General features: G+C 36.7%; 46 protein-coding genes (2 of these 46 cut by a window edge). 11 read left to right on the top strand and 35 right to left on the bottom strand.

What is annotated here, in order from left to right; genetic code table 11:
* The 4 genes from DWB61_RS00705 to DWB61_RS00690 all read right to left on the bottom strand — a co-directional run.
* Nucleotides 1-518: the 5' portion of a DUF2797 domain-containing protein gene (locus DWB61_RS00705; protein WP_225423339.1), read on the bottom strand. The gene continues 283 nt to the left of window position 1, outside the view; only the first 518 of its 801 coding nucleotides appear in the window; its start codon is at nucleotides 516-518; the stop codon falls past the left edge of the window.
* 36 nt (nucleotides 519-554) lie between these two features.
* Nucleotides 555-1,064 (bottom strand): peroxiredoxin family protein, encoded by a 510-nt coding sequence (locus DWB61_RS00700; RefSeq protein WP_125028915.1) that lies wholly within the window; start codon nucleotides 1,062-1,064, stop codon nucleotides 555-557.
* A 43-nt stretch (nucleotides 1,065-1,107) separates the two neighbouring features.
* The gene (locus tag DWB61_RS00695) at nucleotides 1,108-2,364 is read right to left on the bottom strand and encodes a peptidase U32 family protein (protein WP_125028913.1); all 1,257 of its coding nucleotides are present in this window, start codon (nucleotides 2,362-2,364) and stop codon (nucleotides 1,108-1,110) included.
* 366 nt (nucleotides 2,365-2,730) lie between these two features.
* Entirely contained in the window at nucleotides 2,731-3,375 is a 645-nt protein-coding gene (locus DWB61_RS00690) for a DEAD/DEAH box helicase (RefSeq protein ID WP_125028912.1), read from the bottom strand.
* Between the two features lie 258 nt (nucleotides 3,376-3,633).
* Between DWB61_RS00690 and DWB61_RS00685 the strand changes: the two genes are divergently transcribed.
* The 4 genes from DWB61_RS00685 to DWB61_RS00670 all read left to right on the top strand — a co-directional run bounded on the left by DWB61_RS00685 (nucleotide 3,634) and on the right by DWB61_RS00670 (nucleotide 9,500).
* Nucleotides 3,634-4,245, top strand: coding sequence for a hypothetical protein (locus DWB61_RS00685; RefSeq protein WP_125028910.1), 612 nt, complete (start codon nucleotides 3,634-3,636; stop codon nucleotides 4,243-4,245).
* Between the two features lie 358 nt (nucleotides 4,246-4,603).
* Nucleotides 4,604-5,080 carry a hypothetical protein gene (locus tag DWB61_RS00680; RefSeq protein ID WP_125028908.1) on the top strand — a complete coding sequence of 159 codons (477 nt, stop codon included), beginning with the start codon at nucleotides 4,604-4,606 and terminating at the stop codon, nucleotides 5,078-5,080.
* A 454-nt stretch (nucleotides 5,081-5,534) separates the two neighbouring features.
* Nucleotides 5,535-8,552: a T9SS type A sorting domain-containing protein gene (locus DWB61_RS00675; protein ID WP_125028907.1), complete on the top strand. Its 3,018-nt coding sequence runs from the start codon at nucleotides 5,535-5,537 to the stop codon at nucleotides 8,550-8,552.
* A 264-nt stretch (nucleotides 8,553-8,816) separates the two neighbouring features.
* A complete protein-coding gene (locus tag DWB61_RS00670) occupies nucleotides 8,817-9,500 on the top strand; it encodes a transposase (protein WP_125028905.1) in 684 nt (227 codons plus the stop codon).
* Nucleotides 9,501-9,616: 116 nt separating this feature from the next.
* Here DWB61_RS00670 and DWB61_RS00665 read toward each other — a convergent pair whose 3' ends face one another.
* From DWB61_RS00665 to DWB61_RS00600, 14 genes are all read right to left on the bottom strand, one after another.
* The gene (locus DWB61_RS00665) at nucleotides 9,617-10,609 is read right to left on the bottom strand and encodes an electron transfer flavoprotein subunit alpha/FixB family protein (RefSeq protein ID WP_125028903.1); all 993 of its coding nucleotides are present in this window, start codon (nucleotides 10,607-10,609) and stop codon (nucleotides 9,617-9,619) included.
* Between the two features lie 12 nt (nucleotides 10,610-10,621).
* On the bottom strand, nucleotides 10,622-11,404 hold the full coding sequence (locus DWB61_RS00660) for an electron transfer flavoprotein subunit beta/FixA family protein (RefSeq protein WP_125028901.1): 783 nt from the start codon (nucleotides 11,402-11,404) through the stop codon (nucleotides 10,622-10,624).
* A 49-nt stretch (nucleotides 11,405-11,453) separates the two neighbouring features.
* Nucleotides 11,454-12,593 carry an acyl-CoA dehydrogenase gene (locus DWB61_RS00655; protein ID WP_125028900.1) on the bottom strand — a complete coding sequence of 380 codons (1,140 nt, stop codon included), beginning with the start codon at nucleotides 12,591-12,593 and terminating at the stop codon, nucleotides 11,454-11,456.
* 366 nt (nucleotides 12,594-12,959) lie between these two features.
* Nucleotides 12,960-14,165: an acetyl-CoA C-acetyltransferase gene (locus DWB61_RS00650; protein WP_125028899.1), complete on the bottom strand. Its 1,206-nt coding sequence runs from the start codon at nucleotides 14,163-14,165 to the stop codon at nucleotides 12,960-12,962.
* Between the two features lie 123 nt (nucleotides 14,166-14,288).
* Nucleotides 14,289-14,951, bottom strand: coding sequence for a 3-oxoacid CoA-transferase subunit B (locus DWB61_RS00645; RefSeq protein ID WP_125028897.1), 663 nt, complete (start codon nucleotides 14,949-14,951; stop codon nucleotides 14,289-14,291).
* A gap of 69 nt (nucleotides 14,952-15,020) precedes the next feature.
* Nucleotides 15,021-15,809: a lysine 5,6-aminomutase subunit beta gene (kamE, locus tag DWB61_RS00640; RefSeq protein ID WP_125028895.1), complete on the bottom strand. Its 789-nt coding sequence runs from the start codon at nucleotides 15,807-15,809 to the stop codon at nucleotides 15,021-15,023.
* Nucleotides 15,810-15,981: 172 nt separating this feature from the next.
* The gene (gene kamD, locus DWB61_RS00635; protein WP_125028893.1) at nucleotides 15,982-17,532 is read right to left on the bottom strand and encodes a lysine 5,6-aminomutase subunit alpha; all 1,551 of its coding nucleotides are present in this window, start codon (nucleotides 17,530-17,532) and stop codon (nucleotides 15,982-15,984) included.
* A gap of 97 nt (nucleotides 17,533-17,629) precedes the next feature.
* Nucleotides 17,630-19,039, bottom strand: coding sequence for a lysine 5,6-aminomutase reactivase ATPase KamC (gene kamC / locus DWB61_RS00630; RefSeq protein WP_125028891.1), 1,410 nt, complete (start codon nucleotides 19,037-19,039; stop codon nucleotides 17,630-17,632).
* Entirely contained in the window at nucleotides 19,040-20,092 is a 1,053-nt protein-coding gene (kamB, locus tag DWB61_RS00625) for a lysine 5,6-aminomutase reactivase subunit KamB (protein WP_125028889.1), read from the bottom strand.
* Entirely contained in the window at nucleotides 20,080-21,342 is a 1,263-nt protein-coding gene (gene kamA / locus DWB61_RS00620; protein ID WP_125028888.1) for a lysine 2,3-aminomutase, read from the bottom strand. Before kamA ends, kamB begins: the two co-directional genes overlap by 13 nt.
* A 108-nt stretch (nucleotides 21,343-21,450) precedes the next feature.
* Nucleotides 21,451-22,485 (bottom strand): L-erythro-3,5-diaminohexanoate dehydrogenase, encoded by a 1,035-nt coding sequence (gene kdd / locus DWB61_RS00615; protein ID WP_125028886.1) that lies wholly within the window; start codon nucleotides 22,483-22,485, stop codon nucleotides 21,451-21,453.
* Between the two features lie 80 nt (nucleotides 22,486-22,565).
* Nucleotides 22,566-23,390, bottom strand: coding sequence for a 3-keto-5-aminohexanoate cleavage enzyme (gene kce / locus DWB61_RS00610; protein ID WP_125028884.1), 825 nt, complete (start codon nucleotides 23,388-23,390; stop codon nucleotides 22,566-22,568).
* 101 nt (nucleotides 23,391-23,491) lie between these two features.
* The gene (kal, locus tag DWB61_RS00605; protein ID WP_125028883.1) at nucleotides 23,492-23,875 is read right to left on the bottom strand and encodes a 3-aminobutyryl-CoA ammonia lyase; all 384 of its coding nucleotides are present in this window, start codon (nucleotides 23,873-23,875) and stop codon (nucleotides 23,492-23,494) included.
* Between the two features lie 77 nt (nucleotides 23,876-23,952).
* On the bottom strand, nucleotides 23,953-24,603 hold the full coding sequence (locus DWB61_RS00600; RefSeq protein ID WP_156190147.1) for a CoA transferase subunit A: 651 nt from the start codon (nucleotides 24,601-24,603) through the stop codon (nucleotides 23,953-23,955).
* A gap of 495 nt (nucleotides 24,604-25,098) precedes the next feature.
* On the opposite strand from DWB61_RS00600, the gene DWB61_RS00595 reads away from it, so the two are divergent.
* Nucleotides 25,099-28,119, top strand: a complete 3,021-nt coding sequence (locus tag DWB61_RS00595; protein ID WP_125028879.1) for a glycosyltransferase family 117 protein — start codon at nucleotides 25,099-25,101, stop codon at nucleotides 28,117-28,119.
* Between the two features lie 72 nt (nucleotides 28,120-28,191).
* Here the strand turns inward: DWB61_RS00595 and DWB61_RS00590 are convergent, their stop codons facing one another.
* The 4 genes from DWB61_RS00590 to DWB61_RS00575 all read right to left on the bottom strand — a co-directional run bounded on the left by DWB61_RS00590 (nucleotide 28,192) and on the right by DWB61_RS00575 (nucleotide 34,550).
* Complete coding sequence (locus DWB61_RS00590) at nucleotides 28,192-29,538, bottom strand: TolC family protein (protein ID WP_125028877.1); 1,347 nt, start codon at nucleotides 29,536-29,538, stop codon at nucleotides 28,192-28,194.
* A 185-nt stretch (nucleotides 29,539-29,723) separates the two neighbouring features.
* Nucleotides 29,724-32,756 (bottom strand): efflux RND transporter permease subunit, encoded by a 3,033-nt coding sequence (locus DWB61_RS00585; protein WP_125028876.1) that lies wholly within the window; start codon nucleotides 32,754-32,756, stop codon nucleotides 29,724-29,726.
* Nucleotides 32,753-33,826 carry an efflux RND transporter periplasmic adaptor subunit gene (locus DWB61_RS00580; protein ID WP_158614340.1) on the bottom strand — a complete coding sequence of 358 codons (1,074 nt, stop codon included), beginning with the start codon at nucleotides 33,824-33,826 and terminating at the stop codon, nucleotides 32,753-32,755. The genes DWB61_RS00585 and DWB61_RS00580 overlap by 4 nt, the downstream gene beginning before the upstream one ends.
* Nucleotides 33,827-33,944: 118 nt before the next feature.
* A complete protein-coding gene (locus DWB61_RS00575) occupies nucleotides 33,945-34,550 on the bottom strand; it encodes a TetR family transcriptional regulator (RefSeq protein WP_125028873.1) in 606 nt (201 codons plus the stop codon).
* Nucleotides 34,551-34,732: 182 nt separating this feature from the next.
* Here DWB61_RS00575 and DWB61_RS00570 point away from each other — a divergent pair, with 182 nt between their 5' ends.
* Nucleotides 34,733-35,344 carry a polysaccharide deacetylase family protein gene (locus DWB61_RS00570; protein ID WP_125028871.1) on the top strand — a complete coding sequence of 204 codons (612 nt, stop codon included), beginning with the start codon at nucleotides 34,733-34,735 and terminating at the stop codon, nucleotides 35,342-35,344.
* Between the two features lie 56 nt (nucleotides 35,345-35,400).
* Here DWB61_RS00570 and prfB read toward each other — a convergent pair.
* The 6 genes from prfB to DWB61_RS00540 form a co-directional block, all read right to left on the bottom strand.
* Nucleotides 35,401-36,502, bottom strand: a protein-coding gene (gene prfB / locus DWB61_RS00565) for a peptide chain release factor 2 (RefSeq protein ID WP_125028870.1) whose coding sequence is annotated in 2 segments (ribosomal slippage) — nucleotides 35,401-36,438 and nucleotides 36,440-36,502 — 1,101 coding nt in all. Because the reading frame shifts where the segments join, the coding sequence is not laid out codon by codon here.
* 358 nt (nucleotides 36,503-36,860) lie between these two features.
* Complete coding sequence (gene yidD, locus DWB61_RS00560) at nucleotides 36,861-37,058, bottom strand: membrane protein insertion efficiency factor YidD (RefSeq protein ID WP_231602106.1); 198 nt, start codon at nucleotides 37,056-37,058, stop codon at nucleotides 36,861-36,863.
* Nucleotides 37,042-37,488: a ribonuclease P protein component gene (locus tag DWB61_RS00555; RefSeq protein WP_125028866.1), complete on the bottom strand. Its 447-nt coding sequence runs from the start codon at nucleotides 37,486-37,488 to the stop codon at nucleotides 37,042-37,044. The genes yidD and DWB61_RS00555 overlap by 17 nt, the downstream gene beginning before the upstream one ends.
* A 143-nt stretch (nucleotides 37,489-37,631) precedes the next feature.
* A complete protein-coding gene (locus DWB61_RS00550) occupies nucleotides 37,632-38,390 on the bottom strand; it encodes a uroporphyrinogen-III synthase (protein ID WP_125028865.1) in 759 nt (252 codons plus the stop codon).
* Nucleotides 38,391-38,434: 44 nt separating this feature from the next.
* Nucleotides 38,435-39,376: a DUF4271 domain-containing protein gene (locus DWB61_RS00545; RefSeq protein ID WP_125028863.1), complete on the bottom strand. Its 942-nt coding sequence runs from the start codon at nucleotides 39,374-39,376 to the stop codon at nucleotides 38,435-38,437.
* Nucleotides 39,377-39,498: 122 nt separating this feature from the next.
* Entirely contained in the window at nucleotides 39,499-40,341 is an 843-nt protein-coding gene (locus DWB61_RS00540; RefSeq protein WP_125028861.1) for an MBL fold metallo-hydrolase, read from the bottom strand.
* A gap of 335 nt (nucleotides 40,342-40,676) precedes the next feature.
* On the opposite strand from DWB61_RS00540, the gene DWB61_RS00535 reads away from it, so the two are divergent.
* Both DWB61_RS00535 and upp read left to right on the top strand, forming a co-directional pair.
* Nucleotides 40,677-42,035, top strand: coding sequence for a UDP-N-acetylmuramate--L-alanine ligase (locus tag DWB61_RS00535; protein WP_125028860.1), 1,359 nt, complete (start codon nucleotides 40,677-40,679; stop codon nucleotides 42,033-42,035).
* 339 nt (nucleotides 42,036-42,374) lie between these two features.
* Nucleotides 42,375-43,025 (top strand): uracil phosphoribosyltransferase, encoded by a 651-nt coding sequence (gene upp / locus DWB61_RS00530; RefSeq protein ID WP_125028858.1) that lies wholly within the window; start codon nucleotides 42,375-42,377, stop codon nucleotides 43,023-43,025.
* Nucleotides 43,026-43,097: 72 nt separating this feature from the next.
* Here upp and DWB61_RS00525 read toward each other — a convergent pair whose 3' ends face one another.
* Nucleotides 43,098-44,756, bottom strand: coding sequence for a S41 family peptidase (locus DWB61_RS00525; protein ID WP_125028856.1), 1,659 nt, complete (start codon nucleotides 44,754-44,756; stop codon nucleotides 43,098-43,100).
* Nucleotides 44,757-45,379: 623 nt separating this feature from the next.
* Between DWB61_RS00525 and lpxK the strand changes: the two genes are divergently transcribed.
* The 3 genes from lpxK to DWB61_RS00510 all read left to right on the top strand — a co-directional run bounded on the left by lpxK (nucleotide 45,380) and on the right by DWB61_RS00510 (nucleotide 48,143).
* The gene (lpxK, locus tag DWB61_RS00520) at nucleotides 45,380-46,477 is read left to right on the top strand and encodes a tetraacyldisaccharide 4'-kinase (RefSeq protein ID WP_125028854.1); all 1,098 of its coding nucleotides are present in this window, start codon (nucleotides 45,380-45,382) and stop codon (nucleotides 46,475-46,477) included.
* Nucleotides 46,478-46,676: 199 nt separating this feature from the next.
* Nucleotides 46,677-47,495 (top strand): 2,3,4,5-tetrahydropyridine-2,6-dicarboxylate N-succinyltransferase, encoded by an 819-nt coding sequence (locus tag DWB61_RS00515; protein ID WP_125028853.1) that lies wholly within the window; start codon nucleotides 46,677-46,679, stop codon nucleotides 47,493-47,495.
* Between the two features lie 84 nt (nucleotides 47,496-47,579).
* Entirely contained in the window at nucleotides 47,580-48,143 is a 564-nt protein-coding gene (locus DWB61_RS00510; RefSeq protein WP_125028851.1) for an L-threonylcarbamoyladenylate synthase, read from the top strand.
* 78 nt (nucleotides 48,144-48,221) lie between these two features.
* On the opposite strand, the gene DWB61_RS00505 is transcribed toward DWB61_RS00510, so the two are convergent.
* The 6 genes from DWB61_RS00505 to DWB61_RS00480 form a co-directional block, all read right to left on the bottom strand.
* Nucleotides 48,222-49,094, bottom strand: coding sequence for a diacylglycerol/lipid kinase family protein (locus DWB61_RS00505; RefSeq protein ID WP_125028849.1), 873 nt, complete (start codon nucleotides 49,092-49,094; stop codon nucleotides 48,222-48,224).
* Nucleotides 49,095-49,271: 177 nt separating this feature from the next.
* The gene (locus DWB61_RS00500; protein WP_125028847.1) at nucleotides 49,272-50,000 is read right to left on the bottom strand and encodes a toxin-antitoxin system YwqK family antitoxin; all 729 of its coding nucleotides are present in this window, start codon (nucleotides 49,998-50,000) and stop codon (nucleotides 49,272-49,274) included.
* A gap of 158 nt (nucleotides 50,001-50,158) precedes the next feature.
* Nucleotides 50,159-51,079, bottom strand: a complete 921-nt coding sequence (locus tag DWB61_RS00495; RefSeq protein WP_125028845.1) for a DUF58 domain-containing protein — start codon at nucleotides 51,077-51,079, stop codon at nucleotides 50,159-50,161.
* A 125-nt stretch (nucleotides 51,080-51,204) separates the two neighbouring features.
* Entirely contained in the window at nucleotides 51,205-51,522 is a 318-nt protein-coding gene (trxA, locus tag DWB61_RS00490; protein ID WP_125028843.1) for a thioredoxin, read from the bottom strand.
* Between the two features lie 95 nt (nucleotides 51,523-51,617).
* A complete protein-coding gene (locus tag DWB61_RS00485) occupies nucleotides 51,618-55,208 on the bottom strand; it encodes a DNA polymerase III subunit alpha (RefSeq protein ID WP_125028841.1) in 3,591 nt (1,196 codons plus the stop codon).
* Between the two features lie 342 nt (nucleotides 55,209-55,550).
* Nucleotides 55,551-57,671: the 3' portion of a DUF748 domain-containing protein gene (locus DWB61_RS00480; protein ID WP_125028840.1), read on the bottom strand. Its footprint extends 69 nt past the window's final position; the window shows 2,121 of its 2,190 coding nt (coding positions 70-2,190); its start codon lies beyond the right edge, outside the window — the gene reads right to left on this strand; its stop codon occupies nucleotides 55,551-55,553.

Raw genomic sequence — 57,671 nt, 5'->3', positions numbered from 1 at the left:
TTTAGCATGGCTTTCCAATTGGTTTTATCAGCAAAATGTTCTTTCAATGCCACCTCGATAATACCTGCTATATGTCTGTTAGGAGTTTTAGCAAGCTTTATAGCAGCTACAGCTCCCTGATCAATCCATCGGGTTGGAATTTGTGATTCCCGAGTCACTCCCACCTTTAAATTGCTCGAAAAGGCCAAATAAACATAGTGAGGTTTTAAAGAATGCGACTTAGACCATTCCATGTCTCGAGAAATACCCAAGTGCGATTCATCCAGCTCTGGATTCATTATACTTGCATCGGTTTGAGGCAAACTTGTAAAACAAGTATAACAATACCCTTGCGAGAATGAAGTCTTGGTTTTCTTACCACAATGCACGCAATTAATTTGATGCAGATAAGTCCAAGTCAACTTTTTGCCAATAAGTGTATTCATATCAACAAAATCGTCACCTATAGGAAGTTCATAAGTAATCACATCCTTAAGTTGAGTACGCATTTTAAGTATATTCCCTTTGTATAGCATCATTCAATTGAATTAGTCAATATCTTATCCCTTAATAATCTATTCTTTCATAGCCTTCTCAATGATTTCCATCATCTCATCCAACTCCTTTTGTGAAAAACCCTTTCCCTGAAAAATAATATACCCTTCTTTGTCGATGATATAATTTCTTGGAATATATTTCTCAGCGTACTTTGCATAAATATGACGTTGTGGATCAGCGGCAATCGGAAAAGTAAATTCCTTTGCGCATTGAAACTTTTTCAACTCAGTTACGGTATGCTCACGTCCAATAGAAATCATCTTAAAATTCTCATTCTTAAATCGAGGCCATAACTGTTTTTCCAGTTCAGGCAGCTCTTTCATACAAGGACCGCACCAAGTTGCAAAAAAATTAACTAGAATGACTTTTCCTTTCAAATCAGAAAGCTTAAAAAGATCACCATCCAAACTTGTAATGGTAAAATCAGGTGCTAGTTGACCTTTTTTAGTTAGGTTTCCTTCATTTTCATCAGCCCATAAACTGCTTGTAAAAACCAAGGCAAGTACTAGTAATAAATATCTTTTCATTAGTCGGCTATTTAGTTGTTTAGTGGTCGGGTTATCTCACCGTTTATTGACGTAAATCATCATGAACATCAACAATCTTATAAAGTTTATCTGATCGGCGAATCACCGTATCCAAAACAATTGAAAAACTATCGCCTTTCACAGCCTTTTCTACTGGTTTTAAATCCACACGAATCTCTTCTATCGTCGTTTCTACAACCCCAGTTGTTGGACCTGTAATCAGAATTTTATCACCTACACATAATTCCTGAGACTCTAATAAAAACTCAGCGACTTTAATTTTGTTGAAATAGTTGGTTCCTTTTCCAATCAACATTTTACGTTTGGTCGCACGATTACCGTACTCTGAGCTCCATTCGCCAATTTTCTGTCCCATGTAGTAGCCATCCCAGAAACCACGATTGAAAACCGTGGATAATTCTTCTTTCCAAACGGCTATCTTCTCTTCTCCATAGCTCCCATCAAGGTAAGCATCTACAGCTTCGTTATAACAACTCAATACCGTTTTCACATATTCCGGAGAGCGGGCTCTTCCTTCAAATTTAAGCACACGAACACCTGCATCTATCAATTTATTTACAAAACCAATGGTACACAAATCCTTAGGAGACATGATGTATTGATTATCAATCTCAAGCTCGTTACCCGATTCTTTTTCTGTTACCGTATAGGCCTTTCTGCAAGTTTGCATACAAGCCCCTCTATTAGCAGAAGATGATTTTTCATGTAAACTCAAGTAACATTTACCTGAAACAGCCATGCATAAGGCACCATGCGCAAACATCTCTATTTGCACCAATTCTCCCTTAGGACCTCGTATATCTTGCTGAACAATTTGGTGGTAGATGTTGGCTACCTGATCCAGGTTCAGTTCCCTAGCTAAAACAACAACATCAGCAAATTGAGAGTAGAATTTTACCGACTCGATATTGGTAATATTACACTGTGTTGAAATGTGAACTTCAACCCCAATAGAACGAGCATATAAAATTGCAGCCACATCAGCAGCAATAACCGCAGTAACCCCGTTCTCTTTAGCCGAATCGATCACTTCATGCATCAAATTCATCTCATTATCATACAGGACCGTATTCACTGTCAGGTATGTTTTCACTTGATTTTCCTTACAGATCTTAACGATTTCTCGAAGATCATCTTTGGTGAAATTATTCGACGATCGGGCACGCATGTTTAATTGCTCAATGCCAAAGTAAATGGAATTGGCTCCTCCTTGTATGGCCGCCATTAAAGATTCATACGATCCTACTGGTGCCATTAATTCTATATCTGTACGCTTCATGAATTTCTAATATGAACTATCAGATTTTACTCTTGATATGTAATGGAAAAAGGTATGCTTGATTTTTTTGCAATGCATCAATACCTTGTTATAGTTTATTTATATAAATCAGATACTCCAAGTCTCAATAAGACAAGTTAAAATGGTGCTGAATTCCTGATTTTCAGCAAAAGTAATCTTTATCAGGCACTCATGCAATATATTAAAAGAAAGACAGGTCTTTTGTTCGCTCTACCATCAGATTTAATCACGATAAGTTTATCTTCATCCTCAAGTCTGTTTTTTTCTTTGCACAAATTTATAAAGACAAAAGCCATCGTTCTACAATGAACAATGGCTTTTTATATTTCTCAAGAGCTAAACGAATTACTCTGGTTGATTCTCTTCTTCACTATCCTCAGCTTCAATTTCAACAATCTCAGGAGCAATCATGTAATACTCCACATAATCCTGAATTCTAACATTCATTTCTGTGGTGAAAACAATACGTTGCGACTCAGGTGTACTCGTTGTTAATCGATCTATTTGAGATGTTATTTCATGCTTAAATACAGATTGTCCATCGTCGATAATATACATTCTTAAACTATTCAAATTCATTCCCGAATTGGAATAAAGCTCGTTAAGAAATTTAGCTGGCCCAATTAGCACATCGCAACCGGCATAAACCCTATCGCGTTGCTTAAGAATATGCTCGCCCTGAAAAACGGCAAATACACGTAAGTCAGTATGCTCAGCCAGTAGGTCGAACTGTTCTTTCATGGCTTCCGCTTTCGCTCTATCTTCCACAACGATTAATGCTCTTGGAACATCATCTAAAGCCTCTTTCAATTGCTGAATAACGGTAATAACAATGGCAGTGGTTTTGCCTGATTGCTCAGGAGCAATAAACAGACAATCCCGCCCACTCTTCATCTTACCAATTGTCTTTTTTTGTATAGGAGTTGGCTTCTCAAAGCCCTCTTGTTCAAGAGCAATCGTAAGCTGTTCGTCTAGTTTCTTTAAAAACATATCTTTTAGTTAATCTGTGCCATCAATCAAAGTCCTAAAATCGAGACTGATGTATAATTCAGCTACAAAGATGGCAATTATCCCTAGCAAACAGAAATTTAGGGCAAAAATAGCTAGACTTAATTAAAATAAGGCTCAAGTTTTTTATCATTCTCAATCTTTTGCTAATCATATTATTTCTTTCTAAATTCATCTTGGTTTAACTAAATATTATCGACTCCATCAGTTTTCAAACTAAACGGTATAAAAACTTGAAGAATGACTGATAAAACTAAAGCAGATAAATCTTTGTGTTACTTGGACGGCAGAAAAGATCTTTGGAATAAAATGTTTTCGGTTTACCCTGCTGAAGCATCTAAGAAACTCAAGAATGATGAACTTGAAATGAAAGCCTTTATTTTCTGGGCCATGCATGCTATGGACTTTTGCTTTAGTCCGGATAGTGAAGATGGTTTTGATGATATTGACATCTACAAGCTTAGTCTGGAAGATTTAGAATCCTTTTATGAAGACTTAATAGAAGCCTTTTTAATCATGTTTTTTATTGATTACGGCTATCATCCCAGATTAGCCAATACCTTTTATAGAATTAAAAGCGACAAAGTTGGTGAAAGTTTTAAAGATCTTAGTCTATATGAGAACTATGTAAATAAAGCCAAAACACATTTTATTGCTCGAGACCTTTGTATTGTTTTTTCTTTTATATTAGATCGAGGTATCACATTCGATGAACTCATAAACCTTTTAGCAATTCTAGAGATATGTTATAAGCAACTTTTAACTTTATTAAAAGATGATAAGGCAATGAGGAAAATTGACTTTGAAAGCCTTCAGTTGGGGTTTAAATTAGATAGTAAGATAACTTCATGAAAAAAACTATCAAATTTCATATCTGTTCAGCGAAAAGATCATTTATTTAATCTCTCTTTAAATTTATTTTATCATACAAACTCTCCAAACAAGAAGAAATTTAGACGGAAAATTGCACTTTAAAACGCCTCTCTCTTCGTTTTCGAATATCAAACTTTACAAAATATTGTTTTATCAAACTGCAAAATCAATTTTATAGAAAGACACGCAACGCCTTACAATAATGCAAACCCCTTATAATTAAACACTAGTATCTGAATTAATTCCATTACGAACTATGGCTCTCAACTTTATATTATTAACTTTAATATAAGTTATCACACTATTCTTTCTTATTCTAAACTTAAAAAATGACGTTATGAGTATAGAAAATAAAGTTAAGATCGTACTAACCGAGGAACAAAAAACGGCAATTGCTACTGGACTTAAAACTCTGAAAGATACCTTAGGTCCTATCCTTATTAGTCTAACACCATATGAAAAGCAATCGATGCTTATTCTTGGAGACAAGTCGATCAGTTTTGTCAATAAAAACCTAATGTATGCCGATCAGAAGCCAGAATTTGTGCCAAGCTACTTAGATGTTAATGACTGGAAAATTGATATGCAAGCCCGAAATGACCTAGCGCCTTACAACGCCGAAATTCAAGAACTAAACAGTCTTTTGCTCGATACAATTGCGCTTTGTGGCAACGAGGCCTATCTGCAAGCTTTAACCTACTACAACTCGGTAAAACAAGCGGCAAAAAGTAATATCCCTGGAGCAAAGCCTATCTATGAGGAATTGAAACACCAATACCCCAACCATAAGAAACCAAAAGAAGAGGTTAAATAAGTTATTACAAATCCAATTTAAAGAATAAGAAAGAGAAGCCCTGAAACAAGCAAACCTGCACGTTTCAGGGCTCATTCATTTTATAATCAGAGACGGTTTTGCGAATAAATTTGAAGGGTATTTCGCGAACTGCCTGTTTGAACATATTTAGTGCCTATCTGAGCTTTTTAACTACCTCTTTGCACCTTTTTACATCAAAGAGCATCCTTTTTAGTTCAAACAGGATGTTTTTTACTGCCTGTTTGAACCTTTTTACTTCGAAGAGGATCCTTTTAAGTGCAAACAGGATGTTTTTTAGGTACTGAAGGGACTTTGAAACATTCCCCAGGAAGTTCTCGCCATAAATAGCCTTATGTTTTTCAACTCATTAGAAGTATCTGTCATAATATTTTTCATACATTTACCCTTTTGTTAAATAAAACACAACATAACTCTAGCTTCTAAAATCACAACTATGATTAAAACGTTTACCGCAGTAATACTCTTATTCTTAACATTTACAGTAGGAGCACAAAACATAAACATTCCCGATGCCAATTTTAAAAGGGCATTGGTCGATAATACTAAGATTAATACCGATGGTGATGGGGAAATTTCTGAAAGTGAGGCAGCGGCTTTTACAGGAATGCTTTCTGTTCATAGCAGGTATATCTATGACCTTACCGGACTGGAATATTTCGTTAAGCTTACAGAACTGGATTGCTTCAACAATCAAATAAGATCTTTAGATATTAGCAAAAATATTTTACTTACTGATATAGATTGCGCCAAAAATAAATTAAGCAATTTAGATCTAAGCAACAATACGGCAATTACAAAACTTCATTGTTACAACAATCAATTAAGTAGTTTAGATGTAAGTAATAGTACAGTAATTACAGAACTTTATTGCTACAACAATCAATTAAGCAATTTAAATGTAAAAAATAATACCGCAATTAAATTACTTTCTTGCGGGAACAATCGATTAACCAGTTTAGATGTAAGTAATAATACGGCAATTACAGGACTTTATTGTGCCTCAAATCAGTTAACCAGTTTAGATCTGACTAACAATACGGCTATTACTAATCTTTGGTGCTACAATAATCAGTTAAGCAGTTTAGATCTGACTAACAATGCGGCTATTACTAAACTTTGGTTGAGTAATAATAAATTGACTAGTTTAGATCTGACTAAGAATACGGCTATTACAACCCTAAAGTGCTCTAAAAATGAAATAACCAATTTAAATCTAACTAGCAATAAAGCTATTACATTCCTTGAATACCAAAATAATAAATTGACTAGTTTAGATCTGACTAAAAATACAGCAATTACATACCTTAATTGTTCCAGAAATCAGTTAACCAGTTTAGATTTAAGTAATAACCTCAAACTTAAAAAACTTGATTGCTACATCAATCAATTAAGCAGTTTAAATGTAAGTAATAACCTTCAACTTGAAGAATTTAATTGCTTTGACAATCAAATAAGATCATTAGATATTAGTAAAAATATTTTACTTACTGATATAGATTGCGCCGAAAATAAATTAAGCAATTTAGATGTAAGTAAGAATACGGCAATTACAAGACTTCAGTGCTACAACAATCAATTAAGTCGTTTAGATGTAAGTAATATTACCCAACTGACATATTTAAAATGTGACACCAATAAATTAACAAGTTTAGATCTGACCAATAATACAGTTATTACAGTACTTGTATGTTCTAATAATCAATTGACAAGTTTAGATTTGAGCAATAGCGCTCAAATTAAAAAAATATATTGCGCCGATAATAAACTAAGCAGTTTAGATATTAGTAAAAATACAGATCTTACCGATTTAAAATGTACAGATAACATGATCCCATTTTCAGAATTGCAAAAGGTGAAAAAAGATTATTCAGCTCTTAATTACAAAACGAGCAAGAGGATATTTTCGCCAGTTGCAGGACTTGAAAACCATACGATAGATTATTCATCAGAAGTTGTAATCGATGGCAATGAAACGACCTTTAAATGGTTTTCAGAAAACGGTGAAGAGGTCAATGAAGAAAATATTAAAGAAGAAAACAAAGGAATCTATAGATTTTTAAAAGTTGGGTCGTATTACTGCAAAATGACTAATGAAACATTTCCTGAACTGACACTGACAACTAATACTATTACTATTTATGGCAACAATACCATAGATATTCCAGATGCAAATTTCAAAAAGGCTTTGTTGGAAAATAAACAGTTAAACATTGATGGCAACAATGAAATATATGAATCAGAGGCTATCATGTACGAAAAAGAGATAGATATTAGCAACAGAAACATCTCTGATCTTACAGGAATAGGCTATTTTAAAAAGATCACTAAACTAACATGTCACAGCAATCAGATTAGTCAACTAGACCTCAGTGAAAACTCAGAACTAAGGGAATTAGATTGTTCTACCAACTTAATAGAAGTCTTAAATCTAAGTGGAAACGAGAAATTAGAAACAATTGATTGTTCTATAAATAGACTAGGAGCGCTGAATTTGAAAGGATTCTCTAAACTACAAAATGTAGATTGCTCTTACAATCAGTTAATTTACCTGAAACTGGATAATCCAAACAAGATGCTCACAAGCCTGAGATTCGATCAGAACCATTTGCCGTTTTCTGAGTTAAATGAGATTAAAGCAATAAATCCAAAACTGATCGAAATAGAGAAATTATCACCTAATTATTTATCAAGACAAGCTGATGTTTTTGGTGAAGTTAATGAAGAAGTAAATCTTGAAATTGATTACTCTTTAGAAGCATCATTCGACGGCAATGAAACAGCATTTACATGGACTAAAGATTATGGGATGAACCAAGCCGATGAAACGTCTATAAGGACAATAAAACCAGGTGTATTTAAATTTCTTAAAGAGGGGGTTTATCATTGTGAAATGACAAATGCATCATTCCCTGATATCGTCGTTACTACAAGCGCTATAAACATTAATAAAAAAGGACAAGAGATCACATTCGTTAACGCACCAACAATTTCAAGAGTAAATATGACATTGGAGTTGAAAGCTATAGCGAGTTCTGGTTTGAAAGTGAATTATGAGATTCTTTCAGGTGGTGCTAAGCTTATAGGAAACACTATATCATTCTACGAAGTAGGAACGGTAACAATTAAAGCCATTCAACCCGGTAATGATGAGTATGAAGCTTGTGAAAAGACAATTGAAATTCAAGTCGATTTTGCGACTGGCATTGAAGATATTCTAGACTCATCTGCTCAAATTTATCCAAATCCTGTTGAGACTGAAATGGTAATCAAGTTTGCCAGTATTGAAGAAAGAACCATTCGTATATTCGACCTTCAAGGTAGATTAAAACTGGAAAAGGAAACAACATCTACTGCTGAACGATTAAACCTTTCTAAGTTTAAAAGTGGAATGTACTTAATGAAAGTACAATCAGTGAGTGGATCATTCACTTATAAGATTATTAAGAAATAGACATTAGAGTCTAGTTTTACTATACAGGAATGGCCAACAAGTATTTGTTGGCCATTTTCTATATCTGCAAACGAAAAGATAAGTCATTCTCTGTGTTTTGTTAATTAAATTATTTATAAATTCATATCAGCTTAACTATTTATGGTATTTAAAAGATTTAAAATCTGATGGGTATGTTGACTCCATTAGGTTTCAAACTAGATCAAATGAAAACCTATCAGAGTCCGAAGGACCTGATAGAGTTAAAATCAAATCCTAAGCAATATGTCATCCACAAGCATTCCTTTAGAATCTGAATTCTACTATCATGTTTATAATAGAGGTATCAACCGATGTGATTTATTTCGAGTGGCAAAGGACTACAAGCATTTTTTAAGGCTGTACGAGAAGTATATTGAGCCTATTGCCGATACCTACGCGTGGGTGTTAATGCCTAATCATTTCCACCTGTTGATTAGAATAAAGTCCGAAGAAGAAATAGGGATATACAAAAATTTAAACTCTGACGGGTCTAAAGACTCCGTCAGGTTTCAAACTAAACCAAATGGAAACCTAACAGAGTCCGAAGGACCTGATAGAGTTGGTAATAAAAAGCCGAATCCTACAAAACACTTTTCACATCTTTTTAATGCTTACGCCAAATATATTAACAAAAAATATCAGCGAACAGGCTCCCTATTTGAACATCCATTCAGAAGAAAACAAGTAGAAGATGAAGCATACCTTAGGACATTGGTTCTATACATTCACAACAATCCTATCCATCACGATTTTACCGATATTGCGGTAGATTACCCTTGGAGTAGTTATCTAACCTGCATATCAGTGAAACCAACAAAGCTATTAAAGGATGAAGTTGTTGGTTGGTTTGATGATGAAGCTAATTTCAAATTCATGCACAAGCAGCATGTCGATTTTATGAAGCTTGAGAAATGGTTGGAGATCTAAATATTCTTTTTCAACTCTGATGGGTCTAACGACTCCATCAGGTTTTCAAATTCTACATTACAAAAATGGCCAACAAATAAGTGTTGGCCATTTTTTTATATCTAAAAACGATAAGATTACTTCTTCAATCTCTCGTTTAATTTCCTGATGATTTGTTTTGCATCGCCAACAATACCAAGGTCAGACACCTGGAAAATAGGTGCATTCTTGTCTTTGTTTACAGCAATGATCAAATCTGAATCTTCCATACCTGCAACGTGCTGAATAGCGCCTGAGATACCAAAGGCAAAATAAAGGTCTGGACGTACAGTTTTACCAGTCTGCCCCACCTGACGGTCGTGACCGATATAACCCGCATCAACCATAGCACGAGAAGCTGAAACCTCAGCTCCAAGAGTTGTCGCCAAAGCATCCATCGCTTCGAAACCTTCTTGGTTACCAATACCACGACCACCTGAAACCAGGATGCGTGCTTCAGTAATATCAATTAGATTGCTTTCTTCCTTTACAGTCTTAATTAACTTCACTCTTATCTTCGAGGCATCGAAATCAACCTTATAATCAGTAATAATTCCTTCGCGACTTGTATCTGTATCCAATGCAAACAAAACGCCTGGACGAACTGTTCCCATTTGAGGACGGTGATTCTTACAAACGATAGTTGCCATTAGGTTACCACCAAAAGCTGGACGAGTCATCAATAACTCACGGTTCGCTCCTACTTCAATCTTGGTACAGTCAGCAGTTAAACCCGTTTTAACACGAGCTGAAACACGAGGTCCCAAGTCACGACCAATAGTCGTCGCTCCAATTAATACTGAATCTGGCTTTCTATCATTGATAATTTTGCAGATGGCCTGAGTGTATGGCTCAGTTGTGTAGTCAGCCAATTCTGGCGCATCAACAACTAAAACCTCATCAGCACCAGCAGCAATCAATCCTTGTGCCTTAGCAGCGATGTTATGCCCCAAAAGCATCGCATAAACCTTATCGTTTAACTCATCTGCCAATCGTCGTGCTTGTCCCAAAAGTTCCAATGCCACATTCTGAACAAGACCTTCGCGTTGCTCAATAAAAACATATATGCCTTTGTAATCTTCTAAATTCATAGTCTCAACGATTTATAGAATGAATTTCTCTTTCATCTTGTTAATAATGATTCCTACAGCCTCATCGGTATCCACTTCGTAAAGTTCGCCAGCTGGTTTCAAACCACGGGCAAAAGCTTTATGTACACTTGTTGGTGATCCCTTAAGACCCAAAAGTGTCTCATCAACGTCAATTTGATCTTTACCCCAAACCTCAACTTCTTTTTGGTAAGCATCAACGATACCACCAACGCTCATGTAACGAGGTGTATTTGCTGATGAAAGAACCGTTACTACACAAGGTGCTTCCACCTCAAGAATCTGGTAACCCTCTTCGATGTGACGCTTCATAGTGAATGTTTTCTCACCGTCGAATTTCAAATCTTCCAGGTAAGATACCTGAGGTAAGTCCAGATGCTCTGCAATTTGAGGTCCTACCTGTGCTGTGTCACCATCAATCGCCTGACGACCGGTAATCAAAAGGTCGAAATCAAGCTTTTTAAGCGCTCCTGCAAGAGCGTATGATGTTGCAAGAGTATCTGCACCTGCAAACTTTCTATCTGTTAAATGGATGGCTCTATCGGCTCCCATTGCAAATGCTTCTCTAAGAATCAAATCTGCTTGTGGAGGTCCCATAGTAATCACAGTAATGTGAGCACCCTTTTCTTCTTTTAACTGTAGCGCCATTTCTAAACCACCCTTATCATCAGGGTTGATAATACTTGGTACGCCTTCTCTGATTAGAGTTCCTGTTTTTGGATCAATTTTAATCTCAGTCGTATCAGGAACCTGCTTTATACAGACAACTATTTTCATGTTCTTATTCTTTTAGATTCTCGTAACTAATAGCTTTTACACCCTATGCTTATTTAAGCATATTCGCTGAAATCACCATTCTCTGAACTTCAGAAGTTCCTTCGTATATCTCAGTAATTTTAGCATCACGCATCATACGCTCAACCGGGTATTCGCGAGTGTAACCATAACCACCGTGTAATTGAACGGCCTTGTTTGTTACCTCCATAGCTGTTTCGGCTGCATAAAGCTTAGCCATAGCTGCATCGACAGAATAAGCTATTTTATTATCTTTTTTGTAAGCCGCTTTACGAACCAACATACGAGAAGCTTCTGTTTTTGTGTTCATATCAGCCAACTGGAACTGTGTATTCTGGAAAGCAGAAATGGCACGGCCAAACTGTTTTCTTTCTTTCACATATTTCACCGTTTCATTAATTGCACCCTGAGCCAAACCTAAAGCTTGAGCAGCGATACCAATACGACCACCGTCAAGAGTTTTCATTGCGATACCAAAACCTTTGCTAAGTTTCCCTAACATATTGGTTTTAGGCAGTACACAGTTCTCAAAAATCAATTCGTTAGTTGCTGAACCTTTAATACCCATCTTTTTCTCTTTCTTACCAAAAGAGAAACCAGGAGTGCCTTTTTCAATGATAAAAGCTGTAATACCACGAGTTCCCTGAGACTTATCAGTCATTGCGAAAATCACATAAACATGTGCATATTCAGCATTGGTAATAAAGATCTTAGATCCATTAATGATATAATTATCACCATCTTCAACAGCCGTTGTTTGCTGACCAGCTGCATCAGTACCTGCATTAGGCTCTGTTAAACCAAAAGCTCCAATCCATTCTCCAGAAGCAAGCTTTGGTAGGTATTTTTGCTTTTGCTCTTCAGTTCCATGCTCTAAAATAGGTGCTGCACACAAAGACGTGTGAGCCGAAACAATAACACCAGTTGTACCACATACCGCTGAAAGTTCTTCAACAGCCATAGAATACATCAGGTTATTTCCACCTGCTCCACCATATTGCTTTGGAATTGGAATACCCATGATTCCAATCTTTGCCATTTTCTCAACCGTTTCGATCGGGAAACGCTCCTGCTCGTCAACTTCTGCAGCAAGTGGCTTCACTTCGTTTTCAGCAAAATCCCTAATCATTTGCTGGAACAACTCCTGTTCTTTTGTAAGGCTAAAGTTCATTAATGTATTATTACAAAATTTAAGTTTCAGATCAAGTTTGGCTCAATCCGGAAAAAATTCTTTAATTGCTAATTTTCAATGCAAAGAAAGCTCAGTAAAAACGAATTTCGATACAACATGATATGTTATATATCAGAAAATTACATTTTCTCAACACAAACAACACAAGGTGTTAATTATTTAACAGAACATTGCGTAAATAACTGAATTACTAAAAATATAAGACTCTTGCTTATTTCCATTTTTACGCTAGCTAGCCGAACAAAAAAAATCGGCTATTGGTTTTTAAAAACCAACAGCCGATTATATTTTAAATTAAGACTAAAGCTAACAAAGATCTAACCTCAATATATACTTAAAATTCTATTAAACGTTCTTAAGAATTAAAGCAGTTCCCATACCACCACCAATACAAAGTGATGCTAAACCGAATTGCTTATTTGTACGTTTCATTTCGTGAATCAAACTTACAGTGATACGTGTACCTGATGCTCCAATTGGATGACCTAATGCAATAGCTCCACCATTGACATTACATCTTTCTAAGAAGAACTCAGGAGCAACACCATGATCTTCGCACAATTGCTTAACCACACCTAATGATTGAGCTGCAAAAGCTTCATTCAATTCCAACACTTCCATGTCAGTTAATTTCATACCCGCCTTTTTCAAAGCATTAGCGATAGCAGGAACTGGTCCCATACCCATGATAGCTGGATCTACACCACCTTGACCCGTTGCTACAATCTCAGCAATAGGTGTTAAGTTATGCTCTTTTACAGCCTCTTCAGAAGCGACTAATACGAAAGCGGCACCATCGTTAATACCTGAAGCATTACCAGCGGTAACAGTACCATCCTTCTTGAAAGCAGGACGTAAACCAGTTAAAGCATCCAGACTTGTTCTGCGGTTGATAAATTCATCAGCATCAAAAATAATGGTTTCCTTGCGAGTTTTGATCTCTACAGGAACAATCTCATTCTTGAAATGACCCGCATCTTGTGCTGCCATTGCTTTTTGCTGAGAAGCAAATGCAAAAGCATCTTGTTCAAGTTTAGATATATTGAATTTCTCTGCAATGTTTTCAGCAGTAATCCCCATATGGTAACCTTCGAAAGCATCAGTCAAACCGTCAAATACCATGTGATCAACAGCTTTAAGATCCATCATTTTGTGTCCACCACGAACCGTACCTGGCATAACGAAACCTGCTTGCGACATATTCTCAGTACCACCAGCAATAATCATATTCGCTTCACCTGATTTGATGTTAGCATATGCTAGGTTGATTGTCTTCATTCCTGAACCACAAATCATGTTGATTCCATAAGCTGGAACCTCCTGAGGTATACCCGCTTTAATTGAAGCCTGACGAGCAACCCCCTGCCCTTGACCTGCCATTAGGATATTTCCCACAACAACTTCATCAAGTTGAGAAGCATCGATCTTAGTTTCCTCAATAATATTTTTGATAACTCCTGCAGCTAAATCAGCAGCGGTAACTGGAGTTAGACTTCCTAAAAATTTACCTACAGCCGTTCTTTTGGCTGCAACAATATATACTTTGCTCATGACGTTTGTAATTGACAATTAATGATTAGCAATTATTAATTTAAAAGTAAATGGGTTGAATGAAATGAATAATGATTTATAATTATTATTAATTACTCATCACTAATCGTTAACCATCCTATATTAGGCTTGTTTCATTTCAGCTAGATCCTCAGCAATAATCAATTTTGCATTAGTCGCTTCTTGTACTTGCTCAACACTAAACATCGGATTGATCTCTGTTAGAAGAATGCCCTCTGGTGTAATTTTCATGACTCCCATTTCAGTGATAATCATTTCAACTTGTCCTGCTGCAGTAAGTGGTAAATCACAAAGAGTCATAATCTTGTGATTCCCTCTAGCGGTATGTTCCATTGAAAGAATAACACGCTTAGCACCTACAATAAGATCCATTGCGCCACCCATCCCCGGTGTTTTTTTACCTGGAATCATCCAGTTAGCAAGGTTTCCTTTTTCATCAACCTGAAGAGCTCCTAAGAAGGTTACATCAACATGTCCACCTCGGATAATAGCAAAAGAAGCTGCAGAATCGAAACTACTCGCACCTTGCTTGTAAGTTATGTGCCCGCCACCAGCGTTAACAAAATCCTTATCTTCTTCACCTTCGGCTGGAACAGCACCCATGCCTAATAAACCATTCTCCGACTGAAGAATAACATTGACATTTTCAGGGACATAATTAGGAATGAATGTAGGTAAACCAATTCCTAAGTTTACTACATCACCATCTTGCAATTCGAGAGCTGAACGCTTAGCGATAATCTCTCTGATTTCTTTTTTATCCATTGTGGTATGTTGTTTTGTTTATATTTTGATAGAGACACAGCATGCTGTGTATGTACCAAAATTATAAGTCTATTGGTTGATTCTTCTGTCAAGTTCCTGAGCCATATATGAAGCCACGTCATCAGCATATTTATTCATACCGAAACCAGCATCGTATCCAAGCTCTTTAGCTAATTCGTGTGATAAACGAGGTCCACCACAAATCAAAATGACCTTATCACGCAAGCCTTCTGCTTCAAGCATTTCAACCAGTTCAACAAGGTTTTGAATGTGAACATCTTTTTGAGTTACGGTTTGCGACACCAAAAGAACATCCGCTTTCATTTCGATAGCTTTAGCGATGAATTCTTCATTAGGTACCTGTGATCCCATATTTAGAGCCTCTACCATATCGTAACGCTCCAAACCATAGTGACCTGCAAAACCTTTCATATTCATAATGGCATCGATACCTACAGTGTGAGCATCTGTACCCGTACTGGCACCTACAACCACAACCTTACGTCCGATGTTTTCCTTAATGAAATCATCCGTTTCGTGCATATCCATAGTCGTTGATTCTACTTTTGGTACCACGATAGTTGTATAATCAACGGTATGAATAGAACTACCATAACAGTTGAAAAAGGTGAAACCTTCCATTAGCTCTTGAACGAATACCACTTGGATATCTTCAAAACCCATTTTTCTCATCATCTGCTTAGCGGCCTCAATCGCCTCTTCACCTTTAGCTACAGGAAGTGTGAAACTCACCTGTGTTTTACCATCATTCATGGTATCGCCGTAAGGCTTAATTTTTGTTAGATCTAAGGTCTTATCGAATTCATTCGAATTGGTAGAATAAAGTCCTCCACTCATTTTATTTATTTTTAGATCAGAGATTTCAGATTATAGATTTGAGAACTCATTCAACTCAAAACCAATTCGTCATCAAACTCTTTTTACAATATAAACTTATCTTTAAAACACAATTAGAAATCCAAGATTGAAACACAAATTTTTCTCATATCTCAATTCTAGAATCTAACATCTACTTTTTCATTAAAGCTACAAAAGGGTTGAAGTAGTTGCTTCCTTTTTCCACAACACCATCAAGACCTTTACCACCATTCTTTGGACGCTTAATCGCGGCAAAAATACCTTTCTCCAAAGCAGTAAATAAGCCTTCTTGCTCAATCTTCTCAAGCAATTCAATAGAATCTCCAAGAATCTTTTGAGCTCTATTTCGAATAATACCACCTTCTTTAAACTCAACCTCATCACCAATGTTCTTCATATTGTTGAAAATGTACTTAGCATTCTCAAGTGAAAGGTAACGATCAGACATGAAAGGTGTGTGAATCGCTTCAGTCAACATACCCAAAAGTTGAATTCCCTGTCCAGTCCAGATTGAAATCTGATTAAACAAAGCATCCTGTACGTTTCCTTTGAAGATATTACCTGTCATGAATTTTGTTGGAGGCATATACTTAAGAGGCGCCTTAGGGAAGATCTCACGAGTCATTTGTGCTTGTGCCAATTCATAAAGGAAACCATTCTCTAGTCCAGGTTCCATTTCAAAAGCGTGACCTAATCCCATTTGCTCTTCTGGAAGATCTGCAATAAGAGCCAATTGCTCGTTAATAAAGTCAGAAGCCAATACGGTGTGAGCCTCGTCGAAAGCATCGGCAGTAGTTAGGTAGTTATCTTCACCTGTATTAATAATTACACCTGCGAAACCATTCAATACTCTTGAGAAATACTGATCGACAAGTGTACGTTGCATGTTGATATCACGGAAAAGGATACCGTAAAGCGCATCGTTCAACATCACATCTAAACCTTCAAGAGCACCCATAGCTGCAATTTCAGGCATACATAAACCAGAACAGTAGTTACACAAACGGATATATCTGCCTTCTTCTTCACCAATCTTGTCAAGGTGAGTACGCATAATACGGAAGTTCTCCTGAGTTGCAACAGTACCACCGAAACCTTCAGTAGTTGCACCGTAAGGCACATAGTCAAGTAATGACTGACCTGTTGTACGAATTACGGCAATAATATCAGCACCCTGACGAGCAGCAGCTTCAGCTTGAACCACATCTTCGTAGATATTACCTGTCGCTACAATTACATATAGATATGGCTTAGGACCTTCACCTATGGTTGCAATGTAGTTGTCGCGCTTTGCTTTACGAGCCTTAATTTTATCAATACAATCAGTGATATATGGCTTAAGAGCCTCATGAGCCTCTTCAACAGAGTGAGATGGCAATTGAGTGATATCCAATTCACCAGACGAAATTTTCTCAGCAGCTTGTTGTGGATTTAATCCTGCTTCAATCACCGCATTCCCAAGAAAATACATAACACCCTGGTTAAGAACGCCCTTATCCTTAATCTCATCAACAACAACATTAGGTAGAGGAACTTCGTTGTTGTCAACACCATCAATCCCCAAAAGACGACACAAGGTACGCTCTACAGCTACAGTTGTGTAACCCTCTACAAACTCCTGAACGTTGTCAGCAATCTTTCTCGAAACGCCCTTTGCGTAGTTAACTTTATCAAAGTCAAGACCTAGTTTACTCCTTTGCATTTTTGTTCTATGTTTAGATATATGATTTTGTTTCTCTTTTTTTTTCCAAACCTGACAGGTTAATTCCCATCAAGTAGATAAAACCTGTCAGGTTTTATCATTTGTTTAGCAAATTATTATTTGCTTTCTCTATGATTTGTTGATTAATTCCCAATATTCCAGCGATGCGAAGTGCTTCATGTGGCACTTTTAAGTCATCATCTTCTATCAAAGAATAATCCATATAATCATTTATATTATTTCTATTTATCTCTCCCGCCTTAAAGTCTTTATCCAAACCTTTTACTCTCAATTTTCGGCAATCTGAGTTCAAATTACTATAGTGAGTTGTGACAACTGATAAGGTTTGATTCTCATTAAAAATCTCGGCGACTGCATTCACAATAGCTCTTCCTTCAGTTGGGTTGGTTGTTCTAGCTAATTCGTCAACTAGAACCAAGACATTCTCTTTCTTAATTGATGCCTCAACCATTTCATTAATCTTCACCATTTCAGAAGCAAAAGACGATAAACCATTTTGCTCTGATTGATCATCTCCAACCGAAACTAAAATTCGATGGACTAAAGAGATATGGGCCAATTGCGCTGGAACAAAAAAACCAAACTGCAAAAGGTATTGGCATAGTGCTAAGGTTTTTAAAATAACTGTCTTACCAGCCATATTAGCACCTGTTATAAAACAAACCGAATGATTCAACTTGATATCAATGGCTTGAAATTTTTTATTTGATAAAGCCAGAGTTTCTCTTATTTGAGGATGAAACATTGCTTTATATTCTGTAGTAGAATCTGAGATATGGGCACGAGTGAATGCAAAATTATTAGCTAGTATCGCTTTTGCAATAATCACATCGAGATGGGCCACTTGGTTTAGAGCTCTTTCCAGCTCACTTGCAAATGGATAAAGCTTTTCACATATTCTACCTCTAACCTCTGCTTCTATTTCTTCTGATTGACTTAATAAGGCCTCTAAATTCTGTCCAGTATATCTTTCCGGATCAGCTTTTATAGCAGTCTTTAATTTTTTAATTTCCTTTCGAATACCAGCTAATTCACTAGAATAAGAATCGTAAATATAGAATGAAGGAATCCTATTATTCTCAGGATCTAAAATTGAAATTATAGAATTCAAATCTGGGATCTCAATCAATGTGGTTTCAAACTCATTTTGCAGTTTAAGTATCTCATCAGAGACGAGTGCGAAAGATTTGATCTCGAAAAGCTCAATATCATCTAAAACTAAGTTTGACATGATATTTTTAACGCTTCCCTTGATGTCACGCACTTGCATGAGTTTGGTCTGAATTTTATGAATGAGCCCTACATTCTTACCTCTTAATATTGAGTAAATATGATTGACCAAATCAAGTTCCTGATTAATCTTATTAGACTGATACATCATGAACGTATCAAGCAAGTAGCGCTTTCCCAAACTGGATTGTAGCTGCATACTCTCCACCAAATGTTGAAGACCTTTTACTTGAGATATGGCAGTTCTTAATTTCATTTATCGATCTATTCTTGAATCACACTTCGATTCCACTAAATGTCCGTTTAATTCTCTTACATTGTAGATTGGCAATTTCAGCTTTTCTTCCATTGCTTGCTTTAATTCATCAGAATTTAAACAATAACCATCTGGCGATACTGGATTAATACAAACCGCTATCAACTTTGTTTTCTGAAGGACTTTAATCCTTCCGCCTCGTTTTATAAAGGCATAGTATGTCTCGGGGGAGGCAAATATCCTCGTAAAATCCCGAACAATAATCTCAATTTCTTTTATTTGTTTCTGAATCCTTAGAAAATTCAAAAACTTATCAGTAATCGCACCATTTACGAAGATCCGATTCCCTTGTGTAAAGAGTTTATCTTTAGCTTTTTCTATCAATAAAACAGATTCAATTTCTAAATCGAAAAGCTCTCCTTCTTCTGAAATTGTCCAAATGCCTTTCTGTATAGGCAACAAACGCTCTTTCAACTCATCACCTACAGCCTTTAAACTTATCAGATCATAGGTGTAATTGGTTTTATAAACCAGTTGTGGGATGTTTGCCGATAGCGCTGCCCCAGTAGCCAAAATCATGGCATCGGTTACTGCAGGCGATCCCAAACTTTTACGTGATAAAGCCCCGTCAACCAGAGTTATGTCAACATTAAAGTTTCTCATTTGTGAGATTAAGTCCTTAATAGCAGCATTGCTAGCTGGACCAGAGATCATCACCTTGTCACTTGATTTTGCTTTTGCCGTCACCAATCGCCCCAAAGAGGTTGTTTGGCTGCTGACATCCAAAATCTCAGCAAGCACTTTTTTCTTTTGATAATGCAATTCAGAAGTCACAAAAATCATCCCCTCATGAACCTCTATTTCAGGCTTGTGAGTTTGAGTTACCAAGTCGGAATTTTCACCATCAATACCAATGGAAGTCAGAGCAATTTGTTTAGTGCTGCCGCTCAATCGCGACAGCACATAATTCAAACACTCGGTTTTCCCGGTATTTTTTTCAAGTCCAACAATGGATAGACTTCTGTATTTCTCTATTTCCTTTATGAAAGGCATTCAACTTTTTTGTTTCTCTCTTTACGTTGCAATAAAGATGGCTCAATAGCCAATCGACTACCATCAAGCAAAGAAGCTACACCTTCTGGTTGTTTATGATCAGAACATTCTGGACAGTGACAATTTTCAGTATAACCTTTAGGTTCGGTATAAGTTGTAATGACACCCTCGAAGTTACGCAAAATCACTTTAGAAGGACTCTGAGAAACAACATACTGAGGCATAACTGGAATTTTACCTCCACCACCTGGAGCATCAACTACAAAAGTAGGTACTGCAAATCCAGAAGTATGACCACGGAGACTCTCAATAATCTCGATACCCTTAGAAACCGGAGTTCTAAAGTGCTCAAGACCCATTGAAAGGTCACACTGGTAAATGTAGTAAGGACGAATACGGTTCATTACCAAGTTGTGAACCAATTTCTTCATTACGTGTACACAGTCGTTAATACCTTTCAACAATACAGACTGATTACCCAAAGGTACACCAGCATTGGCTAAACGAGCAACAGCTTCCTTAGCCTCTGAAGTCATCTCGTCAGAGTGATTGAAGTGAGTATTCACCCATACTGGATGGTATTTCTTAAGCATGTTAACCAATCCTTCGGTAATACGTTGTGGCAATACAACAGGCGTACGTGTACCGATACGAATGATCTCAACATGAGGAATAGCGCGTAATGAGCTTATAATGTATTCCAATTTATCATCACCAATCAATAAAGCATCACCACCAGAAAGAACAACGTCTCTAACCTGCGGTGTGTTTCTGATGTACTCGATTGCCTTCTCGATATTATCCTGTGGCGTAGAAGCATCAGACTGACCTGCAAAACGACGACGGGTACAGTGACGACAATACATTGAACACATATCAGTGATCAGGAATAATACACGATCTGGATAACGGTGAGTTAAACCAGGAACTGGAGAATCCTCATCCTCGTGCAATGGATCTAGTAGGTCAGCATCTGCATGATGAACTTCCAATCCTGTAGGAATAGCCTGCTTACGAACAGGACATTCTGGATTATTTACATCTACAAGAGATAAATAATAGGGTGTAATAGCCATACGCAATGTTGCCAATGACGTCTTAACACCTTCTTCTTCATCAGCAGTTAGGTTGATGTACTTCTTAAGATCTTTTAGAGTTTCGATACGGTTTCTTACCTGCCATCTCCAATCGTTCCACTGCTCGTCTGTAACCTCTGGAAACATTTCCTTACGTCCCTTATTTTCAATCATCATATTTTGTTTTAGTCTCAAGATTTAGAATCAAGTATCAAGGAGAAATTCTCTGTTGTATCAAAAATTATATCTTGATACTCGATACTCTTATCTCAATTCTATAATCTACACGTATAATTTTTCAAATAACTCTCTAATTCCTGCTGATTCTCTAATGATTTCAAGTGTTAGATCGGCATGACCAATTGCATAACCGTTTCCAACAATCATATCAACATCTTTACCTACACCTTCAGCACCTAGAGCCGCTTTAGAGAAAGAAGTTGCCATAGAGAAGAAATACACACAACCACGATCTTTAGTAATCAGAATTGATGACATTTCAGTAGAAGCAACGTTCACATTGTTGATCACCACATCGCAACCTTCTTCGCCACAGATTTTAGTCACCTCAGTGTAAACATTCATCACGTCAGTTGCATCACCAACAATCACATCTGTAGCCAATCCAAGATCAGTAATACGTTTTGCATTCTCAGCAGAATACTCAACTACAATTACTTTTCCTTTAGGACCCACCTTTTTCATTGCCTGGTAGCAGCAAAGTACACCTGATTTTCCACCACCACCGATGATGCAAACTGTGTCGCCTTCCTTAACCAAACGATCAACCTGAGCAGGCGCACCAGCTACATCAAGAGCAGCTAAAGCCAATTTCTCTGGTAAGTCAGATGGAAGAACAGCATATAAACCTGAAGCGAACAGAATCGCTTGTCCATCGATATCAACCTGATCGTTAGACAAGTTAATATTCTTAATTTTATCAATCTTTAATGGCGTAAGAGATAGGGAAACCAAAGTCGCTACTTTATCACCTACCTTAAGATCTTGATTTGGGAAATTTGGTCCAACTTCTTTAATTGTACCAATCAACATACCACCAGAACCCGTAACTGGGTTTTGCATTTTTCCACGTTCTGAAACAATAGAAAGAATCATTTCTTCCATCTTAGCTGTATCAGCATCACAAGCACCTTTTACCTGAGTAAAACTTGCTGAGTCGATATTCAATGTTTGAACATCGATTAAAACCTCATTGTCGTAAATTGACATGGTGTTATCCAACTTAATAGCTGGCTGTGGAAGTGTACCTTGTGGTTCAAGGACTCTGTGAGTTCCGTATTTATTTCCTGCTTTCATTCTATATTAATTAATGATTAGCAATGAGTGATTAACAATTCAATATTGATAATCACTCATTACTAATCGATAATTGTAAATTATCTTGCTTTTAAACCTAAAATCTCTCTTGCTTCTGCTGGAGTAGCAATTTCGCGACCAAACTCATTAGCCAAACGAACTACTTTCGCAACCAACTGACCATTCGACTCAGCAACAACACCTCTCGAAATCATGGTATTATCCTCGAAACCAACACGAACATGACCACCATCGATAATGGCCGCTGCTGCTAATGGGAATTCGAAACGACCAATACCAGCAACAGTATAAGTTGCATCAGCAGGAATACTACCACGCATAAAGTTGAAATCGCGAAGTGTTCCAGAGATTCCTCCATTTACACCCATCACAAAATCAAAATGCATTGGAGATTTGATATATCCTTTTTTACCTAGACGCAAAGCCATATCAATCATCGACTTGTCGAAAACCTCAAGTTCAGGTTTAATACCTCTCTCAATCATTTTCTGACCAAAATATTTAATGGTATTCTCTGTGTTTTCGAAGATTTCGTCACCTCCAAAATTTAATGTTCCGCAATCAAGAGTTGCCATTTCTGGATTCAACTCAGTAGGCTGAAGTCTCTCGTCGTTGGTCATACCAACGGCACCACCTGTAGAAGGTTGGATAATAACATCAGGGTATTGGGCATGGATGGCATCCATTACTGTCTTAAAACGATCCTTATCTTGAGTAGGTGTACCATCGTCCTTACGAACATGAAGATGAATGATACTAGCACCAGCTTCAATAGCTGAGCCAGCTTCGCGAACACATTCTTCAACTGTATATGGAACAGCAGGATTATGCTCTTTGGTTACTTCGGCACCACTAATAGCGGCAGTGATAATTAACTTTTCCATGGCTTAAGTATTTAAAATATGAGTCGGGAATAAAAAAATTAGTTAGTCGGTAATTTCCTGGTCGTCATTCCCGACTCATATCATTAAATTAAAATCAAATATTATTTACGTTGGCTAGCTTTTGGCGTTACACAAGTACCAACTGCACGACATGTTACGATTGGCTCTTCAAGTAAATCACAAGCTGAATCAGAGATATCAGTTCTAGGAACGATAACTTTACGCGCTTCGAATTTCATTTTACGGCTTGAATTACCTTCTTTAATAATCTCACCTACTGCTTCGATATAATCGCCAGCATAAACAGGAGCTAAAAACTCAACGCTTTCGTATCCTGCAAACAAACCTTCATCGCCATCACGACGAATCAATAACTCAGTAGCTACATCACCAAAAAGTTGAAGCATCTTAGCACCATCAACAAGGTTTCCACCATAATGAGCATCGTGTGAACTCATGCGTACTCTAATAATTGCCTGTTCCATAATAATATAGTGTTTGTATGTTTTGTATAAATAATCAAATAAATATGAGGCCTTTCAAACCTCAACCACGGTTTAATCTAGTTTGCTCTTACGATATAATCAACGTAGATAGATGGGGTTTTCACCTCCTCAGGCTTGAATGTTCCAGCTTCAACAATTTCTTCAGCTTCAACAATAACTATATCACCTGCAGTCGCCATCAATGGGTTGAAATTCTGTGAAGTTCCGCGGTAAGTAAGATTCCCTTGTGTATCACTCATACTAGCTCCAATTAGTGAAACATCAGCATGTAAAGGCTTTTCAAGAATAAATTCTTTTCCGTCAACTGTAACGATATCCTTTCCTTCAGCAACCATAGTTCCCAAACCAGTTGGAGTTAAAACACCACCCAGACCAGCACCGCCAGCACGTACTCGCTCTGCTAAAGTTCCTTGAGGACTGAACTCAACAATGAGTTCACCGTTATTCATTTGCTCAATTGAAGCAGAGTTCGCTCCAACATATGAAGTGATAACCTTAGCAACTTGCTTGTTTGCAATCAATTTTCCTAAGCCCTTATCGGCAAATGCAGTATCGTTACAAACAATTGTTAAATTCTTAACATTAGAGGCAACGATGCCATCAACCATTTGGTTGGCAGTTCCAACCGATAAAAAGCCACCAATCATGATAGTCATACCATCTTTAATCTTGGCAACAGCCTCTTCAAATGAAATTATCTTGTTCATCACAGGATTTGTTTTTTAATTAATTGCAAAGCATTTCTTAACAGTCATTTACACCTGTCCTGATGTAAAATCATAGAGCAAAGATAATTTTATTTTCGATGCATAAAAGCCTTACTAATCTGCACACTAGCCTTGCTTATTAGGAATAATTCTAAACTCACCACTACTGCTTAAACTCATTCTAAATAGTTCCGAAAACCTTTTCGGAATCCGTACTGAAAACAAACTCGGCGTTAATATTTAAACAATTCTTTTTCTATTTCACACTGCTGTGTTTTAAAACGATCAACCCAAACCTGCTGAAGAACATTTGTGGCTATGAAAAAAACATCGATTAAAGCAAAATTTAGACTCATTCTTAAATACGAATCTTGTCTATAAACCTATTTTCCAGCAAATGAGATATTCAATCATTTTTTACTTTTCACATGATCCTTGTAAGAGCTTCATAATTATTTCCCTAAATTCGTTGACATAATTTTAATTCATCATCACATGTCAAAATTCCAAAAATTCAATATTATTGGAGGCTGGTTAGTTTTCTCCATTTCAGCTCTGGTATACCTTCTAACTCTTGAACCTTCAGTCAGTTTCTGGGATTGTGGCGAATTTATAACCGCAGCCTACAAATTGGAAATTGGACACCCTCCTGGAGCACCGGTTTTCATGTTGCTAGGACGTTTATTCTCTCTTTTTGCATCAGACGAGTCTCAAGTTGCCTTAATGCTAAACGGCCTGTCTGCAATTGCTTCAGCCTTTACCATCATGTTTTTGTTTTGGAGTATCACACATATGGCTCGAAAACTCGTTAAATCTGAAAACGACCAATACAATTTAACCCAAACTGGTAAAATATTGAGTGCTGGTTTCATTGGTGCTCTAGCTTATGCATTCTCAGACACCTTTTGGTTTTCAGCAGTAGAAGCTGAAGTTTATGCGCTTTCATCTCTCTTTACTGCAGTCGTATTCTGGGCTATTCTTAAGTGGGAAAATGAAGTAGATTCCCCATATGCCAACCGATGGCTAATCTTAATTGCCTACCTAATGGGTTTATCCATTGGTGTTCACCTACTGAATCTATTGGCAATTCCAGCTATCGTTATTCTCTTCTATTTCAAAAAATATCCGGTTACAAATAAAGGCATCCTAATAGCCTTATCAACTGCTATATTACTATTAGCCAGCATCATGTATCTGATTATTCCTGGAGTTTTAAAAATTGGAATCTGGTTCGAGTTTGCCTTTGTTAATGGGCTTTCACTCCCCTTCAATTCAGGCTTATTATTCTACTTAGTCCTTCTCTTTATCGGATTAATATTTGCTATTCGATATAGTATTAAACATCAAAAGGTTCTATTAAATACGCTTCTTACAGTTATAAGTGTGATACTTATTGGCTATTCATCGTACAGTTTAATTATGATTAGAGCCGCAGCAAACCCAGCTTTGAATCAGAATAATCCTGAAGATGTTTTCTCTCTTCTATCCTATCTCAACAGAGAACAATATGGATCGAATCCGTTGATTTATGGGCAATATTTCAATGCTCCAACTGATGAAACAAATCCGAGCAGTGTATCAAAAAAAGTGTACATCAAAAAAAATGGTAAATATGAACTCTCTTATGAATTAGAAAAAAACAATTATAGCTCTAGTCATAAAACACTTTTCCCCAGAATGTACACCAAAGGCATGTCGGGACGGGCTCCGGTGGAATATGCCAAATGGACAGGGCTCAATCCTAAGCAGAAGGAAAAACCAAGCTTTGCACAGAACTTAAACTTTTTCTTTTCCTATCAGATTAATCACATGTATATCCGTTATTTCATGTGGAATTTTGCGGGACGACAGAATGATGTTCAATCCTATGGTGATAAAACAAAGGGCGCCTGGATATCGGGTATCCCTCTCATCGATAATCTTAGATTGGGAGATCAATCTTTGCGATCAGATGATATGAAATCGAATAAAGCCAACAACACCTATTATTTTCTACCATTAATTCTGGGTCTTATAGGCCTGTTATATCAATACAAACACAGTAAAAAGGGAAAAAATGATTTCTTTGTCGTTCTTCTTCTCTTTCTCTTTACAGGATTGGCCATTGTTCTATACTTAAATCAACCTCCTTTGCAACCTCGCGAGCGTGATTACGCTTACGCTGGATCATTTTATGCCTTTGCTATTTGGATAGGACTTGGTGCACTTGCAGTGATTAATGGGATGGAAAAATATCTGAATCCTAAATTGAGCTTGATTCTTGCCACATCTCTTTGTTTCTTGGCTGTTCCAGCTTTATTAGCACGACAGAATTGGGATGATCATGATCGATCTGATCGATATTTTGCTCATGATTTAGCCTATAATTACCTCAATTCATGCGCCCCAAATGCGCTCTTATTTACCATGGGCGACAACGATACCTTCCCACTATGGTATCTGCAGGAGGTAGAAGGTATCAGAACCGATGTTCGGGTTTGTAATCTAAGCTACCTTTCAACAGATTGGTATATAGACCAAATGAAACGAGATAATTACGATTCAAAAAGTCTCCCAATATCAATGGATAGAGAGAAATATTTGATGGGAAATCGCGATATTGTTTATATTGTGGATGATCCTAGATTTGAGGCTTGGGTCAAGAAAAATAAGGGACTGAATTTAAAAGATGCTCTTGAATATGTCCTATCAGACAAGGAAAGTACAAAAACAATTTACGGCTACGACCAAAAAATTGATCATATTCCAGCTCGGGAATTTAGACTGCCAGTCGATAAACAACAGATTTTAGCAACACAAACTGTATCCTTAAAAGATTCTAGCAAGATTGTATCTCAGCTGGAGTGGAAACTTAATCAGAATTTTATGGAAAAATCGGGTCTAGCACTTTATGACATGCTTTTAACCAACAATTGGAAGCGTCCTATCTACTTCTCTCAAACCGTACCAAAATCGGGTTATTACGGCCTTCAGGATTACTTTCAGCTGGAAGGTTTAGCTTATCGATTAGTCCCGATTAAAACGGCTGACACAGCCAGTAACACAGGACGAGTTGATTCAGATATCCTATTCGAAAACATGATGAACAAATTCAAGTGGGGTAATATCAATAAAGAAGGCATCTATAAAGATGAAAACATCAAACGAATGTGTCTTAATTTGAGAAATAACTTCCTTAGCCTTTCAAATACCTTAATTTCTGAAAATCAAAACGCAAAAGCAATTGAGGTTTTAGACAGAAGTAGAGAATTACTTCCTAACGAAGTCAGTTCATACGACTATATCGCTCTACTAATGGCTGAGAATTATTTGAAGCTTGGTCAACGTGATACGGCAATGAAGATGATGAATAAGATCCATACACGATTGACCCAAGAACTTGACTATTATAACAGCTTAAAACCAACAAGCCTATCTGATTTTGTGCGATCAGGAAGGCGAAATGAAGCTTTGCTTGGGGAGATGAAACGTATTGTTGAACTCTACAAGAAAAAAGAGCTCGCAATTAATAACTAAAAAAAATGAGGGGATGTTTAGATATCCCCTCATTTAAATTCATACTCTACTCAAATTAATTACAAATCAGTCTTAGATTTGATCTAGCTCACCTATGGCTTTCAGATAAACGGAATATTTCTGCTGACAACTAATTTTAGCATCAATAAAATTACTGTATGACGATTGCCAGGACACCTGTGCATCTAAAACCTGAGTGACTGAAGCTACTCCTACAGAGTAATTATTTCTAGTGATCGTCAAGTTTTCTTCTGCCTGTTCCAATGAGGTTTCAGTAAAACTCATTTTCGAAATGGCTACCTTAAGTGCATACAAAGATTGTTGCACATCAAGAGCAATTAGATCTTTGTTCTTTTCCAATTCATTAACAGCCTGCTGATGCATAATTTGACTACGCTTGACAGCTTGTCTTTTTTCTCCCCAATGAAAGACTGGAACGGTTAACTTTGCGGAAGCATTCCATGATGTTTCAGCCTCATCAACTCCAAAGTGATTTGGATTACCGTAGTAAGAGTTCACGCCAACATTTAAACTTGGCAATTGATCCGCTCTCGTCATTTTAACACCAAGTTCTCCCATATCTACAGCTAGTTGACTCATTTTTAATTCTGGTCGTTGAGCCAAAGCTTTTTTATGTGCAATTTCAAAATCAGGAAGTGTCGCTTTATTCACCATAGAATCCTTCAACTGAACTTTTTGCCAAAGAGGTAAACCAATTAAACGACAAAGGGACATATTGGCTAAATCAAGTCCATTTTCGGCTTCTATATTCGCCAATTTCACATGATTCAGATTCACTTGAGCCTGTAAAACATTATTCTTTGTGGCCAAACCAACCTCGTATCGATTATTAATATCCTTCTTAAATTCTTCAAGAAACTTGATACTCTCCAGAGTCAAAATAACCTTCTCTTTTAATGAAACGATAGTCCAATAGGTATCGTCAGTCTCTAATAAGAGATTCGATTTTTCAAGTCGAAGATTCTCTTTGGAGAGATCGACATTTTTTTGACTCAGCTTATTTAAATTTCTCAGCTTTCCGCCCATATAAATAGGCTGAACCAAAGATAAATTAAGCCTATATAAGTTCTCTGGAGCTTCATAAAGCGTTCCTCCAGGAAAAAGAACACCACTAGGACTAAAATCCACATTAGGTAGCTGAAAAGCCGGCATTTTTGTCACCTGAGGATCTCCTAAGCGAGTTAGGCTTGCAGAAAAATCAAGCTTAGGTAACTGATTGGTCTTATTTGATTTCAGATGACTTTCATAAATCGCAACATTTAAGGCTGCATTTTGAACATCCTGATTGTGTTCTTTTGCCAACTCTCTGCACTTCTTTAAACTCAACACCTCTTGTGAAATGGAAGAGTTTGCAAAGCAGATTGAAGCAATAAACACTAATAATATTTTATATCGCATTGTATTATTTTTTTAAAATTTTTGAGGTTCTTTCAGTTTCCCCTCCTTCCTTTTATGGAGGGGCGGCTTGCTTCAATTTTAGAAACAAGTCGGGGTGGTTAAAAAAACTACCTCTCAAACCACCTCCCCCTCGTACCTCGGGTACTCCTCCTTAAAAAGGAGGAGAAACAGGAGATAATATCATACTAATCAACAATCTTAATCTTGTAGAATAAGCAAAAGAATAGCGGTACTACAAATAGCGTTAGAATGGTCGCGAAAAGCAATCCAAACATAATGGTTGCCGCCATTGATCCGTACATGGCGTCGTTAATCAATGGAATCATACCTAAAATAGTCGTAAGTGCTGCCATCATTACCGGACGCATTCTCGATACAGCTGATTCAACAACGGCTTCAAGTGGCGACTTATCTTTTATCAGCACATTAATCTGATCAATCAGAACCACAGCATTCTTAATAACCATTCCCAGTAAGCCCAAGAAGCCTACAATAGCCATAAAACCAAAGGCTTTATCAAAGACAAATAGACCGTTAGCTACACCAATAAATGAGAGTGGCAGCATCAAGAATATAATCATGGTTTGACGGAAAGAATTGAAGAGTATCACGATAACAATCATCATCAGGATAAATGCCAATGGCAAAAATGCACCCACATTTTTATTTCCTTCAACTTGCTTTCTATGCTCACCATCCCACATCATATAGTAGCCTTCAGGTAATGGAATTGCTTCAATTTTATCTTTTAATTTCGCCAACAACTGATCACCTGTTACATCTGAACTTATAGGATCGCATTGCGCTGTAATCGAACGACGACGGTTATATCGACGAATTACAGGGTCTTCCCACGCCATTTTAGAGCCATCAAGAACCTGATCGAGAATCGTAGCAGAAGCTCCACCACCCCACACGGGTAAGTATTGCAACTGATTATTTTGATCATGGGTATCATCTAGAACCTTTAGCAAAATACTTTGGGCTTGTTCACCATCATAAAAACGTCCAACTACAGCACCATCATTAGCCGTCTGTAATGCTAATGCCATTTGCTGACGGCTTACATTGGCACGTCGTCCTTTCTCCTGATTATATACAGGCTCCCAGGTCATCACTTTCTGTCGCCAGTCGTCTCTCACATTGATTGCCAATTCTTCATGACGCATAATATCTTTAGCCTTCTCAGCCAGGTTATGCAATACTGCAGGATCGGGTCCCATAAAACGGGCTTCAATCTTAAATTCCAATGGAGGACCGCCTAGCAAATATTTAGAATGTGAGAGAGCAGCTGGGAAATTTTCATTAATGTAATGATCAATTTTTATCTTAACACCTTCAAGATTATCAAATTCGTCAGTTCTAACCAAAAGTTGACCGTAAGATGAATTATTCTTAACAACTTCAGCCATCAAAATATATCGAGGCAATGACTCTCCAATTGCAGCCGTTACACTTTTAACATGATCGATACCCATCACATATTTTTCAATCTCTTTCAGATCAGCCTCAACTTTATAAATATCCGTTCCTTCAGGCAACCAATAATTCACCGTTACTAAAGGTTTGGTTAACTCCGTAAAGAAAGGTTTCTTCACTTTACCAAAAACCATTAAACTTCCAACCAATACTAGAACAACAGCTGTAAGTGAGATTAAGCGGTGACGCAAAACCTTCATTAAAAGCTTCTCGAATATCTTGTAACCTTTTCCTGAGAAAGGCTCTTTATTCAAAGAGTTCTTATTCACTTTTAGGAAAACATCACTGAAAAGGACATTTTGAGTCACAGCAAAAAGCCAACTCAGACCCAATGAAATTGCCAAAACCTGAAACATCGATTTACAGATTTCCCCAACACTTCCTGGTGCCATATAAATAGGCAAGAAAGCTAAGATGGCAATCAATGTGGCTCCAAACAATGGCCAAATAGTTGATTCAGCACCCATCAGAGCCGATTTTCGTCTTGAGTGCCCCCTTTGCAGAGCAACAAGGGCCCCATCGGTCACCACAATGGCATTATCAACCAACATACCCATAGCCACAATTATGGCTGCCAAAGATGTCCTCTGTAGAGCAATATCACCAGCCAACATCACAATAAATGTGGCTAAGATGGTAAGGATTAAACCACTTCCAATTAGTAAACCTGAACGTAAACCCATAAACAGAAGCAGAATAATCACAACAATAGCAACCGATTCAGCAAGATTAGTCATGAATAGACCATTGGATTCAGCCACTTCATCCGACTGAAAATAGACCTTTTCAATATTCAATCCGATAGGTAGTTGCGTATTTAGTTCCTCAATACGTTTGTCAAGATCGTCACCAACGTTCATCACATTAACACCCCACGACATCGACAATCCAATCCCAATGGCCTCTTTACCATTAAAACGCATTAAATTCTTTACTGGCTGCTGGTAAGCCTCTTTTATCTCAGCAATATCTTTAAGTTTAATCTGTTGATTGCTGTAATCCTGAATCACCAAATCACCAACTTCTTCAACAGTTTTAAAACTACTTCTGTCGCGGATTTTTATTCTCTGTCCATCAACTTCAATTTGTCCATTATCCCATCTGGAATTCAGGTCATTCAAAATACCCAGAACTTGTCCTGGATTGATTCCAAAACTTGCCATTCGAGAACTCAATAAGTTGATCTCGATACTTTCTGTTTTAGTTCCAAACAACTTAACCTTTGAAACCCCTTTTACCATCAAAAGCTCTCGCTTAAGCATAGCTGAATAATCATGAAGCTCGGCATAAGTGTAGTCTTCTCCAGAAAGAGAAAGGAAAACCCCAAACACATCACCAAAATCATCTAAGACCATCGGATAGGCAGTTCGCGGTAAATAAGGCCTGCAATCGTTCACTTTTCGTCTCAGATCATCCCAAATTTGGGGCATTTGAGCCGTCTTCTTACTTCCATTGATCTCTACCGTTACAATTGAAAGGCCTTCTTTGGATTCCGATTCGATAAAATCAAGTCCTTGAGTTGCTTGCACAGCCTTCTCAATAACATCGGTCACCTCAAGCTCTACCTCATGAGGCGAAGCGCCCTTGTATGATGTTATAACTAAGGCTGTTTTCAGAGTAAACTCAGCATCTTCGAGCTTTGCCAACTTCGTATAAGAAAAGACCCCGCCAACAAGACTGCAAAAAATAGCGACCCAAATAACAACTCGGTTGTTTACTGAATATTTAGCGATATTCATAATAAACCTCCTATGTTTGATTTAGTCTTCTCTACCAAGAGTTTCACCTGCTGTTTTTCAATCAGAAAAGCAGCACCAGCAACCACAATTTGATCGCCTTGCGTTAAACCCTTACGAACCAAAATCTTATCGTTAGCCAACAAGCGAACCACTTCAACTTCACGCTGATTCACAACTTGCTGCTTTTCGTTATAAACCCAAACAATACTCTTCCCTTCATAATTAACAACAGAGGCAACTGGCAACTCAAAGCCATCTTCGTTACATGTTTCACTAATCTCAATATTCAAACTGGCATTCATTCCTGGACGAAGGTTTTTCGCCTCCTCCTTGTTTAAGTAGACTCTTATAGGATACACCTGATTATTACCAGCCGTTTTCTTACTAATTTCTTTTAGTTTAGCTGCTATAACTCTTGTCTCGCCATTTTTCACTGTACAGGTGAAAGATTTAAAATCGTCAGAATGACTAGCAATACTTTCAGGCAAACCTGCAATAACCTCAAGAACAGAAACATCCAGCAAGGTTAAAATTGGATAACCAGCTCCGACTTTTTCAAAGTTCTCAACCACTTTAGTTTGTACATAACCATCGAAAGGAGCAAAAAGTTTGGTATCGTTTAAAGCATTTTTTGCTTTATTGAAATTAGACTCAGCAACAGCTGCTGCAACTTCAACTTTTTCTTTAGTGCTTTCAGGAATCGATTTTTTCTCATAAAGTTCCTGATAGCGTTTTGCATCCTGCTTAGCATGCTCCCAGTTTGTTTTGGCAGCTTCCAAATTAACCTGAAAATCACGGGGATCAATCTCAGCTAAAAGGTCACCCTTTTTTACGAACATGCCTTCTTTTACATTAAGCTGTACCAAAGGACCTGGCACTCGAAATGCCAATTTAACCTCTCTCGATTCTTTTACTTTTCCAGGAAAAGTATGAATAGACGTGTTGTTCCTACTCTCTACACGCTCAACTTTTACAGGTCGTACGGTCTTTTCAACTTCTGTTTTGGCTTTACAGCCAAAAAGGAATACGGATAAAATTAATCCAGATCCCAGTAATCTTATTGATGTCATCAAATTATTATTTAGATATTTCATTTTAAAATTCCAATCCATCAATTAAACGTTTGTTTAATTGATGGGTATAAAAAAAACACGCAAATGACTTCGCGGTTTAATCCCCCTATATAATTCACTCTTTACCCAATTGAAGACTTAGATAATCCTGCACAAACAAGTGTAAATATCTTCTTATTTCACTTTTATTATTGCTTGAAAAACTCTGATTATCTAAGGCTGTATCCAATGCTCTTGGTGTTGATAAAGCCTTATTAACCATTCCCAATATCATAACAGGAATCATCTTGCAGAGAGTTTCATCGATATTAGGCTTACAGGCCTTGATGCATTCATAAGTATATTTCTGATTTTTTGATACAATAGATAAAATCAAATCAACAATGTTTCTATTCCGATTTAAAGACAATTCTGTTCCAAAAACATAACTCACCATATCATGCTCAACAAAATGATCTATAATGGTTATAAATAATTTAGAGACTCTTTCGCGCGGCTCAAGATCCAACGATTTAATATGATCCGTTTTTTCTTTTAATTGTCTGGCAGTTTCTGAGATTAAATCAATCAGAACACCTTCCTTAGATTTAAAATAATAGGAGATCATAGCAATATTAACCCCTGCTTCCTTAGCAATCTGTCTCACACTGGTTCCATCAAATCCATTCTTTACGAATAAACGAGCTGAGGCATTTAAAATTTTAGATCTACTATCTTCCATATCAATTAATTTGATACAAAATTAAACACTTGTTTAATTTTTGCAAAGGAATTTCCAAACTTTTAACATCTAACCGGGTAAAAAACACCTCAAATGCAGCAAATATGAAAACTAATTTCTTCACTTTTTAATGCATTTTCCTTGAAGACTTATACTTTTGATGGATCAAATTCATTTATTTTATGCGATTCGTAAGAATACCTCAATTTTTAAAGAAACTCTTTCCTAGTCTAACTTGGGATTACAATACAGGAGAAAAAGTGGTTTACATCACCTTCGACGATGGCCCGATTCCTGAATCAACAGCCTGGACTTTAGAACTTCTTAGGTCGAAAAATGTTAAAGCAACTTTCTTTTGTGTGGGCGATAATGTGAGAAAATATCCTGAAATCTACCAAGGAATATTAAATGAAGGTCATGCGGTTGGTAATCACACACACAATCATTTGAGAGGTTTTACAAATCAAACACAAAGCTATGTTGACAATGTAAAACTGGCAAGCCAATACATAGCTTCCAAGCTGTTCCGCCCACCTTATGGAATGATTAAGCGTTCTCAAGCTAAAGAACTCTTAAAGGATTATAAAATAATCATGTGGGACGTTTTAAGCGAAGACTACCGTCAGGATATTACGCCTGAAGAATGCTACCATGCTGTTCTTAAAAGCATCCGACCTGGGTCAATCATTCTTTTCCACAACCATGTGAAATCGGAAAAGAATATGAGATATGCCCTACCTCGATTGATTGATGAGCTTCGCAATAGAGGCTTTGAATTTTGTGTCTGCACATAAAAAAAAGCAGAAACACTAAAGTCTCTGCTCTTCATATATCTATTTTAACCACTGAATTAGTCCTCTTTAGTCTCTCCTCCAAATTCCATCAAATAGGCTTTGATAAAACCATCCAAGTCACCATCTAAAACAGCTTGTACATTTGAGGTTTCGTGTCCTGTACGAACATCTTTAACCATTTTGTAGGGTTGCATCACATAGGAACGAATTTGTGATCCCCACTCTATCTTTTTCTTAGAACCTTCAATCTTATCAAGCTCTTCCTGTCGCTTGCGCAATTCAAGCTCGTAAAGCTGCGATTTAAGCAAGCGTAAAGCATTTTCTCGGTTACCAAGTTGCGAACGGGTTTCGGTGTTCTCTATGATGATACCAGTGGGTGCATGTCGCACGCGAACGCCTGTCTCAACCTTATTCACATTCTGTCCACCTGCCCCACCTGATCGGAAGGTATCCCAAGTAATATCTGCAGGGTTAATTTGAATATCGATGGTATCATCAATGGCTGGATATACATAGACTGATGCAAAGGTTGTCATGCGTTTATTGGCCGCATTAAAGGGCGACAAACGCACCAAACGATGCACGCCACTCTCCGATTTTAAGAAACCAAACGCAAAATCGCCCTCAAACTCCAGGGTTGCCGACTTAATGCCTGCCTCTTCACCTTCCTGATATTCCAGTTGACGTACTTTGTAACCATTGGCTTCGCCGTAGCGCAAATACATGCGATAAAGCATGCCTGCCCAATCCAAACTCTCTGTACCACCGGCACCAGAATTAATCTTCATGATGGCTCCAAAATGATCTTCTTCCTTGCGAAGCATATTCCTAAGCTCCAATGCATCAAGCAATTTCAAAGTGCTTGCGTATTGTTCATCCACCTCTTCAGGCGAAGCTTCACCTTCTTTAGCAAATTCGTATAGGACCTGTAAATCTTCCTCAGCTGCTTTCACTTCATCGTAAGAATCTATCCAGGCTTTTAAGCCTTTCACTTTCTTCATCTGCACTTCGGCCTCTTTGGGATTATCCCAAAAACCAGGCACTTGTGTGCGTAAATCTTCTTCTTGTAACTGAATTAATTTGGCATCGACGTCAAAGATACCTCCTCAACGCTATCGTGCGCTCCGCTAAATCTTTTAGCTGGTCATTTGTTATCATAGGTTCATCGTTTTATAAATCGAAGGTCAAAGTTAGCAAAAATCAATTGCTAACGGCCAACAGGAATAAAGCAATTGCACCCTTTATTAAATGTTGGTGCTATCTCATTATAAGTTATGAATTAGGAGTTATGAGTTTCAAAAAACTTACATAACAGTGGTATTTTTGCAAAAGGGATAGGAGCTTTTGTTTGAGCTCCTTTGTCTTTTTTGTGACAAAGAGCGAGTGCGGATAGCCCGACCCGCAGGGATTTGCCCAAAGCGCTATTATTGATGAAGAGTGTGAGCTTGACCTACCAGCAGGAATATCAAAGTCCTTATAGCTTTATCGAAAGGAGAAATTGAAAAAACCCTCTATTTTAAGGCACAGGATCGTGTCCATGTCCGCCCCAAGGGTTACAGGATAGAATTCGTTTAATAGCCAGGTAGCTGCCTTTAAAAGGGCCGTGAGCCTTTAGGGCCTGCATGGCATAAGTAGAGCAAGTGGGTGTATATCGGCAAGCCGAGGGTGTCATTGGGGAAATAAACAGCTGATAAAATCTAATCGGCAGTATCATGACGAAGAGAATCGCCTTCTTTAGTATTTTTAGCAAACTTGTCATATTCGGATCCTATGCGCCCAAGAGCTTTTACGAGTTTCGTATCCATCTCGGCTGATTTTAGAATGGTTTTAGGCAAATATACGATCATAAACGATATTTGCGCCTCTCTCTCATTCAAATCATTATAAAGCAAGTGTTTATTCAAGCGATAGATTTCACGAATTCTTCGTTTCAAAAGATTTCTCTTCACGGCTTGTTTAAAACTTCTCTTGGTAACTGTGATAGCTACCTGAGCTGGAAAATCAACATCAAGAACTGTACTTCTCCAAACGATTCGAAAAGGATAGCAAGTAAAACCTCTACCTTCGGCAAACAAAGCACTAATCCGCTTTTTATGGCAAAGACGTTCGTCTTTTGTAAAGCTATATCGTAAAGAATCGGTCATGACGTATTTGAGCTTGAAGCCTTAAATTACTAAAACATCTAAATATTAAAGATGGTTTTAGGATAATAAAAAAGGGGAAAGTAACTTTCCCCAATTTCTGTTGAAGAGATCTTGTTCAATAACAAAGATCAATTCATAATATTTTATTTGTCCTTATTCTCTTTGTTGTACGCTTTAATATACTGATCCAAGGCCATTGTCATAGATGGAGCTTGTGGCATTGGAGCTTGAATATCAAGACGAAGATTTGCATCTTTTACAGCCTTTGAAGTTGTAGGTCCAAATGCAGCAATTACGGTTCCGTCCTGAACAAAATCAGGGAAGTTTTGTAATAGAGATACAATTCCCGACGGGCTATAAAAAGCAAGAATATCGTAATTTACATCAGCTAAGTCAGACAAGTCACTACTTACAGTCTTGTAAAGAATAGCTTTTGAGTATTTAATCTTATTCTTATTCAACAAAGCAGGAATTGATGCCTTGTGAATATCTGATAAAGGTAACAAGAACTTTTCTTTCTTATGCTTCACAATAGTGTCGATAAGATCTTCGAAATCCCTAACGCCAAAGAAAATTTTTCTTTTACGATACACGATATATTTCTGAAGATAAAAAGCAGTTGATTCTGAAATACAGAAATACTTCATATCATCCGGAATCGTAACTCGCATCTCTTCGGCAATTCTAAAGAAGTGATCAATCGCTGTCCTACTGGTAAAAATTACCGCAGTATGGTCAAGAATATTGATTCTTTCTTGTCTGAATTCTTTTGCACTTACACCTTCAACCTGAATGAAAGGGCGAAAATCAATTTTTAAGTTGTATTTTTCTGCCAGATCGAAATAAGGCGATTTTTCCGTTTGGGGCTTCGGTTGCGAAACTAATATTGTTTTGATTTTCAAGGCGATATTCTTTAATTAAAACATTATTTTCCACTCTACTATTCCTACCCTACTAATAATTTGTAAATCATCAGCAAAGGGAATATTTCCAGTGCGCAAAGATACAAAATCATATAAAATATAGAAACATGTTTACGCAATAATATTTTCAAACCTCTTGTAATTCTTAATGTAAAAAAGAAGAATATCATGAAAACCCCAATATACATCAGCCATTTCACAGCATAAGGCTGTACAAATGGTAAGGCTATAATCACTGGAAAAAGGAATAATCCTAGATTTTTATTGTAAAGAAAAGTTGTAAAAATATATTCTTTACTCTCATTATTCCCCTTAAAAACGTATCCTAAACTCCTAATAACGACAACTTTTCCTAAGTAAAGACAGAGAATTGCTGCAAAAATTAGGATAAATTCTTTAAACCCATACTCCTGAGCGGATGAGATTGAATTATGATTTAGAATGCTTACTGCAAATAAAGAAATATTGACAACAAACAGAAGGTTGATAATTGCAGAGCCCTTAACCATATTAATATTCTTCTCTAAAAAAAGATTATTAGCTGTATGAGAATTAAGAACCGATTCAACCAATTTCGACAAGTACTTACCAAACAAAAACTTAACTGAAGCAAGCAGGAACAGAGAAAACAGCATAACAGCAACAAGCCAGTCGTTTCCAAACCCAATATTCTGAAATCGAGAAATCTCCTTTCCTCCATACTTAGGTTCCTGTTGTACGACAAGCTGCTGAAGCGTATCAGAACCAATGATCGTATCATTTACGATAATGCTTGAGTCCCTTGATATTGAATCGGAACTTTGTATAAATGACATTTCTTTAATCAAAGAATCATTAATCATCGTTTTATTTAAAGCTGGCAGCTCTTTCTGAGAAACTTGCTTCAAAGTATTCCCAGTCGATTTGGAGGTATTAATAAGCGTGTCATTAATTGCGTTAGAATCAAGGGAATAATTGGTCTTCATAGTTTAATAATGTCTGTCTGAATTATATTTTCACAAATATACAGGAATAATAGAAATCAAAATCAAATCCTCTTGACGACTTTTCATTAATTCTCAAACTAATAATTATCGAACATCACGCTCTAAAATAAACTCTTTAGGCTAAAACTGTCCTTTGGTTTAATCCCACGAGCTGTTTGCTCCAACGAACAACATTCGTTCATGATATCGTGCTGGAAAAAGAGGCAGAAATTCTTCTCTGCTGCCTCCTTTAGAAATGCTTCTTTTTCTTTGAGAGCTACTGTTGGAAACAAGTCATAAGCAGCAATCCATTTCAGGTTCACATTAGCCATCGTCGGAATAAAATCCGCTGTAAAAGCAATTGTTTTATCCTCATCACTGACTAAAACAGCCATTAAACCCATCGTGTGTCCATTAAATATTCTAACTTCGACATTAGGAAATAATTCTCCATCATGCTCAACCAAATTCAATTTGCCCGCTTCAAAAATTGGCACCACATTTTCAGGGAAATAACTATCTCCCTCCCTAACATTAGGATTCAAATAATTTTCCCATTGAGCCTTACTTACCCAATGTGTTGCATTTGGAAATACCAGTTCTAGTTCTTTTGTTCCACTCTTATAGCGAGTGGCTCCTCCGCAATGATCAAAATGAAGATGCGTAAAAATAACATCCGTAATATCTTCAAAAGAAAAACCCACATTCTTCAAGGACGTTTTTAAACTATCCTCTCCCCAAAGATGATAATGACTTGTGTATGAATTAGCCTGTTTATCCCCGGTTCCATTATCAATCAATATTCGACGATCGCCATCAACAATAAGCATGCTTCTTAGAGCGCAATCACAAAGATTGTTCTCATCGGCCGGATACTTTTTGCTCCACATTATTTTAGGAACAACACCAAACATAGCCCCACCATCGCACTTAAAATTCCCAGTTTCTATTGAATATATTTGCATATTATTTGCTATTATTTTTAGAAGATTAAAGAAGTACAATTTCTCACCGATCATCCTCGTTTAAAATCACTCATTTTAATATCAAAGCCTAAAGTAATAAAGAAAAAAGAATACTGCCAATCACAACAGATTTGATTATATTTAACTTCTGTAAGATTTCAAGGATTAATGAGAATTCCTCATACACTTTAAACCTGTAATCTCACCGACAAAACCTGAAGTCTGAACACAGGTAACAGATCTCATATCCCTGAAAACAAAGACATAACACAATATATTTAAAATTTATCCATAAATTGAGTGTTCCAACATTCAATTGTAGCAAAACAATCTAAATGAGAGTACATTTTATAGCTATAGGTGGGGCTGCCATGCACAATTTAGCACTCGCCTTACATAAAAAAGGATTTCAAGTCTCAGGATCGGATGATGAAATATTTGATCCTTCAAAAAGTCGATTAGAACAGTATGGTTTGCTACCAGATAAATGGGGCTGGTTTCCGAATAAAATCACATCAAACATCGATGCAATCATACTAGGGATGCATGCCCGAATAGATAATCCGGAACTTTTAAAAGCGAAGGAATTGGGTTTAAAAATCTATTCATATCCGGAATACATATACGAACAGACTAAAGATAAGAAGCGCGTTGTTATTGGAGGCTCTCATGGAAAAACAACAACCACATCAATGGTTATGCATGTTTTAAAATCTAACGATATCGACTTTGACTATATGGTTGGTGCCCAAATAGAAGGTTTTGAGACGATGGTGAAACTTAGTAAAGATGCCAAAATCGCTGTTTTTGAAGGTGACGAATATCTTGCCTCTCCTATCGATCCTCGTCCAAAATTTCATCTTTACCACCCGCACATTGCCCTTTTAACCGGCATTGCCTGGGATCACATCAACGTTTTTCCAACCTTCGACAATTATTTAAGTCAGTTTGAAAAATTCATTGGTCTTATCAAACCTCACGGCAGTCTCATTTACTTTGAAGAAGACGAGCATATTAAAAAGATGATCCAATCTAAAAGAGACAACATTAAATATCTACCATACAATTCACATCTTCATACAGTAAAAAATGGTATCAGTTCGTTGATAACGAAAAATGGAGAGATTGAATTGTCGATTTTTGGTGATCACAACCTTCAGAATCTGCAAGGGGCCCTCTTGGTTTGTAAGGAATTAGGCCTAAGTAGCGAGCAATTTTATTCTTCTATTAAAAATTTTGGTGGAGCAGCCAAACGACTTCAAACCCTAGCTCAAAATGAACAAACTATCGTCTATCAAGATTTTGCTCACTCGCCATCAAAACTTCAAGCGACTACAAGAGCAGTAAAGAATCAGTTTACAGACAGAAAGCTAGTTGCTTGCATGGAACTTCATACATTTAGCAGTTTGAAAGAAGAATTTCTTCCAGAATATAAAAACAGTATGGTTCTAGCAGATGTTGCACTGGTATATTTCAACCCTAAAACCGTTGAGCACAAAAAGCTGAAGGCAATCTCTGTTCAACAAGTTGAAGAGGCATTCGGTGGCACTAACTTAAAAGTCTATACCGATTCTCAAATCCTATTAGATGATTTAATGCACTTAAACTTCAAAAAAACGAATCTCCTTTTGATGAGTTCAGGTAATTTTTCGGGCTTAAATCTTAAAGAATTAGCTGATAAAATAATCGAATAAGAAGACGCTATCGAATTATATTGAGATTAATTAGAGATACTAGAAATAGTGTCTCTTTTTTTTTTTACCTCTTCAAACCAAACTCATTAAGTTTATAAAATACCCTTTCCCTTAGCTCTTAAAACAAACAAATCGACCATTCATTCAGCTATTAAAGCAAAAATGACAAAATTGGTATCAATCAACTTATATTTGCAAAGTTAACTATCTATCTCAGGAATTATAGGCACTACAAAGTATCAAAACACCAAACACTTATAAAAAAGAGCTGAAGAACATAGAGAATAATTCTATAGATATACTTACATTTGCGCTCAGCTAATTTTTAAATACGACATCATGGTGCATACTATTGGGGATAACAATTCCCTATTTAACCGATTCATAGCTGAAATCCGCGACGTAAATGTTCAAAATGATCCTTTACGATTCAGAAGAAACCTAGAAAGAGTAGGTGAAATCTTTGCTTACGAAATCAGCAAAACTTTTAATTACTCTGAAAAAGAGGTGCAAACTCCACTCGGAACTGCAAAGATGAATCTTGCTGAAGATGAAATCGTTGTTGCTTCTATCCTTAGAGCTGGTTTGCCATTACACAATGGTTTATTAAACTATTTCGACCGTTCAGAAAACGCTTTTATCTCTGCTTACCGAAAGTACAATGAAGCTGGTGAGTTCGAAATTAAGTTTGAATATATTTCAGCTCCATCTATCGATGGCAAAGTTGTTATTCTGGCTGATCCAATGTTGGCAACTGGTTCATCTATGGAACTAGCTTACAAGGCTCTGTTTACAAAGGGAACACCAAAACATGTTCATATTGTAGCTGTTATTGCAAGTGCTGAAGGAGTAGAATTTGTGAAAGAAAAACTTGCTGGCGAAAACATCACGCTTTGGATGGGTGCTGTAGATGCAGAATTAAATTCAAAATCATATATCGTTCCTGGTTGTGGTGATGCAGGTGATTTGGCTTTTGGAGCAAAACTTTAAGTATCGCATATAAACATATACGAAAAAAGACCTGCCAATAGCAGGTCTTTTTTTATATCTATATTCCAAAGCTTATTTTTTCAATATCTCCATATATTTCTTTTGATCTTTAAGAGTGGTCATTGCCTCTTTTAAAACCTTATCATCACGAAGAGCATACTTGATTCCACCTATCTGATAATGATATCGCTTAACGATTTCATGGGCGATAAGTGTCTTTATTTCCTCTTCAAACATTTTTAGATCTCTATCTAGGTTTGGAGTCAATTTAGAAGTAATATTATCAAACTCCTCTTTTGCTATCTTGAAGTATTTTTCTTCTTTTGCTGCTTTCTTTAGTGCCTCTAGAATCTCAGTACTTTCTGATTTATATTCGAATTTTTCAGCTTTCAAAAACTGCTTAAAATCCTCATAATCTTGATCTGATAATTCGAAAGAAGTCGCATCAGCAATTTCAGCATGCTTATTAGCAAAACTTGTCGCAAAATCAAAGATCTTATACTTTTGAATCAAGCCAACAGATAAACTACTAAATAAATCCATTTCAACATTCACATCGGGTAGGATACCTCCTCCATCACGAACTTTACGTCCATTCTTTGTTTTAAATTCACTAATCAAAGTATCAGGTACTTTTCCTACACTTCCATCTTCATTTCTATGACTATAATCCAAGGCTTGAATACATCTTCCACTTGGGATGTAATATTTAGCTGTCGTTACCTTTAACTTAGAATTATAGCTTAAGTTACGTGTTGTTTGCACTAAGCCCTTACCAAATGTACGTTGACCTACAACGATACCTCTATCTAAATCCTGAATGGCTCCAGAAACAATTTCTGATGCAGAAGCTGAACCTCTACTTACCAGAATTGCAATGGGAATCTGAGTGTCCACTGGCACTTTTTCAGCTTTATAAGACTTATCCCACTGGCTCACCTTCCCCTTAGTACTTACAATATTTTCACCCTGATCTACAAAAAGATTCACAATATCAACTGCCTGATCTAATAATCCACCTGGGTTTCCTCTTAAATCAAGAATAATTGACTTTGCTTTCTGCTCTTCAAGTTCACGTAAAGCATTTCTCACTTCACCTGCAGCTTTATTTGTAAATTGATTCAAGTTGATGTAACCAATAGAATCCTCAAGCATTCCATAATAAGGAACTGATTTCAGCTGAATCTCAGCACGAACAACTTCTTTTTCTATCAACTTACTGACACCTGGACGACGAACCTTAATGATAAGTGGCTTATTGGCTTGCCCTTTTAATAAATTACTAACGTCGCTAGTCTTTTTCTTATGGATTTTAATGCCATTAATTTCAACAAACACATCTCCAGCTTTCAATCCTGCCTTATCTGCCGGAAGATCTTTATAAGGTTCTGCAACAATTATGTCATCGCCATGTGCGCTAATCAATGAACCAATACCTGCGTACTCTCCAGTTGTCATCAATTTAAAATCTTCAATCTCCGACTCTGGAATATAGGTTGTATATGGATCAAGTGATAATAGCATTGCATCCATACTTTTCTTTATTAGATCACCAGAATCAATCTCATCAACATAGAACATATTAAGCTCTCTGAAAAGCGTATGATATATGTTTAAATTCTTACTGATTTCGAAATTCTTTTCGTCCCTGTCGAATCCATAAAAGACACCACTACAAAACAATAGAGCAGCCAATAGTATCAGGATTCCTTTCTTCTTAAATATCTTCATATTTCGAGATTTGAATTTATAGATTTCTAAAATTAGAATACTGGTGTTTAAACAATTGAAAACTTGATAAAATCAATTTTGAGAGAAAGTCCCAAACACCTAATTCCACAGCTATAGAGAGAGCTGTAAGTCAAAGATAGGAAATATGATTTAAGCTTCAGGCTTTTATTAACATTTATTAATGAAGCCTAATTATGATGAGAAAAAAATTAAACGATTCAGAAGGCAAATCAATTTAAACCACTCATTATATGACTTTTAAAACTCTTTATGCAAACATAAAAAAATATAAATTTTCTACGATTAAATATAAATACCCGAAACTCGTATTATTAAAGGGTTCATATAAGTATACCCTCCCTTTAAAACACATAAAAGCCCAACTTTCAGACAATTATATTTTTTTTATTCATTTTTATTATTTAACTTTTCTATAGAATTAGATAAAAATCTAGTTCATTGGGTTAGTAATTATTAACTCCTTTCTTGTTCGGATGTTAATAACGGTTAGTGGTTACAAAGCGATGAAGTTTCTTCATCGCTTTGGTACTTTATGACAGTCAAGATCATTTTTCGCAAGAAATAATTAATTTTAGAGCAAAATAATCCTGATAAATTAATCTATGCGCAGACTTCTGTCTTATTTTAAATTCTTGCTTTTCCCTTTTACACTCATCTATGCAAGTATTCTATCTCTTCGAAACTTCATGTTCGATAGGGGTTATTTAAAGTCAACTTCTTTCGACTTGCCCATTATTTCGGTTGGAAATATCTCGGTGGGTGGCACAGGAAAGACTCCTCATACTGAATACTTAATTAAGCTTCTACAAGATAAATACCACTTAGCAAGCTTAAGCAGAGGTTATAAACGTGAATCAAAAGGTTTTGTTTTAGCTAATGCAAACTCGAACTCATACGATTTGGGTGATGAACCCATGCAAATGAATCGTAAATTTCCTAAACTGAATGTGGCCGTAGATGCAGATAGAGTCAATGGTGTTCAAGAATTACTCGCTTCAGAAAAGGGACTCAAGCTGGATTGTATCTTACTTGATGATGCTTATCAGCACAGATATATAAAACCAGGTTTGTCTATTCTTTTAATTGATTACAATCGTCCAATTGCTACGGATTTGGTGATGCCAATGGGACGATTAAGAGAAAGAGCTGCAGGTAAGAAAAGAGCAGACATCATCATTATGAGCAAATGTCCAATTGATTTAAGCGATTCAGAAGCAAAAAAACTAAAAAAGAGTATTAATCCACTGCCTCATCAAGAATTGTACTTCACGAGCCTTGATTATGCTCCTGCCGAAGCCGTTTTTAACACATCTAACAAGCTGGTTAACTTGAATACCATAGAGAAGGAATTCTTAGGAGTCTTATTAGTAACTGGTATTGCAAACCCTGCCCCTTTAAGAAATCACCTAAAGTCACTTTGTGATGAATTCAAGGAAATTAAGTTTCCAGACCATTATACTTTCAAAGACAAAGATATTGAACGAATCGAGACCTCGTTTATCAACTTAAAATCTGAGAATAAGATCATCATCACAACCGAAAAGGATGCGGTTCGTTTTCTTGATATGAAGATCGAATCAAAAGTATTGAAAGATAACATGGCCTATATTCCCCTACAAATCAAATTTCAGGATCAAACAAATGTTCAATTCGATCAACACATTCATGATTTTGTAAAAAATTTTAAACACAATCACTAAGCTAATCTGCATCAATAAAAGCTTGCATCTTTAAAAATGAGCGTACGCAAACTTTGAATTAATCAAATAAATCAAAAGTCTTTCTTAGCTTTGTCTCAATTAATCAAAATTAAGACAAGTTCTTAGGCTCTAATGTTCTACAAAACCAAGTATAACATGATTAAGTCATTATCGAGTCGAAGCTGTAAAACAAGTAAACATGTACGAAAATTTAAAGCAAAGTATTGAAGCTGCCTGGGAAGATAGAAGTCTTCTTAAGAGCGCTGATGTTCAGGGAAATATTAACGAAGTTATCGAACTTCTTGACAAAGGGGTTCTTAGAACTGCTGAGCCAATTGAAAATGGATGGCAAGTTAACGAATGGGTTAAGAAAGCTGTTATTCTTTATTTCCCTATTCGTAAAATGGAAACTATTGAAGTTGGTCCTTTCGAGTTTCACGATAAAATGGCTCTTAAAACCAATTATGCAGAACTAGGTGTTCGTGTCGTTCCTCATGCTGTGGCACGTTACGGCGCTTTTATTGCTCGTGATGTTGTGATGATGCCTTCCTATGTTAATATTGGTGCTTATGTCGATCAAGGAACCATGGTTGATACATGGGCAACAGTTGGCTCTTGTGCACAAATTGGAAAGCATGTTCACCTAAGTGGTGGTGTTGGTATTGGGGGCGTTTTAGAACCAATTCAGGCAGCTCCGGTTATTATTGAAGACAATTGTTTCATTGGTTCGCGTTGTATTGTTGTAGAAGGTGTGCACCTTGAAAAAGAAGTTGTATTAGGGGCAAATGTTGTTTTAACCAAATCAACTAAAATTATTGATGTTACTGGTGAAGAACCAGTTGAGTATGATGGTTTTATTCCTGCTCGTTCAGTTGTGATTCCTGGTACAAGAACAAAGAAATTCCCTGCTGGTGAATATCAGGTTCCTTGCGCATTGATCATCGGTAAGCGTAAAGCATCAACCGATCTAAAAACATCACTAAATGACGCTCTGCGTGAGTACAACGTTGCCGTTTAACTCTAAAAATACTTAAAGTATTTAAAGTTCAAAGACCTAAAGTTATTAGACTTTAGTCACTTATTAAGTACTTAAAACTTTATTATGCATAACGATATAAAAAAAGCTTTGGAGGTTCTTAAAAATGGTGGAATCATCCTTTATCCTACAGATACAATTTGGGGAATTGGCTGTGATGCAACCAATGAAGAAGCTGTTAAGCGCGTCTATGAGATTAAGAAACGTGAGGATTCAAAGTCCATGTTGGTACTTATGGAGAATCCTAATCGCTTAAACTCATACGTTGATGAAGTTCCTGAAATTGCTTTAGATCTAATTGATGTCACGGATAAACCCATGACTATCATTTATTCTAATGCTAAAAATTTAGCCAAAAACCTGATTAATTCTGATGGCAGTATTGGAATTAGAATTACAGAGGAAGCCTTTACTCAACAGTTGATTCAGCGTTTTCGTAAACCTATTGTTTCGACCTCTGCAAATATCAGCGGTGATGCTCCTGCTCAGAACTTCTCTGAAATTAATCAGGCTATCATCGATGCTGTTGATTATGTCGTTGAATATCGTCAGGATGATATGACAAAAGCACAGGCATCTAGTATTATTAAAATTGGTGCCGATTGGGGAGTTCAAGTTATTCGGGAATAAGCCCAAGAATATTCCATTAAACAGAAACAAGCCCTTAACTCAATTGAGTTAAGGGCTTGTTCTATTTTAGTATAGAGTTTAGTCCATTTTAATTAGTTTGATTTGCTGCTTTTTTAAAGAAACCTTTAAATCTTCAGTCATCAATCTAGGCTCACCATCAACGTGATAAGTTTTTGAATTTGACTTAATAAGCAACTCACTGGCTCTAATATAAGTCATGTATTTGGAGTTCTTAAACTTACCGGTAAACATTTTATATACAACAATGGGAGCTAAAATCAATGGGTACTTCTTCATCAATACCACCTCGAGCAAACCATCATCATATTTAGCTTCGGGAGCAATAATGGCATTGTTACCAAACTGTCTGGTATTAGCCAAATAGACACCCCAAAAATCGCCTGTTACTTTAACTTGTCCAAGGAACAATTCCACAGAAATTGGTTTGTATGAAAATAAGCCTTTTATGGTGCAGTAAATGTACTTCTTAAGACCACGAAACTTGCTCCCATCAAAGAGTGAGGCTACATAACTATCGAAACCTAACCCCGCTACATTTATTGAGTAATCATCGTTAATCTCGGTTATATCTACCTTCCGAACTTCCCCTCTTAACATCTTTGAAATCAGGTTTTCAACATTGCTCGTAAAACCAAGCTCACGAGCAAAACCATTCCCCGAACCATTAGGTAAAACAGCAAGAATAATGTTTTCTTTTGCAACTAAATGTTTAAGTGTGCAATTCACACTACCATCGCCACCACAAATTACAACCACTTTATAATTATCAACTCTTTCAGCCCAAAGTTCATTAAATTCTTCAAGGCTTTGAGTCAAAACATAGTCAATTTTATGACCATTACTCTTCAGTTGTTTGATAATAGCATCTGGCTTTTGTGAGCCTGAATTCGGGTTGATTACAAAAAGGATATCACTAGCTTCAATCTGCATTGGGGTTCTTTCTATTGTTTGTAATACTCTATCTTTAAAATATATTAAGAAAGAGCTTTATTAATTGACTACCAAGCTCCAAAAATAGAAGATTTTTTCATTATGAGAATCTTAATTTTTGTTATAAGAAATCTAAGACTTGAAATCAAGGGCTAATGGTCAAATCAAAAACCTAAATTATTTGTTCCTGATATTAATTTCTTTTTGAACAACATAAATATTACTGCATGATGTTCTATACTTAGCAACGACATTCACAACCGTATCTAGAATTTGACCTTTAGAGAAGAAAAAATCTACCTGACCCGATCCTTTTTCGGCAGATATCACGTTAGCTCTAATAGGAATGTATTTGTTTTGAACCAAAGGTGTAATATAAAACTCCACATTTTTAGAGTAGTTATTCAAAAACAGTTTCAAATTGACTCGATCAGCACGTACGAATTGCTGGCATTCAATTGAAGGAAAAATCTTTCGCAAACTACCATTACGTTTGTATTCTTTTAAACCAATACCAGGTTCTCCCCTTTTGTAAGGTGTTTCGGCCCATAGCCTGCCATTGGGGTAAAATTTCTTTTGAATCCCATCCTTTTTATCATTCAGATAAGGTGTTAAGGCATAAACCTGACCATTCTTATGGTACTTTTTTGCAATCCCATGTAATTCATCACCAACATAATAAACCTCATCACTTAATTCCCCTGAATCATAATAAACGCGTGCCACTCCTTCTCTAATTCCATTCTTATAAAAGGTTTCGGATCTAAGCTTATTCCTGCTATTATACTTTTTCACCCAACCATCTAACACTTCTCCTTCATTATTAGTCACTACAGTTTCACTTGTTTTTTTTAAATCACAAGCAAATAATAATAAAATCGAGAGTAAAAAGAGAAGTTGTTTCATTTTATCAAATCGGTTATTCCATAAAAATAAATAAAGCTAGTGAATAATAAAATTTAGCGACAGAATAATAACTTATCAATAATGGAAATAGGCTTATTCGAAATAGATCTGAACTAGTAAAACTAGAATACGGTTCAAATACAATAGTCTTAATGGACTCACCTCAGTTTTTTACGCTTGATTAAATAGGCTTGTAAAACATCTTTAAAAGGTTTACGAATATCAGCCTCAACAAAATCGATAGCAAATTGAGAACAAAGGAGTTTCATCTCATCATAAAATGCTGTTTGCTTTTGGGTAAATGCTTCTCTCACCTCTGAAGGGTTCAATTTTAAAGTCTCGCCCGTTTCCATATCAATAAACTTTGAAGGACGATTGGCAAAATTGAATTGATTTTCCAGATCATGATCGGTTACAGCAAATAGGACGACTTCATGCTTATTGTAGCGTAAATGCTGCAAGGCTTCCAAAATTTCCTGAGGGCTGTCATCTCCCATTAAATCAGAAAAAATAACGATTAAGGAACGCTTATGTATAGCCTCGGCTAAATGATGCAGATTTTCAGAGAACCTCGTATTCTTATTTAAAGTAAGGTTTTCTTTATTGTAAATCTTTAATAACTTGGCATACAATCGATGAGCATGTGTTAAGGATAATTTTGCCGGAGTTAGAAGTTCTATTCTATCCGAAAAAGTCGTTAAGCCAACCGCATCGCGTTGATTGCGCAAAAGATGAATCAAAGCTGCTGAACAAAGCACTGAAAAAGCCATTTTAGAGACTTTCTTATCCTGATAAGGGAAAAGCATAGACGACGATGTATCGATCGCCAAATACGCTCTCAGGTTAGTTTCCTCTTCGAATTGCTTGACAAAAAGCTTGTCACTTCTGGCGTATAGTTTCCAATCGACATGTTTGGTTGATTCTCCTTTATTATACAAACGATGCTCAGCAAACTCAACCGAAAAACCATGGTAAGGGCTACGATGCAAGCCAAGAAGAAACCCCTCAACAATTTGCTTAGCCATCAGCTCTAAATTATCAAAAGCTTCAAATTCTATTAAATCAGATAATTGTTTCATAGTATAGCATGCAAAATAGAAATAAACAGAACAGTAATTTGTCTGGTAAACTCTTCAAATTTGACAAAAAAAAGGCATAGAATTAAATTCTATGCCTTAAATATGATAACAATGTTTACTAGTTACTAAAGCAAAGCATTCATTTTTTCAGCTATAGCTGTTTTTGGTACAGCACCTACTTGCTTGTCAACAACCTCACCATTTTTTAAGAAAATAATGGTAGGAATGTTACGAATTCCAAATTTAGCAGCAGTTGCAGGACTTGAGTCAACATCAACTTTAGTTACTACAAATTTGCCTTCGAAATCCTGAGCTAATTCATCTACGATTGGTCCAACCATTCTACATGGTCCACACCACTCAGCCCAAAAATCAACCAATACAGGCATATCAGACTTTAAAACAATCTCCTCGAAATTAGTATCATCTACTTTAATAGTCATGGTTTTTTTTATTTTTTGGTTTATATGCGCTAGATATTTCCGAAAGAAACATTCATATCTAGCTATCTAAGAATGTTAATTTTTAATGACGCAATTTAGTTAATTTTGAATTCAATTTCAGAATTATTTTTAAAATATTCTATCAAATCAGTAGAAAGTTTTACTTTACAGCTTCTTGAGAACATCTTCAACTTCATTTTTCCTTCATCAACAATGACAAAATTCAATAATAAATTTCCCTTATTATCCTCATGAGTCAAACAATTTTCCATCTCGTTTACGATCTCCTGAGTCAGGCTCATAACAGGAATTGTAAGGGTAATACGCTTCACCTTTTGCTCTAACACATCTGAAAGTAAGCCAATTGACTTTATTTTATATTCTAACTCAGCAGAATCTTTAGGCCAAGATCGTTGTTGAACACGTCCATTTATATAAACAGAGAGACCTTCAACAAAATAATTGTTAAACTCCACAAAGTCTTTCCCAAAGAAAGGCAATTCGTATGAGTCCGTAAAATCTTCAATGTTAACAATTGCAAAAGGGTTTCCTGTACGCGTTATTCCTCTTCGAATTGCGGTTACCATACCGGCAATATTAATGTCTTTATCTTTAAACTGAAGCATATCAGTAGAAAGCTCAGATAATGAAGCATTACAAAATGAATCAATCTCCAAGCGGTAATCATCAAGCGGATGAGCTGAAAGGTAAATTCCAATTAGAGCCTTTTCCTTATTCAAACGTTCAAGTTTATTCCATTCGCCTGAGCTTGGCACTTTGGGTGGCGTTACAACATAGTCTTCTACCCCACCAAAAAGTGTCTGTTGAGCCATGGCTTTTTCTGATTGTAGCTTATTCCCATATTTGGATAAAAGCTCAATAAAAGGCGTCTCAAACTCATCGCATGCAAAATACTGGCTTCTATTGAGTTCAAAACTGTCGAAACCACCCGACATGGCAAGATTTTCAAGCGTTCGTTTGTTAACGGTTCTTAAGCTCACCCGCTCTACAAAGTCAAAAATATCCTTGAATTCGCCATTCTTTCTTTCCCTAATAATGTCTTCTACGGCAGCTTCGCCAACACCTTTAACAGCGGCCATTCCAAAACGAACAGCTCCTTCTTTATTTACAGTAAATCGAAGGTAAGATTCATTTACATCTGGACCAAGCACGGGTAAACGCATACGCTTACATTCATCCATAAAAATGGTTACCTTTTCAATATCGGAAAGGTTACGGCTTAAAACTGCCGCCATAAATTCCGCAGGATGGTGCGCTTTTAAATATCCTGTCTGATAGGCTATATAGGCATAACAAACCGAGTGAGACTTATTAAAAGCGTATTGAGCAAAAGCCTCCCAGTCCAACCAAATTTTATCGATCAGATCCTCTGCTTTTTCTATTTTTCGTGTGACTTCTTTATCATCGGCGACCTTCATCTTAAAGGTTTTACCTTTACCTTTCACTTCTTTTTCAAAGCCTTCCATAAATTCCTCATTGGCCAAACAGCCTTCGATAAATTTAACTTTCAACTTATCCATTTCAGCAATTTTCTTCTTACCCATTGCCTTACGCAATGAATCTGACATACCACGAGTGAATCCCCCCAGTGCTCTCGACTGGAGCATTACCTGCTCCTGATAAACCGTAATCCCATAGGTATCCTTCAGATATTTCTCCATAATAGGATGGTCATAGACAATCTCCTCGACCCCATGCTTACGATTCACAAAGTTGGGAATGTATTGCATTGGACCCGGACGATAAAGGGCATTCATAGCCACCAAGTCTTCAAAACGGTTAGGTTTCAGACCTTTCAAGTGCTTTTTCATTCCTGGTGACTCAAACTGGAAGATCCCAGTTGTTTCACCATGAGAGAAGAGCTCGAATGTTTTCTCATCATCAATTGGAATTGTATCGATATCAATATCAATGCCTTTTGAAAGTTTCACATTGGCCAGAGTATCCTTGATGATAGACAAGGTTTTCAGACCTAGGAAGTCCATTTTAAGCATCCCAACATCCTCTACAAATCGGCCATCATACTGAGTAATCAAAAGATTTACACCTTTCACTTTCATGATAGGAATGTGCTCAGTCAGTTTATCACGACCAATCAGAATACCACAAGCATGCACTCCTGTCTGACGAACAGAACCCTCTAGATGTTCTGCAAAACCAAGTGTTTGTGATATGAGTTGATCATCTGAAGTTCTTTCTCGCTCAAGTTCTGGTTCTTCCTTAAAAGCTTTTGCCAGGCTCACCTTGGGCCCATCAGGAACCAGTTTAGCTAAACGATTGGCCTCAGAAAGTGGCAATTTTAGAACACGCGCCACATCCTTAATGGATGATTTGGCTGCCATAGTTCCAAAAGTTACGATGTGTGACACTTTTTCGTGTCCATATTTTTCAGTTACCCAATCCAAGACCTGCTGACGTCCATCGTCATCAAAGTCGATGTCGACATCGGGCATGGAAATACGATCAGGATTTAAGAAACGCTCAAACAGCAAATCATATTTAATCGGGTCAATATTGGTAATTTTAATGCAATAAGCGACTGCAGATCCAGCTGCTGAACCACGACCAGGCCCTACTATCACATTCATCTCACGAGCTGCCTTGATAAAGTCCCATGTGATTAGGAAATAACCAGGGAATCCCATCTTTTTAATGGTCTCCAACTCAAAATCCAATCGTTCAATTATATCATTGGGAAGATCTTTCCCCCAACGTTCGTAAGCTCCTTCATAAGCCAGATGGCGCAAGAAAACGTCAGCATCATCAAAACCATCAGGAAGTGGGAAATCGGGCATTAATGGAGGAACATTTAACTTATAATTTTCAACCTTATCCGCAATTTCCTGAGTATTAGCAATGGCTTCCGGAATATCAGCAAAGAGTTCACTCATTTGAGCAGTCGTTTTAAGAAATTCCTGCTTGGTGTAGCGCATCCGAGTCGGATCATCCAAATCTTTGCCGGTATTCAAACAAATGAGCAAATCATGTGCATCAGCATCTTCTTCATTCAAAAAATGAGAATCATTGGTCGCAATCACTTTCACTTCATGCTTTTGGGATAACTCTAGAATCTTCTTATTACACAACTCTTGATTATCGTATATGTCGGCATTCTTAACAGGATCATTCGTTTTGTGACGCATGATCTCCAAATAATAATCTTCGCCAAACAGATTCTTATACCAGGAAATCGTTTCATCCAATTCTGCCCAACGCTCATTCATAATGTGCTGAGGTACTTCACCCCCCAAACAGGCTGTCGATATAATCAGACCTTCATGATGTTTCTCAAGTAATTCTCTATCGATACGAGGTTTATAATAAAACCCATCGACATAACCTAAAGAAGCCAAACGCATTAAATTATGATATCCCTCCTTATTTTTAGCCAAAATAATCAGATGATATCCCGATCTATCCTGTCTTTCACTCTTATCAAAACGTGAACGTCGCGCCACATAAGCTTCAATTCCCAAAATAGGTTTTATTCCACTGGAAGTGGCCGCGGCATGAAACTCCTTAATCCCGAACATATTTCCATGATCAGTAAGAGCAATAGCGGGCATGCCATCTTCCTTAGCCTTATCGATCATACGCTTAATTTTAGAAGCACCATCGAGAATGGAATATTGAGAGTGAACGTGTAAGTGTGTGAATTTGGTCATCGATACGAATTATTGAAATTATAGAATACAAGTGAATGAATAGGCTATCAAATCATTACAAAATCAACGCACAAAGCCTATTTATCAGATCGTATTCCGACAAATTTAGTCTTTTCTTCGGTTATTTTTCAGCCAAAATGATTGAAAATATTAAACATCTCATAGAAGCCCTAAACAGACTGAATCGTATCAACAAAACAAATTCACATAAAGACAAAATTTGAAGAATGCACAGAATTGAAACGTTCTATTTTGCTATAAACTTAGCTCTGCATTAATGGCGAATCAAATTCGCCAATTCCTTAAGCCCAGATAAAAAATCTGGAGTAGCAAAAGAGCACTTTATTTTAATGAAACCTCTACTCTATAATTAGGCGACTTTAACTGTTCAGGCATGTTTCTTAAATCGGCAGTTTTAACCTTAAATGAGGTTGGTTCTAGTTGTAAACTATCTCTCATATAAGCTTGCAAGGCTATGTTTCTCGCGTTTAATAGACTTGTGAATTGCTGATTTAGTTCATTCTCCCCAATGAGTTTAATACAACTAGCTTCCAAGCTTTCTGCATTGTCAAAATTCCCAATGCTTTTCAAATAATTTATAAAATCCAAATTAGCTAATGCCCAAGCTGGAATCTGATCATCTGAAACAACAGGATAAGTCATATCATTTGCGTTACAATAGTTTTTAACTGAGTTTTTAATTGCAAGCAATTCCTTTTCTTTCTGAAGGTTGGTTTGCTGAATAAATGAGAAACTCAGCTCTTTTTTCTTAGATAATATGGTCGCAATCCTAGTCAAATTCTTCATCTGAACTGCATCCAAACTATCCTGAAGGAAATGGAAGGGAATGGTTTTGATACTCTCAGGATTACCTCCTGCCAAATTACCAAGAATATTGAAAGGTTGACTAGCTGTTTTAATCAGAAAATTCATTAAAGTTTTCCAAATAATCTTCCCAAGTCTAAAGTCTGGGCTCGATGGATTTCCCGATACGGGTAAGTCGAATGCAATCAAATCGTTTTTATCTTTCAAAAGGTAAAGGGCTAAACGAACAGGTGCTTTTATGGTATTCTGATCCTCTGTTTTGTCTCCAAAATCCAATTCCGAAATGCGAATATTGTTCTCATTCTTAAGCTTGGAATTCGTCATCTCAATACTGGTTTTATAATTAAATTCCCCTTGTGTGATTGGACGAGCAATATAAAACTCTGTGTAAGGCGAAAAGCTCATCATTTCCAGATTCTCTACATGAGTTTTAAAAGAAACCGACATCAAATCTTTCAAACTAAAGATTCCCTCACCTGACGAGCGACCTGAGCCATGTAAATTCATTGAGTATGATAGAGGAATTGAGTCTGCTTTCTCAGATAATGTTCCCATTTTTATATCAATCGCTTTCAGGTCGTAAACGAAGGGACGATTTAAGGTATTATCCTTAAAATTCATTAAACCATTCGTCACCGTAATACTTTTAACCTGATAAAATAGATTTGATACCGTATCAATTTGAGTGGTAATGGTATCAACAGCCAAAGAATCTGCTTGCATCATAGGGCTAAGCAATCTTTCAAAATTTGTTGAAGCAGAATCCAAACTGGCATATATTTCAGGTGAATCGATATGAATTGCTCCTATTTCGAAATAAGAGGTCCCAATATTCAATGAATCCAAGTCCACATCAACCGTTTTAGCAGCAAAAAGCTTCTTCTTATCGGCATCCTTCATCTCAAAGTTTACTAAATTGGTCTGACCCGAAACAATCAAATCCATAGGTTTATCCATATTCCCCTTTAATTGAATACTTGTATTTAATTGACCCGAAATAGACGATATATTGATATAATCTGCCAAATACGCCTTTATGGGATCCAAATCAATGGCCTGCATAGCCAAATCAACAGCATAAAGATTCTTAGCGTGATCCACATCAGCATTCACTCGAACCTTCCCCTTATTGCCCATGGCAAACTCCACGCCCATTTCCGATTTCTCATTATTCCAGGCGATCAGAGGCAATTCCAAATCCATCTTCTCAAACTCAATAGTGTTCTTCTTTAATACATCGGTATAACGAAAGTTCCCATTCTTAAAATTGATGTTTTTTATAGAAAACTTTAAATCTTTTTTCTCCGTCGGTTCTTCAACAATAGAATCCTGAACTGGAATCATACTATCGAAATTAAAACCTAAACTGTCCCGAATAATTTTCACATCCAAACCATCAAGGTATATCTCAGAACAAGCATACTCGCCCACCAACAAATTCCATGGCGAATAATTCACATAGAGCTCGTTAAACGCAACAAAACTTCTCGTTTTATCAGCTTCAAACAAATTAAATCCCTTAATTCTTAATGCTATCTGAGCATAATTAAAATGCAATTCCGATATCTCAAGTTTACGCCCTACAAGCTCTTCAGAGTTTTTAACCACCCAATATTTAACCATTGTGGAAAGAAAAAA

It is taken from the genome of Ancylomarina euxina, assembly GCF_003863355.1.
GTDB classification, from domain to species: Bacteria; Bacteroidota; Bacteroidia; order Bacteroidales; family Marinifilaceae; genus Ancylomarina; species Ancylomarina euxinus.
Note: the sequence above shows the minus strand (reverse complement) of the source record. Positions and strands in the feature narration are given on the sequence as shown.

Bases quoted from the DNA above. Each gene is read 5' to 3' on its own strand.
- DWB61_RS00700 (WP_125028915.1), bottom strand. From the start codon at position 1,064: ATGAAAAGATATTTATTACTAGTACTTGCCTTGGTTTTTACAAGCAGT.
- DWB61_RS00695 (WP_125028913.1), bottom strand. From the start codon at position 2,364: ATGAAGCGTACAGATATAGAATTAATGGCACCAGTAGGATCGTATGAA.
- DWB61_RS00690 (WP_125028912.1), bottom strand. From the start codon at position 3,375: ATGTTTTTAAAGAAACTAGACGAACAGCTTACGATTGCTCTTGAACAA.
- DWB61_RS00685 (WP_125028910.1), top strand. From the start codon at position 3,634: ATGACTGATAAAACTAAAGCAGATAAATCTTTGTGTTACTTGGACGGC.
- DWB61_RS00680 (WP_125028908.1), top strand. From the start codon at position 4,604: ATGAGTATAGAAAATAAAGTTAAGATCGTACTAACCGAGGAACAAAAA.
- DWB61_RS00675 (WP_125028907.1), top strand. From the start codon at position 5,535: ATGATTAAAACGTTTACCGCAGTAATACTCTTATTCTTAACATTTACA.
- DWB61_RS00670 (WP_125028905.1), top strand. From the start codon at position 8,817: ATGTCATCCACAAGCATTCCTTTAGAATCTGAATTCTACTATCATGTT.
- DWB61_RS00665 (WP_125028903.1), bottom strand. From the start codon at position 10,609: ATGAATTTAGAAGATTACAAAGGCATATATGTTTTTATTGAGCAACGC.
- DWB61_RS00660 (WP_125028901.1), bottom strand. From the start codon at position 11,404: ATGAAAATAGTTGTCTGTATAAAGCAGGTTCCTGATACGACTGAGATT.
- DWB61_RS00655 (WP_125028900.1), bottom strand. From the start codon at position 12,593: ATGAACTTTAGCCTTACAAAAGAACAGGAGTTGTTCCAGCAAATGATT.
- DWB61_RS00650 (WP_125028899.1), bottom strand. From the start codon at position 14,165: ATGAGCAAAGTATATATTGTTGCAGCCAAAAGAACGGCTGTAGGTAAA.
- DWB61_RS00645 (WP_125028897.1), bottom strand. From the start codon at position 14,951: ATGGATAAAAAAGAAATCAGAGAGATTATCGCTAAGCGTTCAGCTCTC.
- kamE (WP_125028895.1), bottom strand. From the start codon at position 15,809: ATGAGTGGAGGACTTTATTCTACCAATTCGAATGAATTCGATAAGACC.
- kamD (WP_125028893.1), bottom strand. From the start codon at position 17,532: ATGCAAAGGAGTAAACTAGGTCTTGACTTTGATAAAGTTAACTACGCA.
- kamC (WP_125028891.1), bottom strand. From the start codon at position 19,039: ATGAAATTAAGAACTGCCATATCTCAAGTAAAAGGTCTTCAACATTTG.
- kamB (WP_125028889.1), bottom strand. From the start codon at position 20,092: ATGCCTTTCATAAAGGAAATAGAGAAATACAGAAGTCTATCCATTGTT.
- kamA (WP_125028888.1), bottom strand. From the start codon at position 21,342: ATGATTGAAAATAAGGGACGTAAGGAAATGTTTCCAGAGGTTACAGAC.
- kdd (WP_125028886.1), bottom strand. From the start codon at position 22,485: ATGAAAGCAGGAAATAAATACGGAACTCACAGAGTCCTTGAACCACAA.
- kce (WP_125028884.1), bottom strand. From the start codon at position 23,390: ATGGAAAAGTTAATTATCACTGCCGCTATTAGTGGTGCCGAAGTAACC.
- kal (WP_125028883.1), bottom strand. From the start codon at position 23,875: ATGGAACAGGCAATTATTAGAGTACGCATGAGTTCACACGATGCTCAT.
- DWB61_RS00600 (WP_156190147.1), bottom strand. From the start codon at position 24,603: ATGAACAAGATAATTTCATTTGAAGAGGCTGTTGCCAAGATTAAAGAT.
- DWB61_RS00595 (WP_125028879.1), top strand. From the start codon at position 25,099: ATGTCAAAATTCCAAAAATTCAATATTATTGGAGGCTGGTTAGTTTTC.
- DWB61_RS00590 (WP_125028877.1), bottom strand. From the start codon at position 29,538: ATGCGATATAAAATATTATTAGTGTTTATTGCTTCAATCTGCTTTGCA.
- DWB61_RS00585 (WP_125028876.1), bottom strand. From the start codon at position 32,756: ATGAATATCGCTAAATATTCAGTAAACAACCGAGTTGTTATTTGGGTC.
- DWB61_RS00580 (WP_158614340.1), bottom strand. From the start codon at position 33,826: ATGACATCAATAAGATTACTGGGATCTGGATTAATTTTATCCGTATTC.
- DWB61_RS00575 (WP_125028873.1), bottom strand. From the start codon at position 34,550: ATGGAAGATAGTAGATCTAAAATTTTAAATGCCTCAGCTCGTTTATTC.
- DWB61_RS00570 (WP_125028871.1), top strand. From the start codon at position 34,733: ATGCGATTCGTAAGAATACCTCAATTTTTAAAGAAACTCTTTCCTAGT.
- yidD (WP_231602106.1), bottom strand. From the start codon at position 37,058: ATGATACTGCCGATTAGATTTTATCAGCTGTTTATTTCCCCAATGACA.
- DWB61_RS00555 (WP_125028866.1), bottom strand. From the start codon at position 37,488: ATGACCGATTCTTTACGATATAGCTTTACAAAAGACGAACGTCTTTGC.
- DWB61_RS00545 (WP_125028863.1), bottom strand. From the start codon at position 39,376: ATGAAGACCAATTATTCCCTTGATTCTAACGCAATTAATGACACGCTT.
- DWB61_RS00540 (WP_125028861.1), bottom strand. From the start codon at position 40,341: ATGCAAATATATTCAATAGAAACTGGGAATTTTAAGTGCGATGGTGGG.
- DWB61_RS00535 (WP_125028860.1), top strand. From the start codon at position 40,677: ATGAGAGTACATTTTATAGCTATAGGTGGGGCTGCCATGCACAATTTA.
- upp (WP_125028858.1), top strand. From the start codon at position 42,375: ATGGTGCATACTATTGGGGATAACAATTCCCTATTTAACCGATTCATA.
- DWB61_RS00525 (WP_125028856.1), bottom strand. From the start codon at position 44,756: ATGAAGATATTTAAGAAGAAAGGAATCCTGATACTATTGGCTGCTCTA.
- lpxK (WP_125028854.1), top strand. From the start codon at position 45,380: ATGCGCAGACTTCTGTCTTATTTTAAATTCTTGCTTTTCCCTTTTACA.
- DWB61_RS00515 (WP_125028853.1), top strand. From the start codon at position 46,677: ATGTACGAAAATTTAAAGCAAAGTATTGAAGCTGCCTGGGAAGATAGA.
- DWB61_RS00510 (WP_125028851.1), top strand. From the start codon at position 47,580: ATGCATAACGATATAAAAAAAGCTTTGGAGGTTCTTAAAAATGGTGGA.
- DWB61_RS00505 (WP_125028849.1), bottom strand. From the start codon at position 49,094: ATGCAGATTGAAGCTAGTGATATCCTTTTTGTAATCAACCCGAATTCA.
- DWB61_RS00500 (WP_125028847.1), bottom strand. From the start codon at position 50,000: ATGAAACAACTTCTCTTTTTACTCTCGATTTTATTATTATTTGCTTGT.
- DWB61_RS00495 (WP_125028845.1), bottom strand. From the start codon at position 51,079: ATGAAACAATTATCTGATTTAATAGAATTTGAAGCTTTTGATAATTTA.
- trxA (WP_125028843.1), bottom strand. From the start codon at position 51,522: ATGACTATTAAAGTAGATGATACTAATTTCGAGGAGATTGTTTTAAAG.
- DWB61_RS00485 (WP_125028841.1), bottom strand. From the start codon at position 55,208: ATGACCAAATTCACACACTTACACGTTCACTCTCAATATTCCATTCTC.